Source organism: Acidovorax sp. ACV01 (genome assembly GCF_014851495.1).
GTDB lineage: Bacteria > Pseudomonadota > Gammaproteobacteria > Burkholderiales > Burkholderiaceae_C > Acidovorax > Acidovorax radicis.
Window position 1 is genome coordinate 511,885 of record NZ_JACUZT010000004.1, and the last position, 45,915, is coordinate 557,799.

Genomic DNA, 45,915 nt, shown 5'->3' on the forward strand with positions numbered 1-45,915 from the left:
GCCCTGCACCTCGAAGCCCAACGACAGGGCGCCACGCTGGTACAGCGCCAGCAGCGCGTCGGGCGTGGGCTTCATGGGCAGCGTACGGCGGGATTCGGTGATGCGGCCATGGGTGCGCGGCACGGACTCTTCTTCCACGATGGCGCGCACCTTCTGCAGCAGTGCCTCCGGGTCGGTGTCGGAGGTGAAGCGCAGGTCCACCTCGGCCTTGGCGTGTGGGGCCACCATGTTGGGCACGATGCCGCCCTGCACCACGCCCACGTTGACGGTGGTGCCCGTGGCGGGGTCGGTCAGCGCATGCAGCGCCAGCGTCTTGCGGGCCAGCGCCTCGATGGCGCTTGCGCCTGCCGCGTGGTTGATGCCGGCATGGGCGGCGACGCCCTCCACCTCGAACTCCACCACCATCGAGCCCTTGCGGCTCGTCACCAGGTTGCCGCTGACCCGGCCGGGCTCGGCATTGAGCACCGCCTTGACGCCGCGCGCCTGGGCCATGATGCGCTCGCGCGTGACGGGCGAGCCGATCTCCTCGTCGCACGAGAAGAACAGCTGCAGTGGCCCCTTCAGTCCGCCGCAGCGCGCAAAGGCCTCGGCCACGAACACGTTCATCACCAGGCCCGACTTCATATCGGCCACGCCGGGGCCATAGGCACGGCCGTCCGCCACGCGGAAGGGGCGGCGCGCCACGGTGCCGGCGGGGAACACAGTGTCCATGTGGCCCATGAGCACGATGGGCGGGCCGTCGGCGGCGCCGGGAACGTGGGCATGCAGCAGCACGCCATAGCCTGGCACGGGCTCGAACTGCACGGCCACGCCGGCAGCCTCCAGCCGCTCGCGCAGGGCGGTGGCCACGGCCGTCACACCCGCCTCGTCGCGGCTGCCGCTGTCGATGTCCACGACTTTCTGCAACAGGTCTTGCATGGCTTGGGACTGGCCGGCCAGCCAGTCCAGAATGCGCTGGCGCACTGCCAAGCCTTGGTTTTCAAGGGTATCCTGCATCTCAATCCTCGGGGTTGGCCCCGGAATCGGGGCGCGAATCTGGGTTGAAGTGTTGCATGCGTCGTCCGTGTTTGCAATACGTTTTTCACAAAAGAGACATCAATGAAATCATCATTGCAAATATCCACAGGCCTGCTGACCGAGCGCCTGGCGCGCCAGAGCGCGGAGTTGACCGCCAGCGAACGCGCCCTGGCCGAGGCCCTGGGGCGCGACTACCCGCACGCATTGCTCGAGTCGGCCACGGCCCTGGCCGCGCGCAATGGCACCAGCGCGTCGACCGTGGTGCGGCTCTTCGCCAAGCTGGGCTACGCCAGCTACGCCGAGGCCCAGCGCGAGGCGCGCGGCGAAGTCACCGCCCTGCTGCAGACGGCCGGCCAACGTGCCCCGGTGACCATTGGCACCGAGCGCAGCCTGCCGCAGTGCGTGGACGATGCGCTGCTGCACGACCAGCACAACATCACCGCCACCCGCGACAGCCTGGACATGGCGGCTTTCGAAGCGATGGCCCGGCGCATCGCCCAGACCGAGGGGCGGATCTTCGTGCTGGCGCAGATCAACAGCGCCCCCGTGGCTGCGTGGCTGGCGCTGCACCTGAACATGTGCCGCCCCGGCGTGCACGAGCTGGGCGCCGGCGCGGTGGCCGCCACCGACCAGCTGCTGTGGGTGCAGCCTGAAGACACGTTGCTGGCCTTCAGCATCCGCCGCTACGCCAGCGGGCCGGTGAAGGTGGCTCAGCGCTTTCGCGACGCAGGCGCGCAGGTGCTGGCCATCACCGACAGTGCGGCCGCCCCGCTGGCGGCACTGGCTCAACACCTCGTGCAGGTGCGCACGTCTAACGCATCGCCCTTCGATTCGTACACCGCCGCGTTCTTCGTCTGCAATGCTCTGGTCTCGGCCGTCGCGCAGCTTCGGCATGCGCAGGTGTCCGAGGCGCTCAAGCGCAGGGACACGCTGTGGAAGGATGTGGAGGACCAGCAGCTCATCGTGAACGACACACCGGCGCGCAAGCCCCCACGCAAGTAGCAGGGGCAGACACACCAGCGGGCAGCGCCCTGTGCATATGGCCCGAAAAACCCTGCCAACCGGCGTCCAGGGCGGTCAGCCAGCAGCCAGCGTGGCGCGCCACTCGGCAAATCGCATCGCAATCGTTGGCGCGATGGCATCGAATGCCTCCCAGCTGTCGGGCGTCCTGGCCTCGTCCGGGTCGCGAAAGTGGTTGGACGAACCGAACACGGCCTGGATGTCGGCCTGCCAGCGCTGCTCGTCGGGCGCACCAAAGCCCTTGTAGTAGTAGCCCCAGAAGCCATTCGCTTCGTCCGTGATGTCGCTGCTCCAGACAATGCGCTGGCAGGGACCATGCAGAAACTGCAATGGTGTGGCCACACGGGCTCGCCAAGGTGCCAGCACGCTGTCAGGGTAGCGCTGCGGGTTGAGCAGGCCGTGCAACGCGCACCAAGTTGCAAAGAACGCGCCTTCCACATAGACCAGGGGTTGGGTCTCTTCGTAGCTGGCACTGGCCTCGATGAAGTCCAGCTCCTGGCGCAATTTCACGAAAACACGGGTGATGCCGGGGCCTTCGCCGTCGCGCTCCAGGACCATCTCCAGCATGTCGTTGACAGGCAGGGTCACATAGGGATCGTCTGCATCGGTGCCTGGAAAGTGCTGCCACGACAGCCCTGGGGCAATGGCACCACCTGGGCAGCCTGCGCCGGCACGAGGATTCTCACGACATGGGTGCGCCAGACGCGCCCGTCTCTGACCGGGGGCCACAGGCTTCGGTGTCTGGGGGCCCTCTCGGCAAAAACCGCGATGCCGGTGGACTGCGAGGTGACGTAGGTCCTGTTGTTGTGCGGCGTGGCGGGCTTGAGCGGCTTGGCCCCCACGCTGGCGAGCCACTGCCGCACCACAGGGTCGTCAATGCGTCGGCCGATGCAGGCCAGCATCTGAACCCACGGGCTGCCACCGCCTTCGGGCGCGGGGGCATGCGCAGCCCCAGTTGCAGGGGCTGCGCTGCCGGAGGCCGACTGCTGCAACCGCCCTTGCACGGCATCCTCGATCCAGCCATCGAAATCGGGCCAGCGCTGCTCCGCCTCGGACACGATATCTTCCCCGGTCGGGGGCACCGCCAGGCCCTGCCCCCCCAGCCACTCCAGCAGCTCGCGGGCGACCTCCGATCCCTCTTCGGGCGGATCGTCCATGTCGCCGCTGAGGGAAAACTCGCCGTAGCCGATGCCCAGCAAGCGCAGAAACTGCAAGGCATCGCTGGCCAGCACCCGCCCTCCGCCTTCGGACCCGAGGTACACCACGGGCATTCCGCCCTGGGGAGCACGCCAGACCGCAATGGCAGCACCGTCTGGCTGGGTGCCAAAGACCCCGAGCTGCTGCGCCGCGAACTGTCCGCTGGCATGGCCTTCCCCGCCAAAGTAGCGGGCCACGGCACGGGGCGGCTCTGCATGAAAGGCAAAGAAGCCACTCACGTTCGCGGACGAGTCGCGAAGCTGCGGGCACGCCTGCAGGAGGTCGCGCAGAGGTTGCGGCACCGGCAGGTCCGCGGGAAAGGCAAATTCGTCGGCCGCTGGGGTATGGCTGTGCATGGTGGTGAGATTCCTGTCAATTCGAGTTCGGCCGGGGGCTTCCCCGCGCGGCCCCCTGGGCGGATACCGCACCTTTGGAGGAAGGCTCGTCAGCGGGGCGCCCGGCGGCGCGCAGACTCCCGCAGAAAATGCGGCACGCCTCTAAACCACCTTCCGAGCTGTCCGTGGGCGGGCTCACCAGCACCACCGCCAATTGAGGTGTGAGCTGCATGAGCACAGCGTCCACGCTCCCGACCCCTGCATGGATGGACTCGTACTTCTTGATGCGGGTGCGGTACCAGGTGCTGCCTGCAACCGCCTCGCCCAAATAGGCCCGCTTGCCAAAGAACCTGGTGCGCGCCAAGGCCTCCGCACCTACTTTGGGCAACAGCCAGACCCCACCCTCAAACTGGAAAGGCTCCATCGGCTGATGATCGACCTCGATGCGGGTGCGCGCCACCTGCACGGTGGGCCAGTCCGTCACGCCACTCAGGGTCCAGTCGCAGACGTTATAAGGTGGCGAACCCCCCTCGTCCTTGTTCTTGCACTCCAGCACCTTCGGCGGGTTGATGGCGGGCACCACATCAAAAGCGCACACGCCCATCCCGCCCGATCCTTCGGTGCGGCGCGGTCTGGTGATGCGGTACTGCACGGGAAGTTCGAAGGCCAGTCCGCAGGCCATCACCGTCGGCGGGAGTACAGGGCTGGTTGCCACGGCAGGCTTGCCCGCCTGGGCTGCCACCACGCCAGGCAACAAGGCCATGGCCAGGCGCAGGCACAGCCACGCCACCCAGGGCACGCAGGCATCGGAGCCACCGGCCATGGGATGGGCCATCGGGAGAGCAGGGTTCATCGGGACAGAGGTTGATGGCAGCACCTGCCAAGGTAGCACAGGATATTGCCGATCAACACGCGCAGCCCCCCCCCCGGAATAGAAGGCCCTCACCCCCACCTTCCGCCGCCCGCACCAAAACACAAAAGGCGCCCGAGGCGCCTTTTGTGTTTTGTACCGGCCATCGCATCGCCCTTGCAGGAGGCTGCGATGCGGGTGCAGCTCAGTGCTGCAGGATCTTGTTGAGAAAGTCCTTGGTACGCGGCTGGCGTGCATCGGGGTTGTTGAAGAAGTCGTCCTTGGAGCAGTCTTCCAGGATCTTGCCGCCCACGTCCATGAAGATCACGCGGTTGCTGACCTTGCGGGCAAAGCCCATTTCGTGGGTCACGCACATCATGGTCATGCCTTCGTTGGCCAGGCCCACCATCACGTCCAGCACTTCGCCGACCATTTCGGGGTCGAGCGCGGACGTAGGTTCGTCGAACAGCATCACAATGGGGTCCATCGACAGCGCACGGGCAATGGCCACGCGCTGCTGCTGGCCGCCGGAGAGCTGGCCCGGAAACTTGTCCTTGTGCGCCATCAGGCCCACGCGTTCAAGCATCTTGAGGCCACGCTTCTTGGCGTCGTCCGCGCTGCGGCCCAGCACCTTGATCTGCGCAATGGTCAGGTTGTCCGTGACCGACAGGTGGGGGAACAGCTCAAAGTGCTGAAACACCATGCCCACGCGGCTGCGCAGCTTGGGCAGATCGGTCTTGGGGTCGTGCAGCGCAATACCGTCCACCGTGATCTCGCCCTTCTGGAAGGGTTCGAGCGCGTTGATGGTCTTGATCAGCGTGGACTTGCCCGAGCCCGACGGGCCGCACACCACCACCACTTCACCCTTTTGGATGGTGGCAGAGCACTCGTTGAGCACCTGCACCGGGCCATACCATTTGGATACGTTCTTGAGTTCGATCATTTCTTTTTCCTCAATCCAATCTCTTTTGCATCAGCGAATGATCGCGATCTTCTGGTGCAGACGCTTGACCGCCCAGGACAGCGCGTAGCACATCACAAAGTACAGCACGGCTGCAGCCAGGTAAGCCTCGATGGGGCGGCCGAAGTTCTTGCCCGCCACTTCAAAGCCCTTGAGCATGTCGTAGGCACCGATGGCATACACCAGCGATGTGTCCTGGAACAGGATGATGGTCTGCGTGAGCAGCACCGGCAGCATGTTGCGGAACGCTTGGGGCAGCACCACGAGCTTCATGTTCTGGCCATACGTCATGCCCAGCGCCTGGCCCGCATACACCTGGCCACGCGGAATGGACTGGATACCGGCACGCATGATCTCGCTGAAGTAGGCCGCTTCAAATGCGATGAAGGTGATGATGGCCGAGACTTCCGCACCGATAGGGCGACCGATGATGGCCGGCACCAGCAGGAAGAACCACAGGATCACCATGACCAGCGGAATGCTGCGCATGCCGTTGACGTAGATGGTGGCAGGAACATCCAGCCACTTCTTGCCCGACAGACGCATGAGCGCCAGCACCGTGCCGAAGACCACACCACCGATGGTGGCGATGAACGTGAGCAACAGGCTGAAATACAACCCCTTGAGCACGAAGTTGGAAATCAGGTCCCAGTTGTAGAAGGAAAAGTCGAGATTCATATCAATGCCCCCCTCCTGCCGCGCCAGAAACGACCATTCCGGGGATGCGTGCGCGCTTCTCGATGAAGGCCATGATGCGGTTGATCGCAAATGCCGAGATGATGTAGAGGCTCGTCACCGCCAGGTAGACCTCGATACCGCGCGAGGTTTCTTCCTGTGCCTGCATGGCGAACATCGTGAGTTCTGCCACCGACACGGCAAACGCCACCGACGAATTCTTGAAGATGTTCATCGTCTCGCTGGTCAGCGGCGGAATGATGATGCGAAATGCCATGGGCAGCAGCACATAGCGGTAGGTCTGGAACGTGGTGAAACCCACCGCCAAACCGGCATACCGCTGTCCCCGCGGCAACGCCTGAATGCCTGAGCGCACCTGCTCGGCAATCCGCGCCGACGTGAAGAAGCCCAAAGCCAGCACCACCAGCGCAAAGCCCGGAACGCCCCTCAAAACCGGAAAGAAGCTGGGCAGGACGTGGTACCACAGAAAAATCTGCACCAGCAACGGAATATTGCGGAACAGCTCCACCCAGGCATTGCCCAGGCGCACGATCATCGGTCGGTCCTGCAAGGTCCGCAGTGTCCCGATCAGAGAACCCAGCACAAGAGCCAGCACCAGGGCCAGCAGCGAAACAGACACCGTCCAGCCCCAGGCCGACAGCATCCAGTCCAGGTAGGTGATATCGCCGCCCTTGCCAAAGCAGCTTTGCACGACTTCCCTGTCCATGGTGTCCTGGCAGAACACCTGCCAATCCCAACTCATAGGAGCACCCCTTAAATTCTTGGTGTTGCGTTGGGCGCAACCCTTTGCGAGCCCAACAAAAAAGCCCCTTCAAACCGTTTGGCCGAAGGGGCACAAGCGTTCAGAAAATTACTTCTTTGCGTAGTCTTCCATAGGCTTGTCGTTAGGCGATGCCCACGCGGCCTTGGTAGCGTCAGACATCGGCAGACCAATTTTGGTGTTGGTCGGTGGCACGGGTTGCATGAACCACTTGTCGTACAGCTTGGCCAGCGAACCGTCTGCGATCTGGCGCTTGATGGAGTCGTCCACAGCCTTCTTGAAAGCTGGGTCGTCCTTGCGCAGCATGCAGGCGATGGGTTCCACGTTCAGCACTTCGCCCACGATCTTGTAGTCGGCAGGATTCTTGGACTTGGAGATGTTGGCCGCCAGGATCGAGCCATCCATCACGAAAGCTTCCGCGCGGCCGGTTTCCAGCATCAGGAAGCTGTCAGCGTGGTCCTTGCCCATCACTTCCTTGAAATCGATGCCACCAGCGCGTTCGTGCTTGCGCAGGGTCTGCACCGAAGTGGTGCCCGTGGTGGTCGCGATGGTCTTGCCGTTCAGGTCCTTGATCGACGTGATGCCCGAGTTGGCCTTGACGACCATACGCACTTCTTCCACGTAGGTGGTCACGGCAAAGGCCACGTCCTTCTGGCGGGCTGCGTTGTTGGTGGTGGAGCCACACTCCAGGTCCACAGTACCGTTGGTCACCAGGGGAATACGGTTTTGCGAGGTGACGGGCTGGTACTTGACTTCCAGCTTGGGCAGGCCCAGTTGCTTCTGAACGTCGGCCAGGACGATTTCGCCCATTTCGGTGTGGAAGCCCACAAACTTGCCGTTGCCCAGGGTGTAGGAAAGACCGGAAGATTCGCGAACGCCCAGCGTCACGGTACCCGAGGCCTTGATCTTGGCCAGGGTATCGGTGGCTTGAGCGAAAGCGCTACCTGCAGCCAGGGCGGTCACGGCAACCGCGAGCAAATGCTTCTTCATTGGTATCTCCTTGTGTGTGAAGCTAAAAAGGGGGGGATTCTAGAGATTCGCCCGTGCTGGCAGCGCCAACAGGCCGTGTTCTCCAAAAACAGAAACCTCGACCGGGATATTAGTCAGAACGGGACTTGGTCGGTAGGGTATTTCCAGAAGTCGCGCAACAAGTAGCTGACCGGGAGGTTCAGTACCGTGTTGTTCGGCGGGATGGGTTTTTGGAACCATTTGTCATAGATCGGATAGATGTCCCGGCTGGTAATCAGGCGGCGCATCTCTTCGTCAATCAGCTTCTTGAACTCAGGATCGTTCTTGGGCAGCATGATGGCCAGCGGCTCGGTGGTCATGAAGCGGCCCACCACCTTGAGCGCCTTGGGGTCCGGCCGCCCGGCCGCCAGGCCATACAGCAGCACATCGTCCATCACAAAGGCATCGGCCTCGCCCTTCTCGACCATATCGACCGCCTTGGCGTGGTCGGCCGCCTCCACGATGGAGATCCCCATCAGGCGCTCCCGGTTGGCCTGGTCCGCCGCTTTCAGTGGGGTGGTGCCTTTGGTGGACACCAGCTTTTTGCCATTGAGATCTTCGACGCGGTCGATGGGACTCGAAGACTTGACCAGCAGCCGCGCGCCAGTGATGAAATGGGGAATGGTGAAGGCCACCTTCTGCCGCCGCTCGGCGTTGTTGGTGGTGGAGCCGCACTCCATGTCGGCCTTGCCCTGCTCGATCACGGCGATGCGGTTGGCGGGTGTGACCGCCAGGAACTCGACCTCCATGTCTTTCTTGCCGGTCTTCTTGCGCACTACTTCGGCCAGGCGCAAACACAGATCCATCGCGTAGCCTACCGGCTTGCCGGACTGCGTATCAATGTACGAGAAAGGTACCGACGATTCGCGGTGTGCAATCACCAGCTTGCCACCGGCACTGATGCGCTCCAGCACCGAGGCGTGTGCGGACGCCGCAAAAGCGCAGCTTGCAGCCGCAAGGCCCCAGGCTATTCCCCAATGCTGAACTTTCATACGGCGTCTCGGTGAGTGGATGGATCGGATTCGCAATGTTCGTGCCACCGTGGGGACTAAGAACCTGCTCTTAGACGGCACACGCTGCGGTAACCGACCCAGCGATGGCGCCGACTGTACGTGTCGTTACCGTGAAATTCCAATGCCGTTTGCGCGCGCAACTATGCAAAGTGTTTATATCCGTATTTACCCTTAGCATGACCCTGCCTGTGCTTGAAGGTACATCCACAGGGCCTGGGCCGTGCCCTTGGGGGCCTCCTTGCCCGCTGGCTTCTCGCGGTAGGCGCGCACATCCATGGTCATCTGCAGGCCTTCGGTGTCGGCCGGGGCCGCACTGACCAGGCGGCGAGACCGCAGTTCTTTCTTCACGGCACTGTGCGGCAGAAAGGCCACGCCATGGCCTTCCAGCGCCATGGCCTTCAGGCCTTCGGCCATGTCGGTCTCGTACACCCGTTCCAGGTGGATGGGCGTGCCGGATTCCTTCAGGATCAGTTCCGTCACGCGGCCCAGGTACGCGCCGGGGGCGTAGCCCAGATAGGGCAATGGCTGCCCGGCCCGGCCAGGCAGGCGGTGCAAGGGCTGGCCGTCTGCGTCGGCCTTGCTGTAGGGAGAAATGACTTCCTGCCCCAGGCTGACCATTTCATACCGGTCAGCATCCAGCTGAAAAGGCTGTGAAGGGTGGTGGTAGGCAATCAGCAGGTCGCACCCGCCTTCCACCAGCCGCATCACGGCATCGTGCACATTGAGCGCGATCAACCGGCTTTTGAACGGGCCGAACTTGTCGTGCAGGCTCGACACCCAGGCGGGAAAAAACGTGAACGCCAGGGTGTGCGGCACCGCGAACTCGATCATGTCCTTGCCAGCGCTGGTGTGTGCCCGCAGCATGGCGCGCGTGTTCTGCAGCGCCTGCAGCACCTCCAGCGCCTGGTCGTACAGGGTCTTGCCGGCCGGGGTGAGTCGTGTGGGGTAGGAGCTGCGGTCCACTAGGTCGGTGCCCGCCCAGGCTTCCAGGGCCTGGATGCGCCGCGAAAAGGCTGGCTGTGTCACGTGGCGCAACTGGGCGGACCGGCTGAAGCTGCGTGTTTCCGCAAGACTGACAAAATCTTCTAGCCACTTGGTTTCCATGCAGGCATTATCCGCGCGCGCCTGCGGTCGTGCTTCGTAAAGATATGAGGGTTTTCATAGTGCACCCTGAGCGCACCAATGGTGTGCATGCATAGCAACCAACGCATAATGGAACACAGCGCTTACCGCGCTTTTTTTTGCGCCCGGGGCGTGACACGCCCCACGCCCACGGTGCACAACACCGCCGGGCGGGGCGGCTGGTGTTCGCATCACGACTTACAGCGCGATCAGGCAACCTACCTGTCTTTGCCTGCCGCTGCGGATTCATCCTTGTTGGCACAAGTCCCGCGCACGTTTTTTCTCTTCCACCCTGCCCCCATGTCCTCCTATCCCCCCCCAGGGCCTTCGGCCGACGCATCGCCCGACACCATAAGCCCCGAGGCCGAGCCCCGTTCGCTGCGCCTTGAAGACTGGCTCACAGTCATCGTGATGGCCGCCCTGGCCCTGATCACCTTTGCCAACGTGCTGGTGCGCTATTTCACCAACTCGTCTTTTGCCTGGACCGAGGAAATCTCGGTCTTCCTGATGATTGTTCTGGCCCTGGTGGCGGGCTCTGCAGCCGTGGCGCGCGACCAGCACATCCGCATCGAATACTTTGCCGAAGGCGGCTCGGCCCTGCGCCGCAAGCGGCTGGCCCAACTCGGCGCCGTCACCGTGGCCGTGCTGTTCGGGCTGATCGCCGTGCTCAGCGTGCGCGTGGTGTGGGACGACTACCGCTTTGGCGAGACCTCGCCCGGCATCGGCGTGCCGCAATGGTGGTACTCGATCTGGCTGCCAGTGTTGTCTACGCTGATCGCCGCCCGCGCCGTCGGCGTGCTGCTTCGCCGCACACGCACTGAGCCCGAAGCAGCGGCCGCAGAAGCCACCCGGGACGGCCAGCCATGATCGCCACCCTGTTGTTCGTGGCCTTCCTGGGCTTGATGTTTGTGGGCGTGCCCATCGGTGCCGCGCTGGGGCTGGCCGGTGCCGCCGCCATCGCGTTGGCCAATGCCGACAGCCAGTGGTTCGGCCTGCTGGCCGTGCCGCAGAACTTCTACGCGGGCCTGGGCAAATACCCGCTGCTGGCCATCCCGATGTTCGTGCTGGTCGGATCCATCTTCGACCGCTCGGGCGTCGCGCTGCGCCTCGTGAACTTTGCCGTGGCCATCGTCGGGCGCGGCCCGGGCATGCTGCCGCTGGTGGCCATTGTGGTGGCCATGTTTCTTGGGGGCATCTCGGGCTCTGGCCCGGCCAACGCCGCCGCCGTGGGGGGCGTGATGATCGCGGCCATGTCGCGCGCGGGCTACCCGCCTTCGTTCTCGGCCAGCGTGGTGGGGGCAGCCGCCGCCACCGACATCCTGATCCCGCCCTCCGTCGCCTTCATCATCTACTCGGTGCTGGTGCCGGGCGCCTCGGTGCCCGCGCTGTTTGCGGCGGGCATGATCCCGGGCATCCTGGCAGGGATTGCGCTGGTCATCCCGGCGGTGTGGATGGCGCGCAAGCACAAGATGGGCGCGCTGGAAGCCACCATGCCCCGCCCGCCGTTCTGGAAGAGCCTGCGCGAGGCCACCTGGGGCCTGGCCGCGCCGGTGCTGATCCTGGGCGGCATGCGTGCCGGCTGGTTCACGCCGACGGAAGCCGCCGTGGTCGCGGTGTTCTACGGCCTGTTCGTGGGCATGGTGATCCACCGCACGATCAAGGTGCGCGACCTGTTCCCCATCCTGCGCGAGTCGGGTGAACTGTCGGCCGTGATTTTGCTGGTGGTGTCGCTTGCGGGCATCTTTGCGTATTCGCTCTCCACGCTGGGCGTGATCGACCCGGTGGCCAACGCCATCGTGAACTCGGGCCTGGGTGAATACGGCGTGCTGGCGCTGCTCATCGTGCTGCTCATCACCGTGGGCATGTTCCTCGACGGCATCTCGATCTTCCTGATCTTCGTGCCACTGCTGCTGCCCATCATGCAGTTCTACAAGTGGGACCCGGTCTGGTTCGGCGTGATCCTGACCCTCAAGGTGGCGCTGGGCCAGTTCACCCCGCCGCTGGCCGTGAACCTCATGGTCTCGTGCCGCATTGCCGGCGTGCGCATGGAATCGACCGTGCGCTGGGTGGGCTGGATGCTGTTTGCCATGTTCCTGGTGATGGTGCTCGTGATCGCCTTCCCGCAACTGGCCCTGTGGCTGCCTGCCAAACTCGGATATTGATTGATTGACTGACTGACGGACTAATTTCTACAAGGAGACTGACACCATGAAACTGCGCACCTTCCTCACTTCCGCCGTGGCTGCTGCCGCAGCGCTGGCCTTCACCGCACCCGCCGCCATGGCGCAAACCGCGTACAAGAGCGAGTACCGCATGTCGCTGGTGCTGGGCCCTGCGTTCCCCTGGGGCAAGGGCGGCGAGCTGTGGGCCAACAAGGTCCGCGAGCGCACCAGCGGCCGTATCAACATCAAGCTGTACCCCGGCGTCTCGCTGATCCAGGGCGACCAGACGCGCGAGTTCAGCGCACTGCGCCAGGGCGTGATCGACATGGCCGTGGGCTCCACCATCAACTGGTCGCCCCAGGTCAAGCAGCTCAACCTGTTCTCCCTGCCCTTCCTGTTCCCCGACTACGCCGCTGTGGACGCGGTGACGCAGGGCGACGTGGGCAAGAGCATCTTTGCCACGCTGGACAAGGCGGGTGTGGTGCCATTGGCCTGGGGTGAAAACGGCTACCGCGAAATCTCCAACTCCAAGAAGGCGATCAAGACCCCCGAAGACCTGAAGGGCCTGAAGATCCGCGTGGTGGGCTCGCCCCTGTTCCTGGACACCTTCACCGCGCTGGGCGCCAACCCCACACAAATGAGCTGGGCCGATGCACAGCCCGCATTTGCCAGCGGCGCCGTGGACGGACAGGAAAACCCGTTGTCGATCTTCACCGCCGCCAAGCTGCACAGCGTGGCGCAAAAACACATCACGCTGTGGGGCTACGTGAATGACCCGCTGATCTTTGTCGTCAACAAGGACATCTGGGCATCCTGGACCCCCGCCGACCGCGAGATCGTCAAGCAGGCTGCCATCGACGCCGGCAAGGAAGAAATCGCCCTCGCGCGCAAAGGCGTGATCGAGGCCGACAAGCCGCTGCTCAAGGACATCGGCGCTTTGGGCGTGACGGTGACCCAGCTGAGCCCTGCCGAGCGCGCCGCTTTTGTGAAGGCCACACGCCCCGTGTACGACAAGTGGAAGGGCCAGATCGGCGCTGACCTCGTGACCTCGGCCGAGAAGGCGATTGCGGCGCGCAAGCAGTAAACCCAACGCTGATTCGGCAAAGCCCCAAAAAGCCCCGCTGCGGCGGGGCTTTTTCATGTGCGTTGGACGATAGCCTGTCTCAAGCCAACTGCTTCACTATTGATAGCAATCAGCGCTTATCAGAAAAGCGCCAGAGGCACTTTACCCTCAAATTTCACGACTGTCCAAGGCCGGATCCACAACGCGCGGCGCCGGGTGCTTGACGGCATTCTTGCGCAGCTTGTTCTCCACCGCCTGCGCCAGGTCCACGCCCGCGTGGTCGGCGATCTGCAGCAGGTACAGCAGCACATCGGCCACCTCGTCGGCAATGGGTTCTGTGAACGCCGGGTCATTGCGCGCCGCCAGCGACTGCTCTGGTGTCATCCACTGGAAGATTTCGGCCAGCTCTGCCGCCTCCACCATGAGCGCCATCGACAGGTTCTTGGGCGTGTGGAACGGCTCCCAATGCCGCTCTGCCGCAAAAGCACGCAGCCGCGCCTGCAAGGCATCTACATCCAGCGACATCGCGATTACTCCTGATTTAATAGCTACCTGCGCTTATCTATCAAGCGCCAACGGCCATTTAAACTCAGATTCTAGAGAGGTGAGACCGGCGCCTCGCCCGCAAAGTGCCGGCGCGCGTTCTCCACAAACCGGTCTACCGACGCCTGCACGGCTTCGGGCGACCAGCCGGCCACGTGCGGGGTGAGCACCACGGTGTCCAGCGCCACCAGTTCGGCCGGAGGCGCGGGCTCGCTCTCATACACATCCAGGCCCGCACCGGCGATGCGTCCGCCCTTCAGCGCCAACGCCAGCGCCTGGGTGTCGATCACGCTGCCGCGCGCGATGTTGACCACATAGCCACGCGGGCCGAGGGCGTTGAGCACTTGGGCGTTGACCAGGTGCCGCGTGTCCCCTCCACCCGGCGTGGCCACCACCAGAAAATCCGCCCAGGCCGCCAGCGCCGTCACATCGGCAAAGTAGGTGTACGGCACATCGGCGCGCGGGCTGCGGTTGTGGTAACCCACCTCCACCTCAAAGCCCAGCGCGCGCTGCGCGATCTTCTTGCCAATGGTGCCCAGGCCGATGACGCCAAGGCGTTTGTGCGACACGTTGGGCGGCAGCGGGAGCGCCGTGCGCCACACACCCTCCCGCGTGAGCTGGTCGAGCTTGGGGATGCCACGCACCGCAGCAATCAGCAGCCCCCAGGCATGGTCGGCCACGCAGTCGTCGTTGGTGCCCGCACCGTTGGCCACCACAATGCCACGCGCCTTGGCGTGCTGCACGGCAATGTTCTCGTAACCCGCGCCCAGCGCGCAGATCAGCGACAACCGGGGCAGCGCGTCGATCTGCGCCACGCTCAAGCCCGTGGAGCCAATGGTCAGCACCGCCGTGATGCGTTCGCCGTGTGTGGCAATCGCCGCTGCGGCCTGGGGGGCATCGGGTGTGTAGATCAGATCGAACGACTGCGACAGCTGGGCGCAGTGTTCTTCGGAGAGGAACATGAGGGCGAGCAGGACAGGTTTCATGGGAGGGATGAGAAGGTCAAGTTGAAAGAGCGAATGCAGCGAGGAACGAAATCTCAGTCCCCCAAAGTGTCCCGGAGTGACGCCGTAAAACTGGCGCGGCGCTATGGCGAGGACGGCCAGCAAGGGCTGCCCCGCAGCAAAGGCCGTCGTCCCCCTCAGGGGGAAGGCGCCGAAGGCGACTCAGGGGGAGCCACATCCAGGGGAGCTTCTTGTTGCAATGCCCACATGCTGGCATAGCGCCCGCGCTGGGCCAGCAGCTGGGCGTGCGTACCGCGCTCGATGATGCGGCCAGCATCCATGACCAAGATTTCATGCGCGTCCACCACGGTGGACAGGCGGTGCGCGATCACCAGCGTGGTCTTGTTCTGCGCCACACTCTGCAGCTCGGCCTGGATGGCGCGTTCGTTGGCCGAGTCGAGCGCCGAGGTCGCCTCGTCAAAGATCAGGATGGGCGGGTTCTTGAGCAAGGTGCGCGCAATGGCCACGCGCTGCTTTTCGCCCCCCGACAGCTTGAGCCCGCGCTCGCCCACCATGGTGCCGTAGCCCTTGGGTGTGCTGGCAATGAAGTCGTGGATGCGGGCTGACTTCGCGGCGGCCTCCACCTCGGCCTGGCTGGCACCAGGGCGGCCATAGGCGATGTTGTAGGCCACGGTGTCATTGAACAGCACCGTGTCTTGCGGCACGATGCCGATGGCCTGGCGCACGCTCGACTGTGTCACGCCACGGATCTCCTGCCCCGCAATGGTGATGCGGCCCTGCTGGATGTCGTAGAAGCGGAACAGCAGCCGCGCCAACGTGGACTTGCCCGAGCCCGAGGGCCCGACTACGGCCACGGTCTTGCCCGCCGGGATCTCGAAGCTGATGCCTTGCAGGATGGGGCGGCCGCTGCGGAGGTCGCCGCCCTTGCGCACGTCGTAGGCAAAGTGCACGTCCTCGAAGCGCACGGTGGGCTGGTCCAGCCCGGCCAGGGGCAAGGCCCCAGGCGCATCGGCCACCTCGCGCTCCTTGTCCATGAGCGTGAACATCTTGTCCAGGTCGGTCAGGCTCTGCTTGATCTCGCGGTAGATCACGCCCAGGAAGTTGAGCGGGATATACAGCTGGATCATGAAGGCGTTGACCATGACGAGGTCGCCCAGGGTCATGCGGCCATCGACCACGCCCTGCGTGGCCCGCCAAAGCATGGCCACCAGCCCGGCAGCAATGATGAGCTGCTGCCCCGTGTTGAGCAGGGACAGCGTGGTCTGGCTCTTGAGCCGCGCGCGGCGCAGGCGCTCCAGGCTTTCGTCGTAGCGGCGGGCCTCAAAGCCTTCGTTGTTGAAATACTTGACCGTTTCGTAGTTGAGCAGCGAATCCACGGCCTTGGAGTGCGCGGCCGAGTCGAATTCGTTGGCCTCGCGGCGGAACTGCGTGCGCCACTCGGTCACCAGCACCGTGAAGGTGATGTACAGCGCCAGCGCCGCCAGCGTGATCCACGCAAACCAGGCGTCGAACTTGATGGCCAGCACCGACAGCACCAGCACCACCTCGACCAGCGTGGCCACCACATTGAACAGCGTGAACGAGATCAGCGACTCGATGCCCCGCACGCCGCGTTCGATGTCGCGGGTCATGCCGCCGGTCTGCCGCTCCAGGTGAAACCGCAGGCTCAGGGCATGCAGGTGCTCAAAGGTCTGCAGCGCAATCGAGCGCGCCGCGCCCTGCGTGGCCTTGGCGAACACCAGTTCGCGCAACTCGGTAAAAAACGAGGTGGACAGCCGCAGGCCGCCATAGGCCACCAGCAACCCCACCGGCACCACCAGCAGCGCAGCGGGATCGCCGGGCTTGAAGCTCATGGCATCCACCAGCGTCTTGAGCAGGATGGGCACACCCACATTGGCGAACTTGGCGCCGATCATGAACACGATGGCGGCAATCACGCGCCACTTGTATTGCCACAGGTAGGGCAAAAGCCGGTGCAGGGTGGCCCAGTCGGACGGGACCGGCGCAGGGCTGGCGGCCGTGCCACTGGCGGTGGCACTGGGAGCGGTGGGGGCAGTTTCGCCGTGGTGGCGCATGGGGGACAATTCCGGTTGTTGTTTTTACCGACCCGGCTGATGCCCAGGTGGTTTTTGCAGGGCGCAAGCCCCTTGCGAAACCACCGGTTTCCCCAAGGATTGGCTCAGCCCCAACCGAGATTGTGCCCATGTCCGCCGTTTTCAGCCCGCCACCCGCCGCATTACCCACCGACAAGGAGCTGGTGCTCAAGGTCATCCCCATGCCCGCCGACACCAATGGCAATGGCGACATCTTTGGCGGCTGGGTGATGGCGCAGGTGGACTTGGCAGGCTCGGTGCTGCCCGCGCGCTACATCCAGGGCCGCATGGCCACGGTGGCGGTCAACGAATTCATCTTCAAGCAGCCCGTGCGCGTGGGCGACATCCTGTCGTTCTTCTCGTCCATCACACGGGTGGGCAATACCTCGGTCACCGTGGAGGTGGAGGTATATGCCGAACGGTTTACCGACCAGGGCCGGTATGTGAAGGTGACCGAGGCACGATTGACGTATGTGGCCATCGACGACCATGGGCGCCCCCGCCCCGTCCCCAAACACACGCCAAACCCATCCTCTTGAAAGCCGGGCGGCGCTCGTTCGCCCATTGAACGGCTCTCAGGGGCCAAGGCCCACGAGCCGCATCAGCGTGTCGCGCGCCACCTGCTGGCGCGCGGCCGGCGACAGCTGGGCCAGAAACCCCTGCACGCTGGCGTACTTCATGTCGTCGCTGAACGCAGAGCGGTGGCTGGCATCGGTGCCCACCAGAAAGCGCCCGGGTTTCTGCTCGATGAGCTCAAGCCACTCGGGCCAGACGCGTACCCCGTCGCGCAGGATGGTGTAGTCCGGCGAGCGGGGATGGTGCGGCCAGGTGCGCGCACTCAGCTCATAGTAAAGATTGGGGTGCTGCTCCAGCATGCGCCGCGCCAGGAACAGCGGCGTGTACCCGCCGTGCGCCCAGATCACCGAGACATCGCGGAAACGCTGCAGCAGTTGCGAAAGCTCTGCCATGCGCGTGTTTTCCACATGCACCATCACCGGCACCTTGTGCTTGCGGGCCAGTTCCAGGATGCCGGTCATCATCGGGCCGGTCACACCGAAGTCCGTCTCGGCGAAACCGGCGGATGGAAAATGCGCCACCGAGATCTCGCCAATGCCTTTGTAGAGGCCGGTCGCGAGCATGGCATCCAGCTGTTTCAGCAGTTCGTCGCTGTGCTGCTCCCAGTGCGGGCGGTACGCCGTGCGTTCGGGCGATATCGACGCAAACGGGATCAACACGCCGGGGTGCTGGCGCGCGGCCTCGGCCACCGATTCATTGCTGCTGCGCCCACCCCAGAACACCACCGCATGGCTGGCACCCCAGCGTGCCATCAACTCCAGTTGCATCGGCAGGCTATTGAGGTGCACATGGGCATCCACAAACGGGGTGAAGGTGCTTGCTGCGGGGGGTGCGGGCACGGGGGTCTGTGCCGCATCGCGCTGCACAGGCTGCCGGGTGCGCCGCACTGGCTCAGAGGACTCAGTCTGCGGCCAGGCGCCCTGCGAAGCCAGGAGGAGGCACGCGGCAAGGAGGACTCGCGTCATGGTGGCAATGGCGCGCGGGGCGCGTGTGGAAGTGGAGAAGGGCTGCGAAAATTCTACAAAGATGTTTCCGTGCCGGACCGGGTCCAGTCCTCATGCCGGCGCCGTCCAACCTCGCACCACATAGCCCATCCCCTTTTCCACCGACGCAGACGGCAACAGGCACCCGGGCCACCCGCCAAACCGGTCCGCCGCAGGTGCCTGCGTATTTGTCGATTTGTGGAGGCAGCGCCGATCAGGCGGCCATGGCTGCAGGCTCTGCCCGCAGCGGCGCCGAGGACGTGCGCTGTGCGCCAGACAAGGACACACCATTGGCAAAGCCGGCTTCGATCTCACCCGCCAGCTGGCCGCCCTCTTCCACCACCAGCTTGCCGTAGCGGATCTTGCCGTTGACCTTGCCGGTACTGTAGATCACCAGCTTCTGGCGCACGGTGAGCGTGCCGTTGAACTCGCCGTGGATCTCGGCGATGTCGATCTCGGCCGAGCCCTTGAAGGCCCCATGCTCCGAGATCTGGATCACGCGCGAATCCATCGTGGCTTCGACCGTGCCTTCGACCACGAGGGTGTCGCAATCGGTGATTTCCACGCCTTTGAGCTTGATGTTCGGGCCCACCGTGAGCTTGCTGCCCGAGCTGTCGCTGCTGCTGGCGGCCTTGGGGACTGCCGGGCTGGCCACCGGCTGTGCAGCCGCAGAACTGCTCGCTGCTGAGCCCCCCAATACGGAGCCTGAAGTGGTGCTGCTACGGGGTTGGAACGACTCGGGTTCACGCTTGCCAAAGAAGGGGTTTTGCACGGCCATCAGATCTCCTTGAAAAGAGAGTCATCGTAGGTACCGCGCCCCGTGAAAGATGCCTTCGTTACGCAAGAACGGTAACCAAACGGTTCGCTCGTAGCATGCGCTTGCAAGGCTTGCGGGATCACACATCCGGCGTGTGCCACAGCCCGGCGCCGAACTTGCCCGGCATGGTGGGGCGAAATCGGGCACGATGCAGGCAACTGGTGCGCCCCAAGGCCAGGGCCACCGTGGAACTGGCTTAGCCAGGCCACCGCTGGCGTCACCCTTGCTGGAAGGCGCCGCAGGCGGCCAGCGGGACAGCTGGACTAGGACACTATATAAGCCGCAGCCCCCGCCGACATGATCTGCCCATCCGGCCCCAGAAACTCCATGCGCGTGGTTGCCACGCGCGAGCCCAGGCGCAGCACCTGCGCGCGCAGCTCGAAATGGCTGCCGATACCGGGGCGCAGGTAGTCGATGCGCAAGTCGATCGTGCCCAGCTTGGCAAAACGGTGCAGGCGCTGCTCGGGGGCTTCATCCAGGTGTTTGGCGCCAATGGCGGCCATCACCGCCAGACCGCCCATGGCGTCGAGCCCGGCGCTGATCACGCCTCCGTGAATACGGTTGTAGGCGTAGTGGCCCACCAGGTCCGGCTTCATGTCGATGCGGCCCACCACGCCATCGGGTGCCAGCGAGGTGATCTTGAGGCCCAGCACCTGGTTGAACACAATCTTTTCTTCAAAAATGGACTTGAGCCCGGCGATGAACTCAGGCTCAAAGGCTTGTGGGGGTGGGCTGGCGATGGATTTGCTCATGGGTCTCCTGGGGGTCAATACCGGATGGTGCATGCAATCGAAACCATCCAGTTACTCCTGATTTTGTAGCTTTGTACGCTTACTAGATAAGCGCCAGCGGCCATTTTTATCTAAAACTTGCCATGGCGCCCTTGCCCCGAGGCAAAACGCGAGGCACCGCGCAGTGCTTCGGCCAGGCATTCGCGGCCACCGGCCCATTCCTGCAGCAAGGCTTGCGGTAACGGCAGGCCTCCAGCGGCGAGCGCGCTGGCGCGGTCCGCGCGCAACGTGGCCTGCGGGAAGGCCGCGATTTCGCGGGCCAGCGCCAGGGCTGCATCCAGCGCCTGTCCTGCAGGCACCACCCGGTTGCACAGCCCCATGCGCAGGGCTTCTGCCGACTCCACCTTGCGCCCCGTCAAGATCAGGTCCAGCGCGTGCGACAGCCCAATGAGGCGTGGCAGGCGCACCGTGCCGCCGTCGATCAGCGGCACACCAAACCTGCGGCAGAACACGCCCAGGTACGCGTCCTCCGCCATCACGCGCAGGTCGCACCACAGCGCCAGCTCCATGCCGCCGGCCACGGCGGCGCCCTCTATTGCGGCGATCACCGGCTTGGACAGATGCAGGCGGCTCGGTCCCATAGGCCCCGGCGGGTGGACCGCGTCGGGAGGGAAGTCGAGCGTCTCTGCCAGCGCCTCGGGGGCGACGCCGTCGGCCAGCAAGCGCGCGCCCGACTGCAGATCCCAGCCCGCACAAAAATGCCCGCCAGCGCCCTGGAACACCGCCACATCGGCACTTTCATCGTGCTCAAAAGCCACGAAGGCCGCATGCAGCGCGCGGGCGGTGTCGGCATCCACCGCGTTGCGCACATCAGGCCGGCGCAATGTCACCAGCGTGACACCGCCTTGCGTTTCAACCTCTACGGACATGCGGCTCTCCTGTGGCCCTGTGCTCAGAACCTGTTCACCCACCCGACGTTATTCCTATTGCGCAGGGTGCAGCGCTGCGTCAATATCCGCCGCTACCCGCTCGCCCACCCCATCAGGGTTAGCCCCGAGTGCGGTATACACAGCACGCGTGCACCATTATTTATGCAAAGCAATCGCTTTGTAAAAATATTCTGCAGGACCTGCGCAAGCAACGATGCACCAAGCACATGCCCACAAGGCATACGCCCCGCTCTTACCCGCTTTGCGTATCACTTATTCTGGAGAGCCAGTGTGCAATTTGTGCAACTGTTGATCAGCGGTGTCTCACAGGGATGCATCTACGGGCTGATCGCGCTCGGGTTCGTGCTTATCTACAAAGCCACGGAGACCGTGAGCTTTGCCCAGGGCGAACTCATGATGCTGGGCGCGTTCTGCGGCCTCGCGCTCATGACGGTGCTGGGCTTTCCCTTCTGGGTGGCGGTGCTCGCCAGCATCCTGGCCATGGGTCTTTTCGGTACGGTGCTCGAGCGCGCGGTGATCCGTCCCATCCTGGGCCAGCCCGCGTTCTCCATCGTCATGCTCACCATCGGCATCGGCTACGTGCTGCGCGGGCTGGTCACGATGATCCCCAACATCGGCACCGACACCCATACGCTGCCCGTGCCCTACAAGGACCTGTCGTTTCGTCTCGGTGCGCTGGTGCTCAACGCCGAGCAGCTGGTGGTGATCGGTGCCACGGGCGTGCTGTGTGTGCTGCTGTTCGCCATGTTCCGCTACAGCAAGCTGGGCATTGCCATGCAAGCGTCTTCGCAGAACCAGCTGGCGGCCTACTACATGGGCATCCCCGTGCAGCGGCTCAACGGCCTGGCCTGGGGCCTGGCCGCAGCCGTGGCGGCCGTGGCGGGCCTGCTGCTGGCGCCCATCACCTTTGTGCACGCGAACATGGGACTCATCGGGCTCAAGGCCTTCCCGGCGGCCGTGGTGGGCGGCTTTGGCAGTCTGCCGGGCGCCATCGTGGGCGGGCTGGTCATCGGCATCGTCGAATCGCTCTCGGGCTTCTATCTGCCCGATGGCTTCAAGGACACGGCCGCCTACATCGTGGTGCTGATCATGTTGATGGTCAAACCCAATGGCCTGTTCGGCGAAAAATTGAGAAAGAAAGTCTGACCCCATGCGCTTTCTTTTCAAGACCTCTTACGAACAAGACCTGCGCCTGGCCAAGCATGGCGGGCATGTCTTCTGGTACAGCCTGCTGGCTGTAGGGCTGGTCGCAGCCCCCTGGGTGGCGCCGGAGTACTGGCTGGCGCAACTCACCTTTGTGCTGATCTACGCCATCGTGGGCCTGGGGCTCATGCTGCTGGCCGGCTTCACGGGGCTGTTCTCGCTGGGGCACGCGGCCTTCCTCGGCGTAGGGGCGTACACGCAGGCGGTGCTCACGGGCATGGGCTGGCCGTTCGCGCTGTCGCTGGCCTGCGCGGCGGGGCTGTCGGCCGCCGTGGGCGTGGTGGTGGGCCTGCCCGCGCTGCGCGTCAAGGGCATCTACCTGGGCATGGCCACGCTGTCGTTCGGCTTCATCGTCGAGGAGGTGTTCGCGCGGTGGGAATCGGTGACGGGCGGCAACTCTGGCAAGCACCTGGTGCCGCCCGAAATCTGGGGGTTCAAGTTCGAATCCACCGAGTCGTTCTACTTTCTGTGCCTCGTGATTGCCGTGGTCAGCACGCTGGCCATCCTGAACCTGCTGCGCTCGCCCACGGGCCGGGCCTTCGTCGCCATCCGCGACTCGGAGATCTCGGCGCAGAGCATGGGCATCCACCTGGCGCGCTACAAGACCCTGTCGTTCTCGATCTCGGCGGCGCTGGCCGGCGTGGGCGGCGCGCTGTATGCGCACAAGCTGCAATTCATCTCGCCCGACCAGTTCAACATCCTGCAGTCCATCGACCTGCTGCTGATGATCGTGATCGGCGGGCTGGGCTCGGTGCATGGCGCGTTCCTGGGGGCCATCTTCCTCATCACCATGCCGCAGATGATTTCGCTCAGCAAGGACTGGCTGCCTGCCGCCATCGGCCAGGCGCCGGGCCTGCAGGCCGTGGTCTATGGGGTGGTGCTGATCGCCTTTGTATTGTTCGAGCCCATGGGGCTGTACGGCCGCTGGCTCAAGGTGCGCACCTGGCTGCAGATGTTCCCGTTCTACCGCAGGGGCCTGTTCAAGCGGCAGAAGTCGTTCCAGAAATCGGATCGCTTGAAATGAGCGCGGCGACCACCATGAACCAAGACGTGCTGCTTTCAGCCCAGAACCTCAGCGTGCGCTTCGGCGGCGTACTGGCGGTCAACAACGTGAGCTTCGATGTGCGCCGTGGCGAGGTGTTCACCCTCATCGGCCCCAACGGTGCCGGCAAGACGACGGTGTTCAATCTCATCAGCCGCATCTACACGCCCACCACCGGCACCATCGCCTATGCGGGCCCGGGCGGGGCCCTGCTGCCGCTGACCGACCAGCCGCCGCACAAGGTAGCGGGCCTGGGCATTGCACGCACCTTCCAGAACATCGAACTCTTCGAGCACGCCAGCGTGCTGCACAACCTGCTGATCGGCCGCCACACCCGCCGCGAGACGGGCCTGTGGGCCGACATGCTCTTTACCCGCAAGGTGCGCGATGCGGAGATCCGCGCCCGAGAAAAGGCCGAGCAGGTCATCGACTTCCTCGACCTGCAGCACTACCGCGACACCATGGTGGCCGGCCTGCCGTACGGCGTGCGCAAGGTGGTGGAGCTGGCACGCGCCTTGTGCACCGAGCCACAACTGTTGCTGCTCGATGAGCCATCGTCGGGCCTGAACGTGGAGGAGACCGACGACATGGCCTTCTGGATCCAGGACATCCAGCACGAGCTGGGCATCACCGTGCTGATGGTGGAACACGATATGTCACTGGTCTCCAAGGTGTCCGACCGCGTGCTGGCCATGAACCAGGGCGAGGTCGTGGCCATGGGTACGCCGCGCGAGGTGCAGTCGCACCCCGGGGTGATCGAGGCCTACCTGGGCACCATCGACGATGTGAGCAACCTGCGCCGCCCGGCGGGTTCCAACCTGGGGGTTCGGGCATGAGCGCCGTACTTGCAGCCGCCCACACACCAACCGCAGCAGCAGCTGACCAGCCCCTGCTGCGTCTGCAGAACGTGGAAAGCGCCTACGGCCCCATCAAGGCCATCCGGGGCGTGAGCCTGCAGGTGCGACGGGGTGAGATCGCCGCCGTGCTGGGCAGCAACGGCGCGGGCAAGACCACCATCCTGAAGACCATCAGCGGCATCATCGACCCCCGCAAGGGCTCCATCGAATTCGCGGGCGCCGACATCACCGCCAACGACCCGGCGGCCATCGTGCGCCGGGGCCTCATGCATGTACCCGAGGGGCGGGAGGTGTTTGCGCTGCTCTCGGTGCGCGACAACCTGCTCATGGGTGCCTACACGCGCAGCGACGCCGACGCCGTGGCCCGCGACATCGAAACGGTGTATGGCTACTTCCCCATCCTGAAGGAGCGCGCCGCGCAGGATGCCGGCCTGCTGTCAGGCGGGCAACAGCAGATGCTGGCCATCTCGCGTGCGCTCATGGCCAACCCCGAACTCATCTTGCTGGACGAGCCCAGCCTGGGCCTGTCCCCCAAGCTCACCAAGGAGATCTTCGAGATCGTGGTGCGCATCAACCGCGAGCGCGGCACCACCATCCTGCTGGTGGAGCAGAACGCCAACATGGCGCTTAACGCATCCGACTACGGCTACGTGCTGGAGAACGGCCGCATCGTGATGGAAGACAGCTGCGAGCGCCTGCGCGAGAAGGACGACATCAAGGAGTTCTACCTGGGTATGAAGGATGTCGGCGTGCGCGGCGAGCGGCGTTGGAAAAAGAAGAAAACATGGCGATGAGGACGGTATGAGCAATCTCTGGGACCTTTCTCACATCCAGCCCGCAGGCACTGACGTGCTCGCAGGCGACACCATCGCCGCCATGTTCTGGAACGCCGTGGCCGAGCGCGGCCCGCGCGTGTGGATGCGCCAGAAGGAACTGGGCATCTGGAAGAGCTGGACCTGGAACCAGACGGCCGAAGCCGTGCGGGAGATTGCGGGTGGCCTGATGTCGCTGGGGTTTGCGCCTGGCGAATGCGCGTCCATCCTGTCCAACACCAACATCGAATGGGTGCTGGCCGACCTGGCCGTGCTGAGCTGTGGCGGCGTGGCCAACGGCATCTACCCCACCGATGCGGCGGCGCAGGTGCACTACCTGAGCGAAGACTCCCGCACCACCGTGCTGTTTGTCGAAGACGATGAGCAACTCGACAAGGCGCTGGAAGTGCGCGGCGGCCTGCCCCTGATGCGCAAGATTGTGGTGTTCGACATGGAAGGCCTGCGCGGCCTGCACGACCCCGACGTGCTGAGCCTCACGGCACTGCGCGAGCTGGGCCGCACCTGGAACCAGCAGCACCCTGATGAAATCCAGCGCCGCGTGCAAGCGTGCAGGCCCAAGGACGTGGCCATTCTGGTCTACACCTCGGGCACCACCGGCAAGCCCAAGGGCGCCATGCACACGCACGCAGCCCTCACCTACACCGTACGCGGCTACAACACGCTGATCTCGCGCAGCGAGGCCGACGAGACCATGTGTTTCCTGCCGCTGTGCCACATTGCCGAGCGCATGGGCGGCGAATACTTCTCGCTGTACACCGGCGCGCGCCTGAACTTCGTCGAGAACCCCGACACCGTGCCCGAAAACGTGCGAGAGATCGCGCCCACTGTGTTCACCGCCGTGCCGCGCGTGTGGGAGAAGTTCTACTCCGGCGTGATGATTGCCCTGAAGGAGTCCACACGCATGCAGCAGGTGGCCTATGCCTGGTCCATCGGCGTGGGTACCCGCATTGCAGATCGGGTGCTGGCCGGCCAGCCCGTGGGCGGGCTGCTGAAGCTGCAGTTCCAGCTGGCGCGCTGGCTGGCGCTGAACAATGTGCGCAAGCTCATCGGCATCCACCGTGCGCGTTTTCTCGTCACGGGGGCCGCCCCCATCTCGCCCGAACTGGTGAAGTGGTACCTGGCGCTGGGCGTGCCCATGCTGGAGGTGTGGGGCATGACGGAGACCTGCGGCGCCGCCACCGGCGTGCCCGCCAGCCGTATCAAGCCCGGCTCCATCGGCCCGGCGGCCAGCTACAACGAAGTGCGCATCGACCCCACCACGGGCGAGATCCTGGTGCGCGGCCCCAACGTGTTCAAGGGCTACCTCAACCAGCCCGAGAAGACGGCTGAAACCATCGACCCCGATGGCTGGCTACACACCGGCGATGTGGGCGCCATCGACGCCGATGGCTACCTGCGCATCACCGACCGTATGAAGGACATCATCATCACGGCGGGCGGCAAGAACATCACGCCCAGCGAGCTGGAGAACGAGCTCAAGTTCAGCCCCTACGTGACCGACGCGGTGGTCATTGGCGACAAGCTGCCCTATCTCACGGTGATCATCATGATCGACCAGGAAAACGTGGAGAAATACGCGCAGGACAACGACGTGCCGTTTTCCAACTACGCCAGCCTGACCCGCACGCGCGAGGTGCAGGAGCTGATTCAGGCCGAGATCGACCGCGTCAACACCAAGTTCGCCCGCGTGGAACAGATCAAGAAGTTCTTCCTGCTCGATACGCAACTCACGGCCGAGGATGAAGAGCTGACCCCCACCATGAAGCTCAAGCGCAAGCTGGTGCAGCAGAAATACGCGCCGCAGATTGAGGCGATGTACCGGTAGGTGCGCACGTCACGCAACCGCAGGGCACGCCCATCAGGATAGGGAAAGTGCTGGTGCCCCACCCCGGGCATCGTTCTATAACGAGCAACCGAGTTCGATCCAACCAAAGGAGACGTGCCATGAAACTTCATCACATTGCCGCGCTGGCCATCGTGGCCATGGCCGGCGGTGCTGCGCAGGCGCAGCCCAGCCAGGGCGTGAGCAAGGACACCATCACGCTGGGGTCAATCCAGGATCTGTCGGGCCCGCTGGCGGGTTTTGGCAAGCAGGTGCGGCTGGGCATGATGCTGCGCGTGGACGAGGCCAACGAGCAAGGCGGCGTCAACGGCCGCAAGCTCGACCTGAAGGTGGAAGACTCGGGCTACGACCCCAAGAAAGCCGTGTTGGCCGCGCAGAAGCTCGTGAACCAGGACAAGATCTTCATGATGGTGGCGCACATCGGCACGGCACAGAACCTGGCCGCCATGCCCGTGCAGTTCAGCAAGAACGTGATCAACTTCTTCCCGGTCACCGCCGCGCGCGAGATGTACGAGCCCTTCCACAAGCTCAAGTATTCGTTCGCCGCCACCTACTACGACCAGATCCGCCTGGCCGCACCCAAGCTCATCAAGGAAAAAGGCGCCAAGAAGGTCTGCACCATCTACCAGGACGATGAATTCGGCCTGGAGGTGATGCGTGGCGGCGAGGCGGCGCTCAAGTCCCTGGGCATGGAGTTCACCGAGAAGACGTCGTACAAACGCGGCGCCACCGACTTCTCGTCGCAGGTCGCCAAGATGAAGTCGTCCGAATGCGACTTCGTGATACTGGGCACCATCATCCGAGAGACCATCGGCACCATCGGCGAGTCGCGCAAAACGGGCTTCAACCCCACGTTCCTGGGCTCCAGCGCCGCGTACACCGACCTCATCCACAAGCTGGGCGGCAAGCCCATGGACGGCCTGTACGCCACCATGACGGTGCAGCACCCCTACCTGGACGAGGCCAGCCAGCCCATCCGCTTCTGGGCCAACAAGTACAAGACCAAGTTCAACGAAGACCCCACGGTGTTCTCGGTCTACGGCTACGGGGCGGTGGATGCCTTCATCAAGGCAGCCCAGAAGGCAGGCACCAGCCTTACCACCGACAGCTTCATCAAGGCCATGGACACCATGGTGATCCCGCCCGACATGTTCGGCAGCGCCGAGGCCACCTACGGCCCGCAAAAGCGCCTGGGCAGCGATCTTTCGCGTCTGTCGCAGATCACCGATGGCAAGTGGAAAGTGGTGTCCGACTACGTCAAGCCATGAGGGCCTGACCACCCGCTCCCAAGCCGCCTTCGGGCGGCTTTTGTGTTTCAGGGGATGCGCTCGGCCCCAGTCGGTGGCAGAATTTAACCAAGCAGTAACTTTGCATAAATAGACCGAATCCACCGCCATGATCGAACGCACCCTCTTCCAGCCCGACCACCAGGCCTTTGCCGACAGCTTTCGCCGCTTCATCGACAAGGAGGTAACGCCCCACCACGCCGACTGGGAAGACCAGGGCTACGTGGCGCGCGAGGTGTGGAGCCAGGCGGGCGCCAACGGCTTTCTGTGCATGAGCCTGCCCGAGGAGTACGGCGGCGCCGGGGCCGACAAGCTGTATTCGGTGGCGCAGATGGAAGAGCTGGCGCGCGCCGGCACCACGGGCATCGGCTTCGGGCTGCACAGCGAGATCGTGGCGCCCTACATCCTGCACTACGGCACCGAGGAGCAAAAGCGCCGCTACCTGCCGCAGATGGCCAGCGGCGCCATGGTAGGCGCCATCGCCATGAGCGAGCCCGCTGCCGGCAGCGACCTGCAGGGCATCAAGACCACCGCCATGAAAAGCGCAGATGGATCGCACTATGTGCTGAACGGCAGCAAGACCTTCATCACCAACGGCTGGCATGCCGATGTGGTGATCGTGGTCGCCAAGACCGACCCGGCGGCCGGGGCCAAGGGCACCAGCCTCTTCCTGGTGGAGCGCGGCATGCCCGGTTTTGAAAAAGGCCAGCGCCTCAAGAAGATGGGCATGAAGGCGCAGGACACCTCCGAGCTGTTCTTCACCGACGTGAAGGTGCCCGCCGCCAACCTGCTGGGCGGCCTCGCCATGGAAGGGCGCGGCTTCATCTGCCTGATGGAGCAGCTGCCGTGGGAGCGCCTGCAGATCGCCATCACCGCCGTGGCGTCCGCGCAGGCCGCCATCGACTGGACGGTGGACTACGTCAAGCAGCGCAAGGTCTTCGGCCAGAGCGTGGCCGCCTTCCAGAACACCCGCCACACCCTGGCCGAGCTGCAGACCCAGGTGCAGGTGGCCCGCGTGTTCGTGGACAAGTGCTGCGAGCTGATCACGCGCGACCAGCTCGACACCGATACCGCCAGCATGGCCAAGTACTGGACCACCGACCTGCAGTGCAAGGTGATGGACGAATGCGTGCAGCTCTTCGGCGGCTACGGCTACATGTGGGAATACCCCATCACCCGCGCCTACGCGGATGCGCGCGTGCAGCGCATCTACGGCGGCACGAACGAGATCATGAAAGAAGTGATTGCACGCGCCATGGGCCTGGGCAAATAGCACCATGACCAGCGCCACGGACTGCGCCGCGACGGGCGCCCAACACCGTCACAGGTACCAGGCGGCGCGGGCTTCCTCGGGGCTGAGCGGCGCGCCGGGGCGGCGATCGGTGACATTCAACCAGGAGCGGACACCCTGGCTGCCGCTCAGGGCACGCATCAGCAGCAAACCCGCGCCGATGCCCCGAATCGCCGCCGAGCTGCGGCTGGGTGCCATGAAGGCCGCCACCGCCAGCGCGCTGGATGCGGCCAGTACCACATGGTGTTCCAGCGCAAACCCATCGCGCGTGTCGTCGTATTCCACAGCGCCACGGACCATGCGCTGCAATGCAGAGGATGTATTTCGTTTCATAGCCAAAAATGAGAGAGCAACCGCAGAAAGATAGTGCAAAAACCACCGCACGCGCGTCAGAAAGCGCGCTGTTGTGGTGTGCGCCGCCGAGGCACCGCTCGCTGCCGACCCGCATGGGGCGCGCCTCCCAAGCGCCTGCCCAATCACCCAGCGAGCTTCCAGTTTAAAGACCACCGGAGACCATTCATGACCGAAGCCTATGTATTCGACGCGCTGCGCACCCCGCGCGGCAAGGGCAAGAAGGACGGCACCCTGCACGAGGTCAAGCCCATCGACCTGCTCGTGGGCCTGCTGACCGAGTTGCAAGCGCGCCACCGCTTTGACACGGCGGCGGTGGACGACGTGGTCATGGGCATCGTCTCGCCCGTGGGCGAACAGGGTTCGGTGCTGCCCAAGGTCGCGGCGCTCAAGGCCGGGTGGGACTTTCGCTGTGCGGGTGTGCAGGTCAACCGCTTCTGCGCATCGGGCCTGGAGGCGGTGAACCTGGCCGCGCAAAAGGTGCGTAGCGGCTGGGAGGACCTGGTGGTGGCCGGTGGCGTGGAGAGCATGAGCCGCGTACCCATTGGCTCCGACGGCGGCGCCTGGGCGCAAGACCCCGCCACCAACTCCGCTACGCTGTTCGTCCCCCAGGGCATCGGCGCCGACCTGATCGCCACGCTGGACGGCTACACCCGTGCCGATGTGGACGCCTTCGCCCTCGAATCGCAGCGCCGCGCCACCGCCGCGCGCGCAGCGGGCTACTTCAAGAATTCGATCGTGCCCGTGCGCGACTTCATCGGCCAGACCATCCTGGCGGAAGACGAATTCATCAAGCCCAAGACCACGCTCGAAGGCCTGGGTGCGCTCAAGGCCTCGTTCGAGCAACTGGGCGGCATGGGCTTTGATGCCGTGGCGCTGCAGCGCTACCCGCAGGTGGAGCGCATCCACCACGTGCACCACGCGGGCAACTCGTCGGGCATTGTGGATGGCGCCGCCGCCGTGCTCATCGGCAACGAGGCCGCCGCCAAGGCCCACGGCCTCACGCCGCGCGCACGCATCGTGGCCACGGCGCTCAGCGGCGCCGACCCCACCATCATGCTCACCGGCCCCGTGCCCGCCGCCAAGAAGGCGCTGGTCCGCGCGGGCATGACCATCGACCAGATCGACCTGTTCGAAGTCAACGAAGCCTTTGCCGCCGTGCCCATGCGCTTCATGCGCGAGCTGGGCGTGCCGCACGACAAGGTCAACGTGAACGGCGGCGCCATCGCCATGGGCCACCCGCTGGGCGCCACGGGGGCGATGATCCTCGGCACGCTCATCGACGAGCTGCATCGGCGCCAGTTGCGCTACGGCCTCGCAACCCTCTGCGTGGGCGGCGGCATGGGCATCGCCACCATCGTTGAACGTATCTGAACGGGCAGGAGACAAGAACATCATGCAAACCATCCACTACGAACTCATCCCCGCCCAGGGCACCGAAGGCCAGATCGCAGTCATCACGTTTGACGAAACCAACTCCCCCGTCAACACCATGTGCCGCCAGTGGCAGCAGGAGCTGGGCGAGGTCACGGCCCAGGTGCTGGGCGACCGCGAACGCTTGGGCCCCGCGCTCAAAGGCATCGTGCTGGCATCGGCCAAGACCAGCTTCTTTGCCGGTGCCGACCTCAAGGCCACCATGCGCCTCACACCCGCCGATGCGCCCAACGCGTTTGGCGAAATCGAGCGCATGAAGAAGCACTTTCGCACGCTCGAAACCCTGGGCATCCCCGTGGTGGCCTGCCTCAACGGCGCGGCGCTGGGTGGCGGCTGGGAAGTAGCGCTGGTGGCCCACTACCGCATCGCCGTGGCCGACCCCAAGATCCAGTTCGGCCTGCCCGAGGTCACGCTGGGCCTGATGCCCGGCGCCACTGGCGTGACCAAGATGACGCGCCTGCTGGGCCTGATGGGCGCGCAGCCCTACATCCTGGAAGGCAAGCTCTTCAACCCCGCCGAAGCGCTGGAGCTGCAACTGGTGCACGAACTGGTGGCCACGCGTGAGCAACTGCTGCCCGCCGCCCTGGCCCACATCGCCACCCACCCGCACGCGGTGCAGCCGTGGGACGACAAGAACTACAAGATGCCCGGCGGTACGCCCGCCAACCCAAAGATCGCAGGCGCCCTCACCGTTGCGCCCGCCATGCTCAAGAAGACCACGCGCGGCCGCTACCCCGCGCCCGAGGCCGCGCTGGCCGCCATGGTCGAAGGCGCGATGGTGGACTACGACACCGCCCTGCGCATCGAAAGCCGCTACCTCGCCCGCCTGATGACCGGCCCCGTGGCGCGCAACATGATCAACACGTTCTTCTTCGACATGAACGCGATCAAGAGCGGCAAGTCGCGCCCCGGCACGGCCCCACGCTACAAGCCACAAAAGGTTGGCATCCTGGGCGCGGGCATGATGGGCGCGGGCATCGCCTGGGCCCAGGCCAGCCGGGGCATCGCCACCGTGCTCAAGGACGTGAGTGCAGAGAGGGCCGAGGCCGGCAAGGCCTACAGCGCCAAGCTCGCACAAGCCCGCGTGGACAAGGGCCGCATGACGGCCGAGGCGCAGCAGGCGCTGCTCTCGCGCATCACGCCCACCGCCAGCGCGGCCGACCTGGCGGGTTGCGACCTCATCATCGAAGCCGTGTTCGAAAGCCGCGACCTCAAGGCCCGGGTCACGCGCGAGGCCGAGCCGCAGCTGGCACCCGGCGGATTCTTTGCCAGCAATACCTCCACCCTGCCCATCAGCGGCCTGGCCACGGCCAGCAGTAACCCCGAGAAATTTGTCGGCATCCACTTCTTCAGCCCCGTGGACAAGATGAAGCTGGTGGAAATCATCCGCGGCAAACAGACGGACGACGAGACCGTGGCCCGCGCGTTCGACTACGTGCAGGCCCTGGGCAAGGTGCCCATCGTGGTCAACGACGCGCGCGGCTTCTACACCAGCCGCACCTTCGGCACCTACGTGATGGAAGGCGCCGCCATGCTGGGCGAAGGCATCCCCGCCGCCGCGATTGAAAACGCCGCCCTGCAGGCCGGCCTGCCCGTGGGGCCGCTGGCCGTGCTGGACGAGACCGCGCTGACCCTGAGCGTGCACGTGCTGGACCAGACGCGTGCCGACTACGCGGCCGAAGGCAAGACCTACACCGCCACGCCCGGCGAGCTGCTGGTGGAGCGCATGGTCAAGGAACTGAAGCGCCCTGGCCGCGCGGGTGGCGGCGGCTTTTACGACTACCCCGCAGGCGCCAAGAAGCACCTGTGGCCGGAGTTGAAAACGCTGTTCGAAAAGCCCGGCTTGGAATGGAGCGTGCAGGAGATCCAGGACCGGCTGCTCTACCGTCAGGCCATCGAGACCGCGCGCTGCCTGGCCGAGGGCGTGTTGACCAGCGTGCATGACGCGAACATCGGGTCGATTTTTGGGATTGGGTTTCCGGCTTGGACGGGGGGGGCGATGCAGTTTATCTACGGCACTGGAATCGACTCGTTCTTCAAGCGCGCTGATGAACTGGCGGCGAAGTACGGGTCGAGATTTGTTTTAGACGCAAGAGCCCGGGACGTCACTACGCGATTCCGGCCGGTGTTTGACCAATGAGGCGAGGTGCATGTGCTGTTCTCGACTCGTCCGGGCCTAATATGACTGTCATTGAACAGCCCACGCAACACCACCCATGTTGCTCATACTGGTGACCTTGACTCGGCGATCAACTGCGCCAAGGCGCTGCTGCAACTTCTGCTTGATGTCGGCGCGATCCACCACTGGCCGGTGCGCTTGTGGCTGTTCCAGGTGCGCGATCACTTTGAAGCCTGTGCAACCAAGAACATCAGAAGCTAGCGCCTGCTCACCAGGGTCATTCGCGTGAAACTTTGCAGGCAACAACGCCGCCAAACTCATCAAGACCTTATTGGCGATCGCGTCCGCTAAACCTGTGGGCTTGACTGTATCTGGGTGACGGTAGTCTTTTACCTCAATAAAGTAAGCCACTCCGTCAGGATCCAAAGCTAACAAGTCAACCGCTTTGATGCCATTCATCTGCTTGGAAAAGTGCCCACGATAGAAATTCCAGTCATCAAACTTATCTACTTTCCATCCATCGGGAAAGGTGAACGTCAGCCTCTCGACTTGCTTAACCACCGGCATGCATTTCCTCACAATTCCATATATCGATCGGATTGCGCCAAGCTCTCCTCAAGTGATGTGATTGGACCGACACCATTTACATCATCAGACTGACGCAACGTGATCACTTCATTTTCAACACTAAGCCCAAAATAGCGAGCAGACACAGGCTCATCCTCGCCTCTTCTACCCAGCAAAATTTCAAACTCGCGCAGCAAAAATAAACTGTGCGTCGCAATGAAAACCTGAATTCCCTGAGCCGACAATTCAACAATACATCGTGCTAGCGTTTTGATTAGCTTGGGATTGAGGTTGGTTTCGGGCTCATCCCAAAACAAATACCCCTTGTCTAGCAGCACGCCTGTATTTATGAGGCGCGCCAACATTGCAAATTTTCGTAACCCTTCTGCGACCAACGGCATTTCCATGCGCCCTTCTCCGGTGACTCGAAGATAGAAGCGCCCGCTGGAGGCATCCATTTCCACCTTGCCCCCCAGTTCTTCCTCTAAAGGTTTCAGAAGCTGAGCAGCACGATTTTCCCGAGGCCCTTTTACAGATGGAGCCCCAAGCAGAGAAACCGTGTCACGCCATGTCTCTTCAAACTCCAAGTGATAGTTGTCATAAAGATTCAAGAACCACGGGCACAACGTCACCAATTCTCGGGTCGGAAGATAAACGGGCGACTGAGTAAGAGCACTTTCCGGCACTTGAAGCACATCAACCTGGGACTTCGCGTTCGTAGCAAATCCAATCGCGCTGTTGAGCCCTCCCTGCTTCATGCTCAGTCGGATCTCGCACCGATCTCGCCCTTGCTTACGCTTAACCAATCGCCCTAGGGATTCTGGCCTCATCACCCGAGAAAGCTTCTCTGCATATGCCTTCTCCAAGCTCGTCTTCGTCAACTCCTCAGAGCGACCAGACTGCACTTTGAGCATGGAATAAAGGGCTTTTAGAACATGTGACTTACCAAGTCCGTTTTCTCCGATGATGACGTTCAGTCCATCAGCAAAAGACCACTTGCCATTTGGGACTGTAGTCAAGCTTTGAAATGTTGCAGACTTGAGCATGAATGTTTTTCCATTCGGATTTCGGAGGAATTTCACGCAAAACTCAGCTTGCTCGAAGAATTCAAAGACGAAGCGAGGTTATGCGAATTCACAGCACGTCCATCTCAAAGCCTAGCCTCAGCATCTGGGGGTAGAACGCGCGATTCCGCGGGAGGATACCATCCGAGGAGGCTGGGGCTAGAGGAAAAATGATTCCTGTTATTAGCATAACAAGCCTGAATTTGACTATTTCCGACGACGGCAACTGACACTAAGTGCACAGCGTCTCAACAAGCTCAAATGCGTGCACGTAGATGACAACCAGTCACTACGACGATAGCGTCAACCCAACATCCTGAAGTCCCAACATCCCCCGCGCCTCCTGCGGCGACGCCACCTCCCGCCCCGCATTCCTTGCATACCGCGCCAGCTGCTCAATCAACGGCCCGTTCGACTCCGCCTTGCTCCCATCCGGCAGATAGAACGTGTCCTCCAGCCCCGTGCGCAAATGCCCGCCCAGTTCCGCCACGCGTTGGTGCACGGGCCAGATCTCGCTGCGGCCGATGACGGTGGCTTGCCAGGGGGCGTCCTTGATTTTGAGCTTGAGCAGGATGGGCAGCAGGTCCGGGTCGGCAGGCATGCCGGATTCGACGCCCATCACAAAGTTGTATTCGGGCAGGCGCTCGGTGTACATGCCGGTCTGTACATACATCTCCACGCAGCGCACGATGCCCACGTCGAAGCATTCAAACTCGGGCAGCGTGCCGGTCTCCAGCATCACGTCGATGAAGTCCTTGACCTTGGCGGGCTGGTTGTCGAACAGCATAGGCGGCCAGGCCCAGGTGCCGTTGCTGCGCACCTTCAGGTAGTTGAGCGAGCCGGCGTTGCACGCAGCCATCTCTGGGCGGGTGGCGCGCAGGCAGTCGAGCGGGCCTTGGTAATTGGGGCCGACCACGCCGGTGGTCTGGTTGATGATCAGGCCTGGGCAGGCCTCGCGCATGGCTTGCACACAGTCGCGCGCCACCTGTGGGTCCCAGCTGGGCAGGTGGCCTTTGCCGGGCTCCTGGTTGCGAAAGTGCACATGGACCACGGCGGCGCCTGCGTCGTAGGCGCGGCGGGCTTCTTTGGCCAGTTGCTCGGGCGTGACGGGCACGTGGTGCTGGCCGGGGTCCGTCAGCACGCCGGTGATGGCGCAGGTGATGATGGCTTTGTTACCGTGGTCGGTGCTGTGCATGGTGCCTGTCTCCTTCAAATGCCGAGCTGCTTGGCAGCCAGGTCTTTCATGATTTCTTCCGCACCGCCGCCGATCATCATGACCTTGACCTCGCGGTAGATGCGCTCGCTGACGGTGCCGCGCATGAAGCCCATGCCGCCCAGGATCTGCACGGCTTGGTCGGCGCAGAACTGCATGGTTTGGGTGGCGTGGTTCTTGAGCAGGCACACCTGCGCTACCCAATCGGGGCCGGTGCGGCCCGCATCGGCCTGCGCGGCCACGGACTCGCACCACGCGGCGGTGGACTGGATGCGCATCTGCATGTCCACCAGCTTGTGGCGGATGACCTGGTGCTCGACCAGCGCGGCGCCAAAGGTCTTGCGCTGGCGCGCCCAGGCCAGGGCCTCGTCGTAGCAGGCCTCGGCAAAGCCCAGAGCCGATGCGGCCAGGCCAAAGCGCTCGCCGTTGAAGTTGGCCATGATGATGCGAAAGCCCGCGCCCTCTTCGCCCAGCAGGTAGCGCGCAGGCACGCGCACGTTATCAAAGCGCAGGTGGGCGGTGTCGGAGCAGAGCCAGCCCATCTTGTCGAGCTTGCTGCGCGACAGGCCTGCGCTGTGGCCGGGGATGAGCAGCATCGATATGCCGCCGCTGCCCTTGCTGCCAGCGTCGCCAGTGCGCACAGCCACCGTGATCCAGTCCGCGCGCATGCCGGAGGTAATGAACACCTTTTCGCCGTTGACGATGTACTCATCACCCTCGCGCCGCGCAGTGGTCTTGAGCTGCGCCACGTCGGACCCGCCACCGGGCTCGGTGATGGCCAGCGCGGCGATCTGCTCGCCCGCCAGCACCGATGGAATGACCTCGGCACGCACAGCATCGCTGCCATGCGCCAGCACGGGCGGCAAACCGATGTTGTGCGACAGCAGGCTGGCCAGCACACCGCCGCTGGCACCGTGGCGGCTGAGCGCGCGCCACAGCGGTAAGCGCAAGGCGTAGCTGGCAGGCGTGCCGCCGTACTGCTCTGGGTAGCCCAGACCCAGCAGGCCCAGGTCGGCCGCGCGGCGGTACAGGCTGCGGGGGAATTCACCGGCCGCGTCCCACGCGTCCACATGCGGCGCGATCTCGGTGCGGGCAAAGCGGGTGACGGTGTCGGCGAGGGCAGTGCGGTCTTCGTCGCTCACAGAACTTGCATCGGACGTGACGGTCATGCGGGCGCTCCTTGCGTGGCGGGTGCAAAGCGGGCCAGCACCTGGCCAGGCGACACCTGCTGGCCGGGTGCTACCAGCAGCTCGGCCACGGTGGCGGCTGCGGGGCTGGCCAGGCTGTGTTCGAGCTTCATAGATTCGATGACCACCACCGTATCGCCCGCCGCCAGCGCCTGGCCTGCGGCAACGGGCAGCGCGACCACCTTGCCGTTGAAGGGCGCGCGCAGCTCCGTCGCACCGCCCGCCGCACCCGCGCGCGCAACGGGTTCCCACGATGCGTCTTCCACCCAGCCGTCCACGGCGCCGGTTTGCCAGTGCCAGCGCCGGGGGGCCACCGCCACGCAGTGCACACCGCGCTGGGGCAGTTGCAAAGTCACAGGTTCTGCACCGGCCTGCTCCACCTGCAGCCTTCCACCGCCCAGCTCGCGCACGGCGATGGAGTGCACCTCGCCCTGGTGGCGCAGCCGCACGGGCCTGGCCATGGCACAAGGCAGGTCCGACATCGAATTTGAAGCAAAAATGGCCGATAGCGCCGAAGGAATATGCGCTGACAGCTCATCATTTGATAGCAATCGCTGCAACTCCTGGGCATGCTCCGCCAGGAACGGCACCAGCGCCTGGCCACTGGCAAACACGGGGTGCTGCAGGCAGGCTGCTAAAAACGCGCGGTTGGTGGGCAAGCCCAGCACGCGGATGCTGTGCAGCGCGCGCACCAGCGCGGCGATGGCTTCGGCCCGCGTGGGCGCGTGCACGATGAGCTTGCCCAGCATGGCGTCGTAGTGAGGCGTGACCTCTGCCCCCTCCTCCAGCGCATGGTCAAAGCGCAGCGCGCCCGGCGCGGCCCGTTCAAACGCGGTGGCTGGTGGTGCGCTGAACTGCAGCACACGGCCGGTGTGGGGGCGGAAGTGCGCGTCTTCGGCACACAGGCGCACTTCGACGGCGTGGCCTTGCAGATGCACCTCATCTTGCGTGAGCGGCAGCGGCTCACCCCGCGCCACGCGGATCTGCCACTCCACCAGGTCCAGCCCCGTGAGCGCTTCGGTCACCGGGTGCTCCACTTGCAGGCGGGTGTTCATCTCCATCAAGAAGAATTCAGCTCCGTCCAGAAGGAATTCCACCGTGCCCGCGCCCACATAGCCAGCGGCCTGTGCCAGCGCCACGGCGCAGGCGCCCATGCGCTCGCGCAGCGCAGCGTCCACGGCCGGGCTGGGGGACTCTTCAATGATCTTCTGGTGGCGGCGCTGTACCGAACAATCGCGCTCGCCCAGGTGGATGCACGCGCCGTGATCGTCGGCAAAGACCTGCACCTCCACATGGCGCGGCTGAAGCAGTGCGCGTTCGATGAGCAGGTCGCCACAGCCAAAGCCCGCCAGCGCCTCCGACCGCGCACTGGCCAGGGCAGCAGGCAACTGCGCCAGGTCGGTGACCAGGCGCATGCCGCGCCCTCCCCCACCCGCCACGGCCTTGACCATGAGGGGCGTGCCGATGCGCGCAGCCTCGGTGGCAAAGCGCTCGTCGCTCTGGTCGTCGCCCGCATAGCCGGGCAGGCAGGGCACGCTCTGCGTTTGGGCCAACGCCTTGGCCCCGGCCTTGCTGCCCAGCGCGCGGATGGCTGCGGGCGGCGGGCCGATCCAGGTCAGGCCCGCATCGACCACGGCCTGGGCGAAGTCGGCGTTCTCGCTGAGGAAGCCATAGCCGGGGTGCACGGCATCTGCGCCGGTGGCACGGGCGGCGGCCAGCAGCTTGTCGGTGCGCAGGTAGGTGTCGGCGCTGGCCGCTCCGCCCAGCGCCACGGCCTGGGTGGCTTCGCGCACGTGCAGGGCGTTGGCATCGGCGTCGGAATAGACCGCCACCGTTTCGATGCCCATGCGGTGGGCGGTGTGGATGATGCGGCGTGCGATCTCTGATCGATTGGCTATGAGGATTTTCTTCATGAGTTCGCACTCCACGGCGGCGCCTTGCGCGCAGCAAACGCCGCCAGCCCTTGCGGCGCCTCGGGGCCACGCAGCGCTTGCGCAAAGGCGAGGGCGGCGTCATCGAGCAGCGCGGGCAACGGCGTTTCGTGCTGGGCCAGCAGCAAACGTTTGGTAGCAGCCACGGCCTGGGGCGCAGCGACGGCATGGCGTCCGATGGCGGCTTGCACAGCAGCCTCCATGTCGCCACTCACCACCTCATCGACCAGCCCCGCGATTTGAGCTTTCGCGGCATCCCAGCGCTCGCCCGTCAGCAGACAACGCCGCGCAGCAGACGGGCCAAGGCGCCGCACGACAAAGGGCGCGATCTGCGCAGGCACGATGCCCAGCGTGACTTCAGGCGTGGCGAACTGGGCGCTGGTGTGGGCCAGCACCTGGTCGGCGCAGCACACCAGGCCAAAGCCGCCGCCCATGGCCGCGCCCTCCACCGCCACGACGAGCCACTGCGGCAGCGCGCACAGGGCCTGCAGCAGCGCACCAAAGCGGCGGTTCAGGGGCACCAGCGGGTCGGCTTCGCCGGCAGCCAGGGGCTGGCCAATGGTCTTGGCAAAGCCGCCCAGGCTGCCACCCGCGCAAAAGTGGCCGCCCGCGCCGCGCAGCACCACGCCTCGCAGGTCGGCATCGGTTGCAGCCCGCTCACACGCGGCTATCAAACCGTCAACCACCGCCTCGGACAGCGCATTGCGGCTGGCCGGGTCGTTGAGCGTCCAGGTTTCCACACAGCCGCTGGCCAGCGGCGCGCGGTCGATCAACAGCAATTCAGCCATGTCAGTGCACGGGCCGCTTGGCGATGCCCATGAGCTTGGACAGGATGCCGAGCATTACCTCGTCGGCCCCGCCGCCGATGGACGCCAGCCGCCCGTCGCGGTACATGCGCGAGACCTTGTTCTCGAGCGTGAAGCCCATGCCGCCCCAGAACTGCAGGCAGGTGTCGGGCACCTCGCGGTTCAGGCGGCCAGCCTTGAGCTTGGCCATGCTGGCCAGCTCCAGCACGTCCTGCCCGTTCACGTACAGGTCGCAGGCGCGGTAGGTGAGTGCGCGCAGCGCTTCGACCTCGGTCTTGAGTTCGGCCAGCTTGAACTGCACCCACTGCTGGTCGGCCAGCGTGGCGCCAAACAGCTTGCGCTCCTGTGCGTAGTCGATGGTCCACTGGATGCAGTGGTTCAGCGATTCGAGCGTGCTGGCGGCGCACCACAGGCGCTCTTCCTGGAACTGCTGCATCTGGTAGATGAAGCCCTGCCCCTCGGCACCGATGCGGTAGCGCTGCGGAACGCGCACCTCGTCAAAGTAGATCAGGCCCGTGTCGCTGCTGTGCATGCCGATCTTGCGGATCTTTTGCGCCACCTCGATGCCCTTGATGAGCTTGCCGCCGGGCCCATCCCGCATGGGCACCATCACCAGGCTCTTGTTTTTGTGCACGGGGCCTTCGCCCGTGTTGACCAGCATGCACATCCAGTCGGCCTGCAGGCTGTTGGTGATCCACATCTTCTGGCCGGTGATCACGTAGTCGTCGCCGTCCTTGCGCGCCACGCTTTTGATGCCAGACACATCGCTGCCCGCCGCAGGCTCGCTCACACCGATGCAGCCCACCATGTCGCCCGCAATCGCAGGGGCCAGAAAGTTGCGCTTGAGTTCTTCGCTGCCATAGCGCGCCAGAGCCGGGGTGCACATGTCGGTCTGCACGCCGATGGCCATGGGCACGCCGCCGCAGTGGATGTGGCCCAGTGCCTCGGCCATGGCCAGGCTGTACGAGTAGTCCAGCCCCTGCCCGCCGTATTCCTCGGGCTTGCACAGGCCCAGCAGGCCCAGGTTGCCCATCTTCTTGAAGACCTCGTGCGCGGGGAAGATCTCGGCCGCCTCCCACTCGTCCACATGGGGGTTGATCTCTTCGTCGATGAAGCGCTTGAGGGTTTTCTGGATCTCGCGGTGCTCGTGCGTGAACTGCATGGTGCTTGTCTCCTGCTGTTGCGTTTGTATGTTTGTGTGCCTGCAAACCTCGATCACGAAAGCTGAAACTGCCCCAGCGGCTGGGGCCGCCCGTTGAGCACCAGCTCCACATGGTGCGCGCCGGGGTAGTGGGTGCGTGTGGTCATCTGCTGCAGCGAAAGCGTCTTGCCCACCGCCACGGTGGCGCCGGGCGGAATGTCCAGCGTTTGCAGCTTGAACACCTTGGGCGCCGCGCCGCCGTGGGCCTTGACATAGTGCACCTTGAGGTCCGCCAGCACGCGCTGGGGCTGGGGCGTGGGGTTGTGCAGTTCGGCCTCGATGCGCACCTTGTCGCCGATGCGGGCGCGGGCGGGCAGCACGCGCGCGGCCCGCACGTCCAGCGCCACGGCGTGGCCCACGCCCAGGGCATCGAGCGCAGCGGCATCGCCCCGTTTGATGAGAAAGCGCAGGCCGTGGCGCACCAAGGCTTCGCGCGGGGCGGGTGCGTCTTGCAACCAGGTGCGGGCGGTGCCCACGGCCAGGTCGGGGTGGTCCTTGGCGATGTCACCCAGGTGGTTGGCCACGGAGCGGCGCACGTAGGACGATGGGTCATCCTTGAGCGCGTCGAGCAACGGCAAGGCCAGCTGCGGATTGGCCTGGAATGCAGGCAAACGCGGCGCCCAGGGCAGGCGGGGCCGCGTGCCTTCGCTCACCAGACGGCGCACATGGGCGTTGTCGTCCTGCGCCCAGTCACGCAGCCGCGCGAGCGTGGCGCCCTGGTGGTGCAGCAGGTAAGGGCGAATGCTGAACTCGGCGGTAAAGCGCTGGGTGAGCGCGTGCTGCGCGGCCATGGCCGCCTCGAAATGCAGCAGGCCGTGTGTGCCGATGTAGATGCTGTGGGGCAGGTACAAAAAGGCGCTGTAGGGGCGGTCACCCGCGTCGGGCTCACCCACCGCATCCAGGCCCATGGGTGGGTCCATCGAATCGACCAGCAAGCCCAGCGCCCGCGGCACGTCTTGCGGCAGGTGCGTCTGCAGGGCCTGTGCAATGCGCTGGCCGCGCGCCATCAGCTCCAGCGATTCGTAGCCGGGCTCTACCTGCTGCAGAAATGCAGTGGTATCGAACTTGCGCCACGCACGACGCACCATGGCCGAGATGCGCGGCGGCACGGTGTCGTTCAGCAGGTGTTTGAGAGGCTCGGCCATCGTAGGGATTGCGTGCGAAGCGCTTACATCCGCGCCACGCCAAAGCTCAGGGGCCGCAGCGTGCGGGCCTGGGCCTCTGCGCAGGTGTCCAGGCAAAACGCCAGCACGGCGCGCGTTTCGCGCGGGTCGATCACGCCGTCGTCCAGCAGCAGGCCGCTGGTGTAGAACGCATCGGCCTGGGCCTCGAACATGGCGACGATCTTGTCGAACTGGGCCTGCGATTCGGCCGGGTCGGGCGTGATGCCTTTGCGCGCCAGCGCCGCCTCCGTCACGATCTGCATGGTGCGCGCAGCCTGCTCGCCGCCCATCACTGCCGTCTTGGCACCGGGCCAGCTGAAAAGGAAGCGCGGCGCATAACCCCGCCCGCACATGCCGTAGTTGCCCGCACCAAAGCTGGCGCCGCACTGGATGGTGATCTGCGGCACGGTGGCGTTGGTCACGGCCTGGATCATCTTGCTGCCGTGCTTGATCATGCCGCCCTGCTCGCTGTCCTTGCCCACCATGTAGCCCGTGGTGTTCTGCAGGTAGATGATGGGGTGGCCCAGCTGGCACATCCACTGGATGAAGTGCGTGGCCTTGTTGGCACCCGCCACGTCGATGGGGCCGTTGTTGCTGATGAAGCCCACGGCGTGCCCGCCGATGTGGCCCTGCGCGCACAAAGTGGCCATGCCGTAGCGTGCCTTGAATTCGAGCAGCTCAGAGCCATCCACCAGCCGCGCCATCACCTCGCGCATGTCCACGGGTTGGCGCAGGTCGGCAGACATCAGGGACAGCAGGTCGTCTGCCGGCAAGAGAGGTACAGGCGCGCTCGGTCGCCGGGGCATGCTCCAGCCCAGCTGCGCGACCACATCGCGCGCCAGGCCGATCGCCTCGCGGTCATCCTGGGCCAGGTATTCGCCCAGGCCCGAGACGGCGGTGTGCATCTCGGCACCGCCCAGTTCCTCTTCGGTCGCCACCTCGCCCGTGGCGGCCATGAGCAGCGGCGGCCCGGCCAGGAAGGCGCGCGAGCGGCCCTGCACCATGATGACCACGTCCGACAGCCCCGGCATATAGGCCCCGCCCGCAGTGCCCGAGCCGTGCTGCACGGTGATCACCGGAATGCCCGCCGCCGACAGCCGCGCGAGGTTGCGGAACAGTGTGCCCCCGTGCACGAAGCCTTCGACCCGGTAGCGCATGAGGTTGGCGCCGGCACTCTCGACGAGGTGCACGAAGGGCAGGCGCTCGCGCAGCGCGATCTCCTGCACGCGCAGGATCTTTTCCAGTCCCATGGGCTGGATGGCCCCCGCCTCGATGCCGGAGTCGCTGGCTACCACCATGCAGCGCACGCCACTGACAAAGCCGATGCCCGCGACCATGCCGCCACCGGGCACGGACTTCTCAGGGTCTTTCACATCCTGCAGGTAGCCCGCCAGGGTGCACAGCGGCAGCCAGGGCGCACCAGCATCCATCAGCAGCGCCACACGCTGGCGCGGCAGTAGCTGGCCGCGTTTTTCAAACTGGGGCAGGGACCGGGCCGAGGCGGCAGCGGCGCGCTCTTCCAGCGCGCGCAGGGCATGAAGGCGGGCCTGCAGCGCCGCGCGGCGCTGCGTGGCCTCGGCACTGCCTGGGTTGAATCGGGAAGTGAAGACGGCGGTCATGCGGCCTCGGGCTTGGGGGTATGGGAAGGGGCAAACACCTGCGGCACCTGCGCGCGGTGAAAGCCGTCAAACGGCCGCACGGCCGGGTGTGCTGCGGCAGTGGCACCAGGCGGGCGCTGCGGCCAGCCCATGCGCACCTGGGGCCGCGCGCCGTCAACCCGCAACGTGGTGCCGCTGATGAAGCTGGCTGCCGGGCTGAGCAAAAAGGTGATGGCCGCCGACACCTCGGCCTCGTTGCCAAAGCGCCCAAGCGGCACCGTGCGCGGCATGGCACGCAGCATGTCTGCCGCCTCGGGCGGGTAGTTGTCCATGCCGCTGGAGGCGATGTAACCCGGCGCCACGGCGTTCACGCGCACACCGCTGTGCGCCCATTCCAGCGCTGCCGTTTCCGTCAAGCTGACCATCCCCGCGCGCGCAGCCCCGCTGTGCCCCATGCCCGGCATGGAGCCCCACATGTCGGCCACGATGTTGACTACTGAGCCGCCGTGCTGCGCCATCCACTGCCGATAACACTCACGCGCCATCAAAAAGCCGCCGGTAAGGTTGGTGTGCAGCACGGCCTCCCAGCCTTTGGCGCTGATGGATTCGAGCGGCGACATGAACTGCCCGCCCGCGTTGTTGACCAGCGCATCGATGCGGCCCTGCGCAGCGATGATCTGCTGCACCAGCGCCACCACACCTTCTTCTGAGCGGATGTCGCACACTTGGCAAGACACGCGGCCGCCATCGGCGGTGATCTCTTCGGCCACGGCCTGCAGCTTTTCAGGCTTGCGCCCCACCAGCACCACATGCGCGCCCAGGTGCGCCAGCTCATGCGCCGTGCAACGGCCTATGCCCGAGCCACCGCCGGTGACCACCACCACCCTGCCCTGGAACAGGCCCGGGGCAAACACTGACTGGTAGGCGTTGCGCGCTGTGGGGGCCATGGTGACTCTGCCTTGATGGGGTCGTTATGAACGGATGAACAAGGCAAGTGCCTCGTCGGTGAGCGCGTCGAGCGACTTGCCCTTCTTGGGCGAGAACCACTGCACCGCCCAGTTAAGCGCCCCAAAGATGAACAGCCGCGCCACACCGTGCTCGGCCTGCAGCGTGCCCTGCTGTGCCAGCGCTTCCAGCACGGGCATCCAGGTGGCCTCGTAGTTGTCCTTGATGCGGGCAATGCCCTTGCGCTGCGCAGGCGTGAGCGAACGCCACTCGTACAGCATCACAGGGATGAAGCTGCTGCGGGGCCCGAGCAGGATTTCGAAGTGGTGGCGAATGAGCGTGTGCAATTGCTCGCGCGGTGTGGCCTGGGCTGGCAGCGCATCGAGTGCCTGCTGCTGGCTTTGTGTGGCCATGGTCATGCCCTCGCTCATCACGGCGTAGAGCAGCGCGCTTTTGCTTTCGAAGTGGTAGAAGGGCGAGCCACTGTGCATGCCTGCCGCCGCAGCAATGTCGCGCGTGCTGGTGGCGGCAAAGCCCTGGGTGCGAAAGAGCTTGGCCGCGCCGTCCATGAGCTTGCGGCGGCGGTTGCCGTCGTCCAGTTCTTCGGCGGTCTTGCGGGGGCGGCCGCGGGGGCGGCGGGTGGTTTCTTCGGCGGGGGATTGTGTTGTGGTTGCCGAGTTGGCGCTGAGGGGCGCTACGGCCTTGCTGCGGGGGCGGGCCGGGGGCTTCTTGAGAGTGGGGGCGATGGCGCGGGTGCGCGGCACGGGTGAGTCCATGCAAGCACGATAGCAAAACTGTTTATTTTTAGCAAGCAAGTGCTTTGTAAAAATAGATAGCTTGTCTGATCGCGATTGCTACGGGTGCTTTTTGAGGTTAAGCGCCGGTATTCACTGCCTAATTTGCTGTTCATTTGGAAGCAGATCGCGTGCCTATGCGAAGGACGGAGGCCGGGAGTCGCCCGGCATGCGAGTAACTTTCTTTCGCGTCGCCGAGAGGGTGTAGAAGAAATCTATTTCAATCGCCCCAGCAGCATCCGGGCCTGCGCGAGCCAAACCCATGCCTGTGCATAGAACGGCTTGCGGTCGTGGTGCATCACAAGCCTTCTGTTGCGCTCCAACC

43 protein-coding genes (1 of these 43 only partly in view) are annotated in these 45,915 nt (G+C 64.6%); 14 read left to right on the forward strand and 29 right to left on the reverse strand.

Annotation, left to right across the window (positions count from 1 at the left end; translation table 11 throughout):
* Positions 1-996: the 5' portion of a M20 family metallopeptidase gene (locus tag IB243_RS14895; RefSeq protein ID WP_192427962.1), read on the reverse strand. It extends 174 nt beyond the left edge of the window; only the first 996 of its 1,170 coding nucleotides appear in the window; it begins with the start codon at positions 994-996; its stop codon lies off the left edge, out of view.
* A 102-nt stretch (positions 997-1,098) separates the two neighbouring features.
* On the opposite strand from IB243_RS14895, the gene IB243_RS14900 reads away from it, so the two are divergent.
* Positions 1,099-2,019, forward strand: coding sequence for a MurR/RpiR family transcriptional regulator (locus IB243_RS14900; protein WP_192427964.1), 921 nt, complete (start codon positions 1,099-1,101; stop codon positions 2,017-2,019).
* Positions 2,020-2,094: 75 nt separating this feature from the next.
* Here the strand turns inward: IB243_RS14900 and IB243_RS14905 are convergent, their stop codons facing one another.
* The 9 genes from IB243_RS14905 to IB243_RS14945 all read right to left on the reverse strand — a co-directional run bounded on the left by IB243_RS14905 (position 2,095) and on the right by IB243_RS14945 (position 9,961).
* Positions 2,095-2,625 (reverse strand): hypothetical protein, encoded by a 531-nt coding sequence (locus tag IB243_RS14905; RefSeq protein ID WP_192427966.1) that lies wholly within the window; start codon positions 2,623-2,625, stop codon positions 2,095-2,097.
* Positions 2,622-3,590 (reverse strand): hypothetical protein, encoded by a 969-nt coding sequence (locus IB243_RS14910; protein ID WP_192427968.1) that lies wholly within the window; start codon positions 3,588-3,590, stop codon positions 2,622-2,624. The genes IB243_RS14905 and IB243_RS14910 overlap by 4 nt, the downstream gene beginning before the upstream one ends.
* A gap of 16 nt (positions 3,591-3,606) precedes the next feature.
* Positions 3,607-4,422, reverse strand: a complete 816-nt coding sequence (locus IB243_RS14915; protein ID WP_192427970.1) for a hypothetical protein — start codon at positions 4,420-4,422, stop codon at positions 3,607-3,609.
* Between the two features lie 202 nt (positions 4,423-4,624).
* Complete coding sequence (locus IB243_RS14920; protein WP_010462448.1) at positions 4,625-5,362, reverse strand: amino acid ABC transporter ATP-binding protein; 738 nt, start codon at positions 5,360-5,362, stop codon at positions 4,625-4,627.
* A gap of 30 nt (positions 5,363-5,392) precedes the next feature.
* Positions 5,393-6,058: an amino acid ABC transporter permease gene (locus IB243_RS14925; RefSeq protein ID WP_010462450.1), complete on the reverse strand. Its 666-nt coding sequence runs from the start codon at positions 6,056-6,058 to the stop codon at positions 5,393-5,395.
* A gap of 1 nt (position 6,059) precedes the next feature.
* On the reverse strand, positions 6,060-6,818 hold the full coding sequence (locus IB243_RS14930; protein ID WP_010462453.1) for an amino acid ABC transporter permease: 759 nt from the start codon (positions 6,816-6,818) through the stop codon (positions 6,060-6,062).
* Between the two features lie 108 nt (positions 6,819-6,926).
* Positions 6,927-7,826 (reverse strand): amino acid ABC transporter substrate-binding protein, encoded by a 900-nt coding sequence (locus tag IB243_RS14935; RefSeq protein WP_192427972.1) that lies wholly within the window; start codon positions 7,824-7,826, stop codon positions 6,927-6,929.
* A 113-nt stretch (positions 7,827-7,939) separates the two neighbouring features.
* Positions 7,940-8,836, reverse strand: coding sequence for an amino acid ABC transporter substrate-binding protein (locus IB243_RS14940; protein ID WP_029413955.1), 897 nt, complete (start codon positions 8,834-8,836; stop codon positions 7,940-7,942).
* A gap of 192 nt (positions 8,837-9,028) precedes the next feature.
* A complete protein-coding gene (locus IB243_RS14945) occupies positions 9,029-9,961 on the reverse strand; it encodes a LysR family transcriptional regulator (RefSeq protein WP_010462461.1) in 933 nt (310 codons plus the stop codon).
* A 318-nt stretch (positions 9,962-10,279) separates the two neighbouring features.
* Here IB243_RS14945 and IB243_RS14950 point away from each other — a divergent pair, with 318 nt between their 5' ends.
* The 3 genes from IB243_RS14950 to IB243_RS14960 are packed head-to-tail and all read left to right on the forward strand — an operon-like array spanning position 10,280 to position 13,225.
* Positions 10,280-10,846: a TRAP transporter small permease gene (locus IB243_RS14950; RefSeq protein ID WP_192427974.1), complete on the forward strand. Its 567-nt coding sequence runs from the start codon at positions 10,280-10,282 to the stop codon at positions 10,844-10,846.
* Positions 10,843-12,141, forward strand: coding sequence for a TRAP transporter large permease (locus tag IB243_RS14955; protein WP_010462464.1), 1,299 nt, complete (start codon positions 10,843-10,845; stop codon positions 12,139-12,141). The genes IB243_RS14950 and IB243_RS14955 overlap by 4 nt, the downstream gene beginning before the upstream one ends.
* A gap of 46 nt (positions 12,142-12,187) precedes the next feature.
* Positions 12,188-13,225: a DctP family TRAP transporter solute-binding subunit gene (locus IB243_RS14960; protein WP_010462466.1), complete on the forward strand. Its 1,038-nt coding sequence runs from the start codon at positions 12,188-12,190 to the stop codon at positions 13,223-13,225.
* Positions 13,226-13,372: 147 nt separating this feature from the next.
* Here the strand turns inward: IB243_RS14960 and IB243_RS14965 are convergent, their stop codons facing one another.
* The 3 genes from IB243_RS14965 to IB243_RS14975 form a co-directional block, all read right to left on the reverse strand.
* Positions 13,373-13,729: a nucleotide pyrophosphohydrolase gene (locus IB243_RS14965; protein ID WP_010462468.1), complete on the reverse strand. Its 357-nt coding sequence runs from the start codon at positions 13,727-13,729 to the stop codon at positions 13,373-13,375.
* Positions 13,730-13,800: 71 nt separating this feature from the next.
* Positions 13,801-14,733, reverse strand: a complete 933-nt coding sequence (locus IB243_RS14970; protein ID WP_192427976.1) for a 2-hydroxyacid dehydrogenase — start codon at positions 14,731-14,733, stop codon at positions 13,801-13,803.
* 155 nt (positions 14,734-14,888) lie between these two features.
* On the reverse strand, positions 14,889-16,787 hold the full coding sequence (locus tag IB243_RS14975) for an ABC transporter ATP-binding protein/permease (protein WP_192427978.1): 1,899 nt from the start codon (positions 16,785-16,787) through the stop codon (positions 14,889-14,891).
* Positions 16,788-16,915: 128 nt separating this feature from the next.
* Between IB243_RS14975 and IB243_RS14980 the strand changes: the two genes are divergently transcribed.
* The gene (locus IB243_RS14980; protein WP_010462475.1) at positions 16,916-17,344 is read left to right on the forward strand and encodes an acyl-CoA thioesterase; all 429 of its coding nucleotides are present in this window, start codon (positions 16,916-16,918) and stop codon (positions 17,342-17,344) included.
* Between the two features lie 36 nt (positions 17,345-17,380).
* On the opposite strand, the gene IB243_RS14985 is transcribed toward IB243_RS14980, so the two are convergent.
* From IB243_RS14985 to IB243_RS15000, 4 genes are all read right to left on the reverse strand, one after another.
* Positions 17,381-18,220, reverse strand: coding sequence for an amidohydrolase family protein (locus IB243_RS14985; protein WP_370540344.1), 840 nt, complete (start codon positions 18,218-18,220; stop codon positions 17,381-17,383).
* 358 nt (positions 18,221-18,578) lie between these two features.
* Positions 18,579-19,142, reverse strand: coding sequence for a polymer-forming cytoskeletal protein (locus IB243_RS14990; protein ID WP_010462478.1), 564 nt, complete (start codon positions 19,140-19,142; stop codon positions 18,579-18,581).
* A gap of 302 nt (positions 19,143-19,444) precedes the next feature.
* Positions 19,445-19,933, reverse strand: a complete 489-nt coding sequence (locus IB243_RS14995) for a thioesterase family protein (protein ID WP_192427981.1) — start codon at positions 19,931-19,933, stop codon at positions 19,445-19,447.
* A 110-nt stretch (positions 19,934-20,043) separates the two neighbouring features.
* Positions 20,044-20,841: a crotonase/enoyl-CoA hydratase family protein gene (locus tag IB243_RS15000; RefSeq protein WP_192427983.1), complete on the reverse strand. Its 798-nt coding sequence runs from the start codon at positions 20,839-20,841 to the stop codon at positions 20,044-20,046.
* 291 nt (positions 20,842-21,132) lie between these two features.
* Between IB243_RS15000 and IB243_RS15005 the strand changes: the two genes are divergently transcribed.
* From IB243_RS15005 to IB243_RS15035, 7 genes are all read left to right on the forward strand, one after another.
* Positions 21,133-22,008, forward strand: a complete 876-nt coding sequence (locus IB243_RS15005) for a branched-chain amino acid ABC transporter permease (RefSeq protein ID WP_010462481.1) — start codon at positions 21,133-21,135, stop codon at positions 22,006-22,008.
* Between the two features lie 4 nt (positions 22,009-22,012).
* A complete protein-coding gene (locus IB243_RS15010) occupies positions 22,013-23,089 on the forward strand; it encodes a branched-chain amino acid ABC transporter permease (protein WP_057271925.1) in 1,077 nt (358 codons plus the stop codon).
* A 14-nt stretch (positions 23,090-23,103) separates the two neighbouring features.
* Positions 23,104-23,943 carry an ABC transporter ATP-binding protein gene (locus IB243_RS15015; RefSeq protein WP_192427985.1) on the forward strand — a complete coding sequence of 280 codons (840 nt, stop codon included), beginning with the start codon at positions 23,104-23,106 and terminating at the stop codon, positions 23,941-23,943.
* Positions 23,940-24,758 carry an ABC transporter ATP-binding protein gene (locus IB243_RS15020; RefSeq protein ID WP_057271927.1) on the forward strand — a complete coding sequence of 273 codons (819 nt, stop codon included), beginning with the start codon at positions 23,940-23,942 and terminating at the stop codon, positions 24,756-24,758. Before IB243_RS15015 ends, IB243_RS15020 begins: the two co-directional genes overlap by 4 nt.
* 7 nt (positions 24,759-24,765) lie before the next feature.
* Positions 24,766-26,622 (forward strand): long-chain fatty acid--CoA ligase, encoded by a 1,857-nt coding sequence (locus IB243_RS15025; RefSeq protein ID WP_192427987.1) that lies wholly within the window; start codon positions 24,766-24,768, stop codon positions 26,620-26,622.
* 119 nt (positions 26,623-26,741) lie between these two features.
* Complete coding sequence (locus tag IB243_RS15030; RefSeq protein ID WP_192427989.1) at positions 26,742-27,908, forward strand: ABC transporter substrate-binding protein; 1,167 nt, start codon at positions 26,742-26,744, stop codon at positions 27,906-27,908.
* Between the two features lie 127 nt (positions 27,909-28,035).
* Positions 28,036-29,199 (forward strand): acyl-CoA dehydrogenase family protein, encoded by a 1,164-nt coding sequence (locus IB243_RS15035; protein ID WP_192427991.1) that lies wholly within the window; start codon positions 28,036-28,038, stop codon positions 29,197-29,199.
* Between the two features lie 48 nt (positions 29,200-29,247).
* Here the strand turns inward: IB243_RS15035 and IB243_RS15040 are convergent, their stop codons facing one another.
* The gene (locus IB243_RS15040; RefSeq protein WP_225584958.1) at positions 29,248-29,550 is read right to left on the reverse strand and encodes a hypothetical protein; all 303 of its coding nucleotides are present in this window, start codon (positions 29,548-29,550) and stop codon (positions 29,248-29,250) included.
* 186 nt (positions 29,551-29,736) lie between these two features.
* On the opposite strand from IB243_RS15040, the gene IB243_RS15045 reads away from it, so the two are divergent.
* Together IB243_RS15045 and IB243_RS15050 are read left to right on the forward strand one after the other, a co-directional pair.
* Entirely contained in the window at positions 29,737-30,942 is a 1,206-nt protein-coding gene (locus tag IB243_RS15045; RefSeq protein ID WP_192427993.1) for an acetyl-CoA C-acetyltransferase, read from the forward strand.
* A gap of 22 nt (positions 30,943-30,964) precedes the next feature.
* Positions 30,965-33,142, forward strand: a complete 2,178-nt coding sequence (locus IB243_RS15050; protein ID WP_192427995.1) for a 3-hydroxyacyl-CoA dehydrogenase NAD-binding domain-containing protein — start codon at positions 30,965-30,967, stop codon at positions 33,140-33,142.
* 48 nt (positions 33,143-33,190) lie between these two features.
* Here the strand turns inward: IB243_RS15050 and IB243_RS15055 are convergent, their stop codons facing one another.
* From IB243_RS15055 to IB243_RS15105, 11 genes are all read right to left on the reverse strand, one after another.
* Positions 33,191-33,688, reverse strand: coding sequence for a hypothetical protein (locus IB243_RS15055; RefSeq protein WP_192427997.1), 498 nt, complete (start codon positions 33,686-33,688; stop codon positions 33,191-33,193).
* 8 nt (positions 33,689-33,696) lie between these two features.
* Entirely contained in the window at positions 33,697-34,734 is a 1,038-nt protein-coding gene (locus IB243_RS15060) for an ATP/GTP-binding protein (RefSeq protein WP_192427999.1), read from the reverse strand.
* A gap of 307 nt (positions 34,735-35,041) precedes the next feature.
* Positions 35,042-35,947 (reverse strand): 3-keto-5-aminohexanoate cleavage protein, encoded by a 906-nt coding sequence (locus IB243_RS15065; RefSeq protein ID WP_192428001.1) that lies wholly within the window; start codon positions 35,945-35,947, stop codon positions 35,042-35,044.
* 14 nt (positions 35,948-35,961) lie between these two features.
* Positions 35,962-37,134 carry an acyl-CoA dehydrogenase family protein gene (locus tag IB243_RS15070; protein ID WP_192428003.1) on the reverse strand — a complete coding sequence of 391 codons (1,173 nt, stop codon included), beginning with the start codon at positions 37,132-37,134 and terminating at the stop codon, positions 35,962-35,964.
* A complete protein-coding gene (locus IB243_RS15075) occupies positions 37,131-39,065 on the reverse strand; it encodes a biotin carboxylase N-terminal domain-containing protein (RefSeq protein WP_192428005.1) in 1,935 nt (644 codons plus the stop codon). Before IB243_RS15075 ends, IB243_RS15070 begins: the two co-directional genes overlap by 4 nt.
* Positions 39,062-39,871: an enoyl-CoA hydratase/isomerase family protein gene (locus IB243_RS15080; protein WP_192428007.1), complete on the reverse strand. Its 810-nt coding sequence runs from the start codon at positions 39,869-39,871 to the stop codon at positions 39,062-39,064. Before IB243_RS15080 ends, IB243_RS15075 begins: the two co-directional genes overlap by 4 nt.
* Before the next feature lies 1 nt (position 39,872).
* Positions 39,873-41,051 carry an acyl-CoA dehydrogenase family protein gene (locus IB243_RS15085; protein WP_055393716.1) on the reverse strand — a complete coding sequence of 393 codons (1,179 nt, stop codon included), beginning with the start codon at positions 41,049-41,051 and terminating at the stop codon, positions 39,873-39,875.
* A 53-nt stretch (positions 41,052-41,104) separates the two neighbouring features.
* Entirely contained in the window at positions 41,105-42,235 is a 1,131-nt protein-coding gene (locus tag IB243_RS15090; protein ID WP_192428009.1) for a DNA alkylation repair protein, read from the reverse strand.
* Between the two features lie 23 nt (positions 42,236-42,258).
* A complete protein-coding gene (locus IB243_RS15095) occupies positions 42,259-43,872 on the reverse strand; it encodes an acyl-CoA carboxylase subunit beta (protein WP_192428011.1) in 1,614 nt (537 codons plus the stop codon).
* Positions 43,869-44,798 (reverse strand): SDR family oxidoreductase, encoded by a 930-nt coding sequence (locus tag IB243_RS15100; protein ID WP_192428014.1) that lies wholly within the window; start codon positions 44,796-44,798, stop codon positions 43,869-43,871. The genes IB243_RS15095 and IB243_RS15100 overlap by 4 nt, the downstream gene beginning before the upstream one ends.
* A 24-nt stretch (positions 44,799-44,822) precedes the next feature.
* Positions 44,823-45,572, reverse strand: coding sequence for a TetR/AcrR family transcriptional regulator (locus IB243_RS15105; RefSeq protein ID WP_192428016.1), 750 nt, complete (start codon positions 45,570-45,572; stop codon positions 44,823-44,825).
* Between the last annotated feature and the right edge of the window lie 343 nt (positions 45,573-45,915).

Excerpts from the sequence above, each read along its gene's own strand:
- IB243_RS14900 (WP_192427964.1), top strand. The coding sequence starts at position 1,099 with ATGAAATCATCATTGCAAATATCCACAGGCCTGCTGACCGAGCGCCTG.
- IB243_RS14910 (WP_192427968.1), bottom strand. The coding sequence starts at position 3,590 with ATGCACAGCCATACCCCAGCGGCCGACGAATTTGCCTTTCCCGCGGAC.
- IB243_RS14915 (WP_192427970.1), bottom strand. The coding sequence starts at position 4,422 with ATGAACCCTGCTCTCCCGATGGCCCATCCCATGGCCGGTGGCTCCGAT.
- IB243_RS14920 (WP_010462448.1), bottom strand. The coding sequence starts at position 5,362 with ATGATCGAACTCAAGAACGTATCCAAATGGTATGGCCCGGTGCAGGTG.
- IB243_RS14925 (WP_010462450.1), bottom strand. The coding sequence starts at position 6,058 with ATGAATCTCGACTTTTCCTTCTACAACTGGGACCTGATTTCCAACTTC.
- IB243_RS14930 (WP_010462453.1), bottom strand. The coding sequence starts at position 6,818 with ATGAGTTGGGATTGGCAGGTGTTCTGCCAGGACACCATGGACAGGGAA.
- IB243_RS14935 (WP_192427972.1), bottom strand. The coding sequence starts at position 7,826 with ATGAAGAAGCATTTGCTCGCGGTTGCCGTGACCGCCCTGGCTGCAGGT.
- IB243_RS14940 (WP_029413955.1), bottom strand. The coding sequence starts at position 8,836 with ATGAAAGTTCAGCATTGGGGAATAGCCTGGGGCCTTGCGGCTGCAAGC.
- IB243_RS14945 (WP_010462461.1), bottom strand. The coding sequence starts at position 9,961 with ATGGAAACCAAGTGGCTAGAAGATTTTGTCAGTCTTGCGGAAACACGC.
- IB243_RS14950 (WP_192427974.1), top strand. The coding sequence starts at position 10,280 with ATGTCCTCCTATCCCCCCCCAGGGCCTTCGGCCGACGCATCGCCCGAC.
- IB243_RS14955 (WP_010462464.1), top strand. The coding sequence starts at position 10,843 with ATGATCGCCACCCTGTTGTTCGTGGCCTTCCTGGGCTTGATGTTTGTG.
- IB243_RS14960 (WP_010462466.1), top strand. The coding sequence starts at position 12,188 with ATGAAACTGCGCACCTTCCTCACTTCCGCCGTGGCTGCTGCCGCAGCG.
- IB243_RS14965 (WP_010462468.1), bottom strand. The coding sequence starts at position 13,729 with ATGTCGCTGGATGTAGATGCCTTGCAGGCGCGGCTGCGTGCTTTTGCG.
- IB243_RS14970 (WP_192427976.1), bottom strand. The coding sequence starts at position 14,733 with ATGAAACCTGTCCTGCTCGCCCTCATGTTCCTCTCCGAAGAACACTGC.
- IB243_RS14975 (WP_192427978.1), bottom strand. The coding sequence starts at position 16,787 with ATGCGCCACCACGGCGAAACTGCCCCCACCGCTCCCAGTGCCACCGCC.
- IB243_RS14980 (WP_010462475.1), top strand. The coding sequence starts at position 16,916 with ATGTCCGCCGTTTTCAGCCCGCCACCCGCCGCATTACCCACCGACAAG.
- IB243_RS14990 (WP_010462478.1), bottom strand. The coding sequence starts at position 19,142 with ATGGCCGTGCAAAACCCCTTCTTTGGCAAGCGTGAACCCGAGTCGTTC.
- IB243_RS14995 (WP_192427981.1), bottom strand. The coding sequence starts at position 19,933 with ATGAGCAAATCCATCGCCAGCCCACCCCCACAAGCCTTTGAGCCTGAG.
- IB243_RS15000 (WP_192427983.1), bottom strand. The coding sequence starts at position 20,841 with ATGTCCGTAGAGGTTGAAACGCAAGGCGGTGTCACGCTGGTGACATTG.
- IB243_RS15010 (WP_057271925.1), top strand. The coding sequence starts at position 22,013 with ATGCGCTTTCTTTTCAAGACCTCTTACGAACAAGACCTGCGCCTGGCC.
- IB243_RS15015 (WP_192427985.1), top strand. The coding sequence starts at position 23,104 with ATGAACCAAGACGTGCTGCTTTCAGCCCAGAACCTCAGCGTGCGCTTC.
- IB243_RS15020 (WP_057271927.1), top strand. The coding sequence starts at position 23,940 with ATGAGCGCCGTACTTGCAGCCGCCCACACACCAACCGCAGCAGCAGCT.
- IB243_RS15025 (WP_192427987.1), top strand. The coding sequence starts at position 24,766 with ATGAGCAATCTCTGGGACCTTTCTCACATCCAGCCCGCAGGCACTGAC.
- IB243_RS15030 (WP_192427989.1), top strand. The coding sequence starts at position 26,742 with ATGAAACTTCATCACATTGCCGCGCTGGCCATCGTGGCCATGGCCGGC.
- IB243_RS15035 (WP_192427991.1), top strand. The coding sequence starts at position 28,036 with ATGATCGAACGCACCCTCTTCCAGCCCGACCACCAGGCCTTTGCCGAC.
- IB243_RS15040 (WP_225584958.1), bottom strand. The coding sequence starts at position 29,550 with ATGAAACGAAATACATCCTCTGCATTGCAGCGCATGGTCCGTGGCGCT.
- IB243_RS15045 (WP_192427993.1), top strand. The coding sequence starts at position 29,737 with ATGACCGAAGCCTATGTATTCGACGCGCTGCGCACCCCGCGCGGCAAG.
- IB243_RS15050 (WP_192427995.1), top strand. The coding sequence starts at position 30,965 with ATGCAAACCATCCACTACGAACTCATCCCCGCCCAGGGCACCGAAGGC.
- IB243_RS15055 (WP_192427997.1), bottom strand. The coding sequence starts at position 33,688 with ATGCCGGTGGTTAAGCAAGTCGAGAGGCTGACGTTCACCTTTCCCGAT.
- IB243_RS15060 (WP_192427999.1), bottom strand. The coding sequence starts at position 34,734 with ATGCTCAAGTCTGCAACATTTCAAAGCTTGACTACAGTCCCAAATGGC.
- IB243_RS15065 (WP_192428001.1), bottom strand. The coding sequence starts at position 35,947 with ATGCACAGCACCGACCACGGTAACAAAGCCATCATCACCTGCGCCATC.
- IB243_RS15070 (WP_192428003.1), bottom strand. The coding sequence starts at position 37,134 with ATGACCGTCACGTCCGATGCAAGTTCTGTGAGCGACGAAGACCGCACT.
- IB243_RS15075 (WP_192428005.1), bottom strand. The coding sequence starts at position 39,065 with ATGAAGAAAATCCTCATAGCCAATCGATCAGAGATCGCACGCCGCATC.
- IB243_RS15080 (WP_192428007.1), bottom strand. The coding sequence starts at position 39,871 with ATGGCTGAATTGCTGTTGATCGACCGCGCGCCGCTGGCCAGCGGCTGT.
- IB243_RS15085 (WP_055393716.1), bottom strand. The coding sequence starts at position 41,051 with ATGCAGTTCACGCACGAGCACCGCGAGATCCAGAAAACCCTCAAGCGC.
- IB243_RS15090 (WP_192428009.1), bottom strand. The coding sequence starts at position 42,235 with ATGGCCGAGCCTCTCAAACACCTGCTGAACGACACCGTGCCGCCGCGC.
- IB243_RS15095 (WP_192428011.1), bottom strand. The coding sequence starts at position 43,872 with ATGACCGCCGTCTTCACTTCCCGATTCAACCCAGGCAGTGCCGAGGCC.
- IB243_RS15100 (WP_192428014.1), bottom strand. The coding sequence starts at position 44,798 with ATGGCCCCCACAGCGCGCAACGCCTACCAGTCAGTGTTTGCCCCGGGC.
- IB243_RS15105 (WP_192428016.1), bottom strand. The coding sequence starts at position 45,572 with ATGGACTCACCCGTGCCGCGCACCCGCGCCATCGCCCCCACTCTCAAG.